The organism is Pseudomonas sp. SWRI22 (assembly GCF_014268395.2).
GTDB classification, from domain to species: Bacteria; Pseudomonadota; Gammaproteobacteria; order Pseudomonadales; family Pseudomonadaceae; genus Aquipseudomonas; species Aquipseudomonas paracarnis.
In genome coordinates, this window is sequence record NZ_JABWQK020000003.1 from 1 (window position 1) to 56977 (window position 56977).

Below are 56977 nucleotides of genomic sequence, written 5' to 3' on the forward strand. Positions count from 1 at the left end.
GCTCCTACCAAAAAGCACTGACTCACAGCAGGGGTTTTCAGGCCGTTTCCACGGCCTTTTTTTTCGCCTGGGGATTGATCAATCGCTTATGTTTTTATGGAATAAATAAATGAATAAATAAGATTTATAGATATATAAATCTGCTGATAAGGTCTATCCCATCTTGGCGCCATCGCCGTACAGCGAACCGCCGACACTTGCTCAAGGAATCTCCTGCATGCTGGTCGTAACACTTGGAGGCAGTCCCAGCCAGCGGTCCCGCTCTGGGGTCTTGCTGGATAAAACCCGTCAGTGGCTGCAACAGCAGGGCGTGGAAGTGGTGAGTTACCAGGTACGGGACTTCCCGGCTGAAGACTTGCTGCATGCACGCTTCGACAGCCCCAAGGTCATCGACCTGCTGCAACAAGTCGCCAATGCCGACGGCCTTGTGATTGCCACGCCGGTGTACAAGGCGTCGTTTTCCGGGGCGTTGAAGACCGTACTGGACCTGCTGCCGGAGCGTGCGTTGGCCCATAAGGTGGTGCTGCCGATGGCGACCGGCGGCAGCATCGCCCACATGCTGGCGGTGGACTACGCCCTGAAGCCGGTGCTGTCGGCCCTCAAGGCCCAGGAATTGCTCCACGGTATTTTTGCCGAAGACAGCCAGATCGCCTATGGCGAAGGCAGCGTGCAGGCGCAACTGGTGCCGGTACTCGAACAGCGTCTGCACGAAGCCCTGGAGCAGCTCTACAGCGCCATGGCGCGCCGGCCAAAACCGCTGGACCCTGACGTATTGAATGAACGTTTGTTGAGTGCTCGCTGGAGCATCTGAGCCTCACCCCGAAAAGCTGGAAACACTCACCTTACTCAGCCGAAAACGGCCAAGCAGGTGCAGCCAAAACCCTAATCGCACAGTTGGAGAGAGCGCCATGCGCACTGTCATCTTGCGTCGTGGTCTGGTCGCACTCTTTGCTGCGGCTGTGTCCCTCGGCGCCATCGTTCAAGCCCAAGCCGCCGAGACCTTGCGGATCGGTTATCAGAAGTACGGCACCCTGGTGCTGCTCAAGGCCAAGGGCACCCTGGAAAAACGCCTGGCCGACCAAGGCGTGCAGGTGCAGTGGACCGAGTTTCCCGGTGGCCCGCAATTGCTCGAGGGCCTGAACGTTGGCTCCATCGACTTCGGCGTTACCGGCGAAACCCCACCGGTGTTCGCCCAGGCGGCCGGCGCCGATTTGCTCTACGTCGCCTACGAACCACCCGCGCCTACCAGCGAAGCGATCCTGGTGCCCAAGGACTCGCCGATCAAATCGGTTGCCGAGCTCAAGGGTAAAAAGGTCGTGCTCAACAAAGGCTCCAACGTGCACTACCTGCTAGTGCGTGCCCTGGAAGATGCCGGCCTCAACTACACCGACGTAAAGACCGTGTTCCTGCCCCCCGCCGATGCCCGTGCTGCGTTCGAGCGTGGCAGCGTGGACGCCTGGGTGATCTGGGACCCGTACCAGGCCGCCGCCGAGAAGCAACTACAAGCGCGCACCCTGCGAGACGGCACCGGGATTGCCGACAACCATCAGTTTTACCTGGCCACCAAACCCTATGCCGAACAGCACCCGCAAGTGATCAAGGCGTTGGTGGAAGAGGTGCGTGCGGTAGGCGAATGGTCCAAGGCCAACCCGCAGGAAGTGACTGAGCAGGTCGCCCCACTGCTCGGCCTGCCGGCAGATATCACCCTCACATCGGTGAAACGCCAGGGCTACGGCGCGCTGTTCCTGACCCCGGAAGTGGTCGCCGCCCAGCAGAAAATCGCAGACACCTTCTACCAACTCAAATTGATCCCCAAGCCCTTGAGCATCAAGGACGTGATCTGGACGCCACCCGCCGCGGTTGCCAAAGCGCCGTAATCCGATTTCATTCAGGAGACAACTCCATGAGCCTCAATATTTTCTGGTTCCTGCCCACCCACGGCGACGGTCATTACCTTGGCACCGCCGAAGGCGCCCGCGCTGTCGACCACGGTTACTTGCAACAAGTGGCCCAGGCTGCTGACCGCCTGGGTTTCGGCGGGGTGTTGATCCCTACGGGTCGCTCTTGCGAAGACTCGTGGTTGGTGGCCGCCTCGCTGATCCCCGTGACCCAGCGCTTGAAATTCCTGGTTGCCCTGCGCCCTGGGATCATCTCCCCGACCGTGGCCGCGCGTCAGGCCGCGACCCTGGATCGCCTGTCTGGTGGCCGTGCGCTGTTCAACCTGGTCACCGGTGGCGATCCGGAAGAACTGGCTGGCGACGGATTGTTCTTGAGCCATGAAGAGCGCTACCAGGCGTCGGTGGAATTCACCCGCATCTGGCGCCGTGTGCTGGAAGGCGAGACCGTGGACTACGACGGCGAGCACATCAGCGTCAAAGGCGCAAAATTGCTCTACCCACCGATTCAACAACCACGCCCGCCGCTGTATTTCGGGGGTTCCTCCGAAGCCGCCCAGGACCTGGCGGCCGAACAGGTCGAGATGGTGCTGACCTGGGGCGAACCGCCGGCAGCCGTTGCGGAAAAGATCGCGCAGGTACGCGCCAAGGCTGCAAAACTGGGACGCACGGTGCGCTTTGGCATTCGCTTGCATGTGATCGTGCGCGAAACCAACGACGAAGCCTGGAAAGCCGCCGACAAACTGATCTCCCACCTGGACGACGAGACCATCGCCCGCGCCCAGGCGTCCTTGGCGCGCTTCGATTCGGTGGGCCAGCAACGCATGGCAGCCTTGCACGGCGGTAGCCGTGACAACCTGGAAGTCAGCCCCAACCTGTGGGCCGGCGTCGGCCTGGTACGTGGCGGCGCAGGAACGGCGCTGGTGGGCGATGGCCCAACGGTTGCGGCGCGGGTCAAGGAGTACGCGGACCTGGGTATCGATACCTTTATCTTCTCCGGTTATCCACACCTGGAAGAGTCGTATCGGGTCGCCGAGCTGTTGTTCCCGCACCTGGATATCGAACGTCCCGAGCTGCCAAAAAGCGCCGGCTACGTCAGTCCGTTTGGCGAGATGGTGGCCAACGACATCCTTCCCAAAGCTGCGTCACAGAGCTGAGGCGCCGTTATGGACTTAGAAAAAATCAGCCATCGCGTGGCGCCCTGGGTGCTGCCGATCTTATTGCTGGCGGTGTGGCAGTTGTCGGTGTCGGCGGGTTGGTTGTCGACGCGCATTCTGCCAGCGCCGAGTGCAGTGATCGAAGCCGGGGTGAACCTGGTGGTCAGCGGCGAAATCTGGACGCACCTGGCCATCAGCGGCTGGCGCGCCGGCCTGGGCTTTGTGATCGGAGGCAGCATCGGTCTGGCCCTGGGCTTTATCACCGGCTTGTCGAAGTGGGGCGAGCGCTTGCTCGACAGCTCCGTGCAGATGATCCGCAACGTGCCGCACCTGGCGCTGATTCCGCTGGTGATCCTGTGGTTCGGCATTGATGAGACCGCGAAAATTTTCCTGGTGGCCCTGGGTACCTTGTTCCCGATCTACCTGAACACTTACCACGGCATCCGCAATGTCGACCCGGCACTGGTGGAAATGTCGCGCAGCTATGGCTTGTCCGGTTTCAGCCTGTTCTGGCAAGTGATTCTGCCGGGCGCGCTGCCGTCGATCCTGGTGGGGGTGCGCTTCGCCCTGGGCTTCATGTGGCTGACGCTGATCGTGGCGGAAACCATTTCGGCAAGTTCCGGCATCGGTTACCTCGCGATGAATGCCCGTGAATTCCTGCAAACCGACGTGGTGGTACTGGCCATCGTCATGTACGCCATCCTCGGCAAACTGGCCGACCTGGCAGCCCGTGGGCTGGAACGTGTGTGGCTGCGCTGGCACCCGGCGTATCAAGTCAAAGGAGGTGCAGCATGACGGCCCAACAACCTCCGCGTCTGTTGAAGGGTATCCCACTGGCGGTGCGCAAATTGCGCAAGGCCTTTGGTACCCGCGAAGTGCTCAAAGAGATCGACCTGCATATTCCTGCGGGGCAGTTCGTGGCTGTGGTCGGCCGCAGCGGTTGCGGCAAAAGTACCTTGCTGCGCCTGTTGGCGGGGCTGGACAAAGCCAGTGGCGGCGAGCTGCTGGCCGGCTCCGCGCCACTGCACGAAGCGATTGAAGATACACGGTTGATGTTCCAGGAAGCGCGTTTGCTGCCCTGGAAAAAGATCATCGATAACGTCGGCCTGGGCCTCAAGGGCGACTGGCGGCCCAAAGCGCTGGATGCGCTGGAAGCGGTTGGCCTGGCCGAGCGCGCCAATGAATGGCCGGCGGCGTTGTCCGGTGGCCAGAAACAGCGCGTGGCACTCGCACGGGCGTTGATCCATCAGCCGCGCCTGTTACTGCTCGATGAGCCGCTGGGCGCATTGGATGCCCTGACCCGCATCGAGATGCAGCAACTGATCGAAAACCTGTGGCGCAAGCACGGTTTCACGGTGTTGCTGGTGACCCACGACGTCAGCGAAGCCGTGGCGATTGCCGACCGCGTAATTCTGATTGAAAACGGCGAAATCGGCCTCGACCTGAACATCGATCTGCCACGCCCACGGGCCCGTGGCTCACACCGCCTGGCCGCGCTGGAAGCCGAAGTGCTCAACCGCGTGCTGTCGCTACCCGGTTCCCCACCGGAACCCGAACCTGTTTCACCGCTGCCGACGCAATTGCGTTGGGCTCAATAACTCACACAGGAAAAACACCATGACTATTAAAGCCATCAACGTGCGTAACCAGTTCAAAGGCACCATCAAGGAAATCGTGGTTGGCGACGTGCTGTCGGAAATTGACGTGCAGACCGCGTCCGGCATTGTCACCTCGGTGATCACCACCCGTTCGGTCAAGGAGTTGGAGCTGGTGATCGGCAGTGAAGTGATTGCCTTTGTGAAATCCACTGAGGTGTCGATTGCCAAGTTGTGATAACGCCACTGATCGTTCCCACGCTCTGCGTGGGAATGCCGCCTGGGGCGCTCCGCGTCCCGCTGTGCCAAAGGTGACGCAGAGCGCCACGGGATGTATTCCCACGCAGAGCGTGGGAACGATCAGCGCTTGGGCAGATAGGCCGGCAAATAAAGCCCCACATACGCGTCAAACACCCGCATCCCTTCCTCCGCCATGCGCGGCGTAATCAGCCCATGCTGATGCACCGAGCGCGCGTACACGCGGTCGCTCAACTCCAATGCCAGGGCAAACACGTCCACATCGCTCGGTAGCATTGGCACTTCAAAGTGGCGATTGAACACCGCCAGCATCAAGTCGCCCAATTCCAGATCATGCTGGCGATCGGCCTGGGTCACTTCGGTCAACCCGTGCTGAGCCAGGATCAACTGGCGCGCCGCGGCATCGTTGCTGTAGATGCTGAGCATGCGTTGTTCAACGATGTAGGACAGGTCCCGCCAATGCTTGAGCGATTCATGCTCGATGGGTGCCTGGATGGCGGCGCGAAAGGCTGCGTGAACGTCAGCGGTCAACGCCTCCAGCAACGCCGGCACACTGGCGAAAAAGTGGTACACCGATGACGGTGGTATCTGTGCTCGTTCGGCCACGCTGTAGATCGACAAACTGGCCACACCTTCGGCGGCCAGCAAGGTGCGGGCGGCGTCGAGGATCGCGTCGATCCGGGCCTGGCTGCGGGCGCGGGGTTTGCGAACAGTGGCGGGGCGGGTGGTCATGGATGTCTCCTACAAGGCAGCAGGCATTGTATGAGCAGGAATCTGTGTTGTCTGCCAAGCCGCCTTCGCGAGCAAGCCCGCTCCCACATTTAACTGCATTCCAAAGTTGAAACCCGACCCCTGTGGGAGCGGGCTTGCTCGCGAAGAGGCCAACTCGGTCTACCGGTAGAAACCCATAAAAAAACGCCACTGACCAAAATCAGCGGCGTTCTTTTATTGCAGCAACCGCTTACACGGTATGCAGGTACCAGTTGTACTCAAGGTCGGAGATGGAGTGTTCAAACTCCTCCAACTCACTTTCCTTACAGGCGACGAAGATATCGATGTATTTAGGATCGATGTACTTGGCCATCACCTCGCTGTCGTCCAACTCACGCAGCGCATCGCGCAGGTTGTTCGGCAGGCTCTGCTCGTTCTGCTCGTAGCTGTTGCCTTCCACTGGAGCGTTCGGCTCGATCTTGTTGGTCAGGCCGTGGTGTACGCCCGCCAATACCGAGGCCATCAGCAGGTAAGGGTTGGCATCGGCGCCAGCCACACGGTGTTCGATACGCACGGCATCGGACGAGCCGGTGGGTACGCGAATCGCCACGGTGCGGTTATCCAGGCCCCAGCACGGCGAGTTCGGCACGTAGAACTGTGCGCCGAAACGACGGTAGGAGTTGACGTTGGGGCACAGGAACGCCATTTGGGCGGGTAGGGTCTCCAGCACACCGCCGATCGCGTGACGCAATGCGGCGTTCTGCTCGGGATCCTCGCTGGCAAAGATGTTCTTGCCGTCCTTGTCCAGAATGGAAATGTGTACGTGCAGCCCGTTGCCTGCCTGGCCTGGGTAAGGCTTGGCCATGAACGTGGTGTCCATCTCATGGTCGTAGGCGATGTTCTTGATCAGGCGCTTGAGCAGTACCGCGTAGTCGCAGGCCTTGATCGGGTCGGCGACGTGGTGCAGGTTCACTTCGAACTGCGCCGGGGCACTTTCCTTGACGATGGCATCGGCCGGAATGCCTTGCTCCTTGGCACCTTCCAGAATGTCCTGGAGGCAGTCGACGTATTCGTCGAGGTCGTCGATCAGGTAGACCTGTGTCGAGTGCGGGCGTTTGCCGGAGATCGGCGAGCGGGGCGGTTGTGGGCGGCCGTTCACGTTCTCCTGGTCGATCAGGTAGAACTCAAGCTCGAAAGCGGCGCAGATGGTCAGACCGAGGTCGTCAAACTTGGTGACAACTTGGCGGAGCACTTCGCGCGGATCGGCGAAGAAAGGTTCACCTTCAAGTTCGTGCATGGTCATCAGCAGTTGCGCGGTGGGGCGCTTTTGCCAGGGTTCATTGCACAGGGTGTCGGGGATTGGATAACAGATTCGGTCAGCATCACCGATGTCCAGGCCCAGGCCGGTGCTTTCCACCGTAGAGCCGTTGATATCCAGGGCAAATAAAGAGGCAGGCAGGTTAATGCCCTTCTCGTAAACCTTGTGGAGGCTGGTGCGTTCGATGCGCTTACCGCGCACCACACCATTCATATCCGCAATTAGAAGGTCTACGTACAGAACCTCAGGATGATCCTTAAGGAACGCGTTCGCTTCGTTAAGCTGAACGGCACGCGGGGGTACCGACATGATGCAACACCTTTGTTGTTAAAAATATCAATCATTGATCTTTTCTGGTTTCAGTCAACCCGAACGGCCTGCCGAAGTCAAGCGAGGCATTTTTTGCCCTAAAAAAGCGCCACAAAGCCTTTTTTGCGGGGTTTTGGGGCGATTTTTTGGGTTTGAGGGGCTTGGGACCTGCAGGCTTGAGCGGGCCGTGTAGGATTTTTTACGGGGGTGTTGTGTAAAAAAATGAACAAGGCTAAGCTCGATTCAAACCCATAACAGCAATAATACCGGGGTGCTTCATGTTTCACCTGCCGCCAATCGGCGTCTCTGCCTGCTCCAGCCAGGCGTTGTCCGCAGTTCGTTCGCCCCGCGTGAATGCCCAGGCACCGGCCAATATTCTTGACGGTCCGGCCGATCTCCTTTTTGCCATCTCCGACGCCGCTGAGCGACCCTCATCCGCCGTGCCGATCATAATTGCGCACAACTTTGGCCTGAGGAATGCAACCCATGGGCAAATGGCAGGTAAGCTCCTACCCTGAATGAAAAAACGACGCGGATGCTGCGTCAACCAACGCCTGGCCTTTAATGGATGCCAGGAAACCCAGCCCAGAGGCATTTATGAGTAACAACCTCGACCAGCTCACCGATTGGTTGAAAGACCACAAGATCACAGAAGTCGAATGCATGATTGGCGACCTCACCGGTATTACCCGGGGCAAGATCTCGCCGACCAACAAGTTCATTGCCGAAAAAGGCATGCGCCTGCCCGAGAGTGTTCTGTTGCAGACCGTGACCGGCGACTATGTCGAAGACGACATCTATTACGAATTGCTCGACCCGGCCGACATCGACATGATCTGCCGCCCCGACCAGAACGCGGTATTCCTGGTGCCCTGGGCCATCGAGCCGACCGCCCAGGTGATCCACGACACCTACGACAAGCAAGGCAACCCGATCGAGCTGTCGCCGCGCAACGTGCTCAAGAAAGTCCTCAAACTCTACTCCGACCGCGGCTGGCAGCCCATCGTGGCGCCGGAGATGGAGTTCTACCTGACCAAGCGCTGCGAAGACCCGGACTTCCCGCTGCAACCGCCGATTGGCCGCTCCGGCCGCCCGGAAACCGGTCGCCAGTCCTTCTCTATAGAAGCAGCCAACGAATTCGACCCGCTGTTCGAAGACGTCTACGACTGGTGCGAACTGCAGGAACTGGACCTCGACACCCTGATCCACGAGGACGGCACCGCGCAGATGGAAATCAACTTCCGTCATGGCGACGCCCTGTCCCTGGCCGACCAGATCCTGGTGTTCAAGCGCACCATGCGTGAAGCCGCGCTCAAGCACGACGTGGCCGCCACCTTCATGGCCAAGCCCATGACCGGCGAGCCCGGCAGCGCGATGCACCTGCACCAGAGCATTATCGACATCGCCACCGGCAAGAACGTCTTCTCCAATGAAGACGGGACCATGAGCCAACTGTTCCTCAACCATATTGGCGGCCTGCAGAAATTCATCCCTGAATTGCTGCCTTTATTCGCCCCCAACGTGAACTCGTTCCGCCGCTTCCTGCCCGACACCTCGGCGCCGGTGAACGTGGAATGGGGCGAAGAAAACCGCACCGTCGGCCTGCGCGTACCGGATGCCGGCCCGCAGAATCGCCGCGTGGAAAACCGCCTGCCGGGCGCCGACGCCAACCCGTACCTGGCGATTGCCGCCAGCCTGTTGTGCGGCTACATCGGCATGGTCGAGGGCCATAACCCGAGCGCGCCGGTGGTGGGCCGTGGTTACGAGCGACGCAACCTGCGCCTGCCGTTGACCATCGAAGACGCCCTGGAACGTATGGAAAACAGCAAGACCATCGAGAAATATCTGGGGCAAAAATTCATCACAGGCTACGTCGCGGTCAAGCGGGCCGAGCATGAAAACTTCAAGCGCGTGATCAGTTCGTGGGAGCGGGAATTCCTGCTCTTCGCCGTCTGATGCGCCGGGCGCGCCCTTCAAACGGCGCGCCTTCACTGAAAAGTCTAGGAGATTGGTATGTCCAGCAACAACCCGCAAACCCGTGAATGGCAAGCCTTGAGCAATGATCACCACCTGGCGCCGTTCAGCGACTTCAAGCAATTGAAAGAGAAAGGCCCAAGGATCATCACCAAAGCCCACGGCGTTTACCTGTGGGACAGCGAAGGCAACAAGATCCTCGACGGTATGGCCGGCCTGTGGTGCGTGGCGATCGGTTACGGTCGCGATGAACTGGCCGATGCCGCCGCCAAGCAGATGAAAGAACTGCCGTACTACAACCTGTTCTTCCAGACCGCACACCCGCCGGTATTGGAGTTGGCCAAGGTCATTTCCGATGTCGCGCCGGCTGGCATGAACCACGTGTTCTTCACCGGCTCTGGCTCCGAAGGCAACGACACCATGTTGCGCATGGTCCGCCACTACTGGGCGATCAAGGGCCAGCCCAACAAGAAAACCATCATTGCCCGCAAGAATGGCTACCACGGCTCTACCGTGGCCGGCGCCAGCCTGGGCGGCATGACCTATATGCACGAGCAGGGCGACTTGCCGATCCCGGGCATTACCCACATCGCGCAGCCGTACTGGTTTGGCGAAGGCGGCGACATGAGCCCCGAGGAGTTCGGTGTGTGGGCGGCCAACCAGTTGGAAGAGAAAATCCTGGAGCTGGGCGTGGACAACGTCGGCGCCTTTATTGCCGAGCCGATCCAGGGTGCCGGTGGCGTGATCGTGCCGCCTGCCACGTACTGGCCGCGCATCAAGGAAATCCTCGCCAAGTACGACATCCTGTTTGTCGCCGACGAAGTAATCTGCGGCTTCGGCCGTACCGGTGAGTGGTTCGGTAGCGATTTCTACGACCTCAAGCCGCACATGATGACCATCGCCAAGGGCCTGACCTCGGGCTACGTGCCCATGGGCGGCCTGATCGTGCGTGACGAAGTGGTGGAGGTGCTCAACGAAGGGGGCGATTTCAACCACGGCTTTACCTACTCCGGCCACCCGGTGGCCGCGGCCGTGGCGCTGGAAAACATCCGCATCCTGCGCGATGAAAACATCGTTAACCGTGTGCACGACGAAACGGCACCGTATTTGCAAAAGCGTCTGAGGGAACTGGGCGATCATCCGCTGGTGGGTGAAGTCCGCGGCGTCGGTATGCTCGGTGCGATCGAGCTGGTGCAGGACAAGGCGACGCGCAAGCGTCATGAAGGCAAAGGCGCGGGCATGATCTGCCGAACCTTCTGCTTTGAAAATGGCCTGATCATGCGCGCCGTGGGCGACACTATGATCATTTCGCCGCCACTGGTCATCAGCAAGGCTGAAATCGACGAGCTGGTAACCAAGGCCCGCCATTGCCTGGACCTGACTTTGGCTGCCTTGCAGGGCTAAGTGCTAGGCTCAGTGCGCGGTGCACTGGGCAGTTAAAAATGCAGGGGCTTTGGTTGAAAGCCGGCCCTTGAACTTGCCAGACTGTCGCCCTGTTTTGTTGCCCTTCGGTTGGGCCGTAAAACATACAACGCTTGTGGCCCAAAAAAGAAAAAATTGGAGCATCACCAAATGAAGGCATTAGGTTTGAAGAACGCTGGCAAGACCCTCCTCGCCTTGTCCCTGATGGGTGCAATGGCGGGCGCGGCCCAGGCAGACAATAAAGTGCTGCATGTCTACAACTGGTCCGACTACATTGCACCGGACACCATCGCCAACTTTGAAAAAGAGTCGGGCATCAAAGTGGTGTACGACGTTTTTGACAGCAACGAAACCCTGGAAGCCAAGTTGCTGGCAGGCAAGTCCGGCTACGACATCGTTGTGCCGTCGAACAGCTTCCTCGCCAAGCAGATCAAGGCCGGTGTCTACCAGGAGCTGGACAAGTCCAAGCTGTCCAACTACGACAACCTGAACAAATCCCTGCTCAAGGCCGTATCGGTCAGCGACCCGGACAACAAGCACGCCTTCCCGTACATGTGGGGCTCGATGGGCATCGGCTACAACCCGGAGAAGGTCAAGGCCGCACTGGGCGTGGACAAGATCGACTCCTGGGACGTACTGATGAAGCCGGAAAACATCGCCAAGCTGAAAAGCTGCGGCGTGAGCTTCCTCGATTCGCCAACCGAAATGCTGCCGGTAGCGCTGCATTACCTGGGCCTGCCGACCGACACTACGAAGAAGGCTGATCTGAAACAGGCCGAAGACCTGTTCATGAAAATCCGTCCTTCGATCGGCTACTTCCACTCCTCCAAGTACATCTCCGACCTGGCCAACGGCAACATCTGCGTGGCTGTGGGCTACTCGGGTGACATCGAGCAGGCCAAAACCCGCGCGGCTGAAGCCGGTGGCAAGGTCAAGATCGCCTACGACATTCCCAAGGAAGGTGCTGGCAGCTTCTTCGACATGGTCGCCATTCCCAAGGATGCCGAAAACGTCGAGGCTGCCTACGCATTCATGAACTACCTGCTCAAGCCAGACGTCATGGCCGCGATCACCAACAGTGTGCGTTTCCCGAACGGTAACGAGAAAGCCACTGCCCTGGTCGATAAAGACATCACCAGCGACCCGGGTATTTATCCGTCGGCCGAAGTGCAATCCAAGCTCTACGCCATTGCCGACATGCCGGCGGCAACTCAGCGTGAAATGACCCGTAGCTGGACCAAGATCAAGTCCGGTAAATAACGCACAAACCTGTAGGAGCGAGCTCGCTCGCGAAAATCGTCAACGATAACGCGGGGCCTCTGATAGCCCGCGATGCCTGTGAGTTCTTCGCGAGCAAGCTCGCTCCTACAAACAGTGGCAGCCGTACAGAAAATAAATGACAGAAAGTTTTGCCGGATCGGTTTATCGACGGTAAGTTGCGCGCCGGTTTTGTTGCCGGGCAACAACTTCAAGGCCCCCAACTATTCAAGAGGACCTCCACTTGCCAATTTCTTTATTTCGCAAAGCCATGCTGGTGGGTGCAGGTATCACGCTGGCTGCCAGCGTACAGGCCGCACCGACGGTGCATATTTATAACTGGTCGGACTACATCGGCCCCGACACCCTGGCCAACTTCGAAAAGGCCAGCGGCATCAAGCCTGTGTATGACGTGTTTGACTCCAACGAAACCCTGGAAGGCAAGTTGCTCGCCGGGCGTACCGGCTACGACGTCGTGGTGCCGTCCAACCATTTCCTGGGCAAGCAGATCAAGGCTGGAGCGTTCCAGAAGCTCGACAAGTCACTGCTGACAAACTACGCCAACCTCGACCCGGTGCTGCTCAAGCGCCTGGAAAAGAACGACCCGGGCAACCAGTACGCGGTGCCGTACCTGTGGGGCACCAACGGCATTGGCTACAACGTCGATAAGGTCAAGGAAGTGCTGGGTGTCGACAAGATCGACTCCTGGGCGGTGTTGTTCGAACCGGAAAACATGAAGAAGTTGGCCACTTGCGGCGTGTCGTTCATGGACTCGGCCGATGAAATGCTACCGGCGGTACTCAACTATATGGGCCTGGACCCCAACAGCACCAACCCGGCCGACTACAAGAAAGCCGAGGAAAAACTGCTGAAAGTGCGGCCCTACGTGACCTACTTCCATTCCTCCAAATACATCTCGGACCTGGCCAACGGCAACATCTGCGTGGCGGCCGGTTTCTCCGGCGATGTGTTCCAGGCCAAGGCCCGTGCGGCGGAGGCGGGCAAAGGCGTGAACATCGCCTACACGATTCCCAAAGAAGGCGGCAACCTGTGGTTCGACGTGCTGGCGATTCCCAAGGATGCCAGCAACGTCAAGGAAGCTCACGCCTTCATCAACTATTTGCTGCAGCCTGAGGTGATCGCTCAGGTCAGCGATCAAGTCGGTTACGCCAACCCTAACCCAGGGGCGGACAAACTGATGGAGCAATCGATACGCACCGACGAAGCGGTTTACCCACCGCAGGCGGTTCTCGAGCGGACATTCGTCAACTTTGAGCTACCCCCGAAAGTGCAGCGTTTAATGACCCGTAGCTGGACCAAGGTCAAGACGGGCAAGTAAGGCTAAAACTATCCAAGGCTGGCCCGCATTGGGCCGGCTGCACAGTTTTTTTTGGGAGTTTCGTAAATGGCAGTTGCCTCCGGCGCCTATAAGAAAGCCCTCGAGGGCGACCAGACACCGAAAAAGGTGCTGGTCAAAATCGACCGGGTCACGAAGAAGTTCGACGAGACGATTGCCGTGGACGATGTGTCCCTGGAAATCAAGAAAGGCGAGATCTTCGCCTTGCTCGGCGGTTCGGGTTCGGGCAAATCCACCTTGCTGCGCATGCTTGCAGGTTTCGAGCGCCCAACCGAAGGTCGCATCTACCTCGACGGTGTGGACATCACCGACATGCCGCCCTACGAGCGGCCGATCAACATGATGTTCCAGTCCTACGCTTTGTTCCCGCACATGACCGTGGCGCAGAACATCGCCTTCGGCTTGCAACAGGACAAGATCCCCAAGGCTGAAGTCGACGCACGCGTGGCCGAGATGCTCAAGCTGGTGCAGATGAGCCAGTACGCCAAGCGCAAGCCGCACCAATTGTCCGGCGGCCAGCGCCAGCGTGTGGCCTTGGCCCGCTCCTTGGCCAAGCGCCCGAAGCTGCTGCTGCTCGATGAGCCGATGGGCGCACTGGACAAGAAGCTGCGCTCGCAGATGCAACTGGAGTTGGTGGAGATCATCGAGCGCGTTGGGGTGACCTGCGTGATGGTGACTCACGACCAGGAAGAAGCCATGACCATGGCCGAACGCATCGCGATCATGCACCTGGGCTGGATCGCCCAGATCGGCAGCCCCATCGATATCTACGAAACCCCTACCAGCCGCCTGGTGTGCGAGTTCATCGGCAACGTCAACATCTTCGACACCCAGGTGGTGGACGACGCCGAAGGCCACGCGGTGCTCAAGTGCCCGGACCTGGACCGCGACATCTACGTAGGCTACGGCATCGCCACCTCGGTGGAAGACAAGTCGGTGACCTACGCGATTCGCCCGGAAAAACTGCTGGTCACCACCGAAATGCCGACCTGCGAACACAACTGGTCCAGCGGCAAGGTGCACGACATCGCCTACCTGGGAGGCCACTCGGTGTTCTACGTGGAGCTGCCGAGCGGCAAGCTGGTGCAGTCTTTCGTCGCCAACGCCGAACGCCGTGGCCAGCGCCCAACCTGGGGTGACCAGGTGTACGTGTGGTGGGAAGACGACAGCGGCGTGGTACTTCGCTCATGAACATGAAGAAATTCAAGCGGCGCTTGGATCGCATCGTGCCCAATGGCAAGCAGGTGGTCATCGGGATTCCCTTCCTCTGGCTGTTCCTGTTTTTCGCACTGCCGTTTTTCATCGTGCTGAAAATCAGCTTTGCCGAAGCCGATGTGGCGATCCCGCCCTATACCGAGATCTATACCTACGTTGAGCAAAAGCTGGAGGTGGTGCTGAACCTGGCCAACTACAGCTTGCTGGCGGGCGACGAGTTGTACATCGCCGCCTACCTGGGCTCGCTGAAGATGGCGTTTTTCAGCACGCTGCTGTGCCTGCTGATCGGCTACCCGATGGCCTACGCCATTGCCACCGCGCGCAAAGAGATGCAGACCGTGCTGGTGCTGCTGATCATGATGCCCACCTGGACCGCGATCCTGATCCGGGTGTATGCGTGGATGGGCATCCTCAGCAACAACGGCCTGCTCAATGGCTTCCTGATGTCCATGGGCTTGATCAACGAGCCGCTGCAGATCCTCAACACCAACATCGCGGTGTACATCGGCGTGGTCTATTCGTACCTGCCGTTCATGATCCTGCCCCTGTACGCCAACCTGGTGAAGCACGACCAGAGTCTGCTGGAAGCCGCTTCGGACCTCGGTTCGAGCACCTTCAACAGCTTCTGGAAAATCACCGTGCCGCTGTCCAAGAACGGCATCATCGCCGGTTGCATGCTGGTGTTTATCCCGGTGGTGGGCGAGTTCGTGATTCCTGAACTGCTCGGCGGCCCGGAAACCCTGATGATCGGTAAGGTGTTGTGGCAAGAGTTCTTCAACAACCGTGACTGGCCGGTGGCGTCTGCCCTGGCGGTGGTGATGCTGGCGATCCTGATCGTGCCGATCATCCTGTTCAACCGCAGCCAAGCCAAAGAGCTGGAGGGCAAGATATGAAGCGCTTTCGTTTCTCCAGCTTCATGCTGGTCGCAGGCTTGTTGTTCATCTACCTGCCGATGTTGATCCTGGTGATCTACTCGTTCAACGAATCCAAGCTGGTGACAGTGTGGGGCGGTTGGTCGATCAAGTGGTACGTGGGCCTGTTGGACAACACCCAGTTGATGGGCTCGGTGGCCCGCTCCCTGGAAATTGCCTGCTACACGGCGGTGGCGGCTGTAGCGTTGGGTACCCTGGCGGCCTTCGTGCTGACGCGCATCAGCCAGTTCAAGGGCCGCACGCTGTTCGGTGGCCTGGTGACGGCGCCGTTGGTGATGCCGGAAGTGATCACCGGCCTGTCGCTGTTGCTGCTGTTCGTGGCCATGGCGCAGATGATCGGCTGGCCCCAGGAGCGTGGCATCGTCACCATCTGGATCGCCCACACCACCTTCTGTGCGGCGTATGTGGCGGTGGTGGTGTCGGCGCGCTTGCGTGAGCTGGACCTGTCGATCGAAGAAGCGGCGATGGACCTGGGCGCGCGGCCGTGGAAGGTGTTCTTCCTGATCACCATCCCGATGATCGCGCCATCGCTGGCAGCGGGCGGCATGATGTCGTTCGCGCTATCGCTGGACGATCTGGTACTGGCCAGCTTCGTGTCGGGCCCCGGTTCCACCACCTTGCCGATGGAAGTGTTCTCGGCGGTGCGTCTGGGGGTTAAACCCGAGATCAACGCCGTGGCGAGCCTGATTCTGTTGGCGGTGTCGCTGGTGACCTTCCTGGTGTGGTTCTTCAGCCGTCGGGCCGAAGAGCATCGCAAGAAGGCTATTCAGCAAGCGATTGAAGAAGCCGCGGCGGATGGCTGGCAACAGCCGGACAAGCGCCGGGCGCCAGCGCCGGTCTGACTGCCGACGCGATCCACTGTAGGAGCGAGCTTGCTCGCGAAGAACGTTAACGATGACGCTGGGTACCTGACACCCAGCGGCGCTCTCAGGTTTTTCGCGAGCAAGCTCGCTCCTACAGTGGGGTTTAGCTATGCAGCCCACGGCGACGTGCGGATCACCTGCACAAAATTCATCGGCTTGAACCCCGGCTCCTGGTCCACCAGCACGTCGGTCTTAACATTTCCAAACGTGGTCTGCGGGCGATGGCGCAAACCGTCGGCGAACGCGCAGATAATGCACTCCTTGAACCCTTCACCCCGTGGATGCGCGTGCACCACCGCTTCGCGCTGCACCGTGGAAAATGCGGCGTAGTCCATGCCCAACACGTCCATTTCCACCCCGGCGGTTACCAGTGCTACGGTGGGGCGCAGGTGTTGCGGCACACCCGGCGTGGTGTGCAGGGCGATGGACAGCCACACTTGTTCGATATCGTCATCGCTCAACCCATAGGGCTTGAGAAATGCGGCGGCGGCGTTGGCGCCGTCCACTTCAAAGCGCTCGTCGTCACTGCGGTGGCCTTCCACCAGGCCCAGGTCATGGAACATCGCGCCGACGTAGAGCAACTCCGGGTTGTAGGCCAATTGCTTGCGCTCACCGCTCAAGGCGCCGAACAGGAAGACGCGGCGCGAATGGTGGTAGAGCAGGTCCGATTCGACGTCGCGGATGTATTCGGTGGTGGCCCTGGCCAAGGCGCTATCAGGGATCTGAATACCGGCTATGGTGATGCTCATGGTGGATCTCCTCTGGAAAGACTTCAGTCTGGTCCCATGACCCTGAAGCGGCTATTGCGACAGGGAGGCGATCCCGGCCAATGTGCCGCCACATCGTGCCAAGCATGTAGGCGATCCCCTGTGGGAGCTGGCTTGCCTGCGATAGCATCACCTCGGTGTACCTGAGGTACCGAGTCGTCTGCATCGCAGGCAAGCCAGCTCCCACAAGGGGGTCGCGTTTATCCAGTTGGAAAAAGGTGTTTGTGACCATGGGCAAAACCGTCGCCATCCTGATCTTCCCCGGTGTCCAGTCGCTGGACGTGAGCGGGCCGATGGATGTGTTCTGCGAGGCCAACCGCTTCCTGGCGCCCGAGGATCACTATCGGCTGGAAGTACTCGGCTTTGGCCACGGCGCCATGGCGGCGTCCAACGGTTTGTCACTGCAGGCGCACAAGCACTACAGCGAAGCCCGGCAACCCTATGACCTGTTGCTGGTCGCCGGTGGCCCGCAGTTACCCTTCGAGGATTTCGGCTTCGAGTTTGACGCTTGGCTGCGCGCGGCCGCCGCGAAGGCGCAGCGCTTCGGCTCGATCTGCAATGGCGCCTTCATGCTGGCCCGTGCAGGTCTGCTGGACGGCAAGACCGTCACTACCCATTGGAACGATGCCGCCAGCCTGGCGCGCCTGTGTCCCTCGGCCCAGGTCGAAGCCGACCTTCTCTATGTGCAGGACGGCAAGCTCTACACCTCCGCTGGGGTCACGGCAGGTATCGACCTGTCGTTGTACTTGCTGGCCCAGGATCACGGCCCGGAAGTGGCCCTGAGCGTGGCCAAGCGCCTGGTGGTGTTCACCCAGCGCTCGGGCGGGCAATCGCAGTTCAGCCCGTTCCTCACGCCCCATGCCGAAACCACCTCGGCGGTGGCGCTGGTGCAGTTGTACGTGCTGGCCAACCTGACGGGAGACTTGACCATTGCCGACCTGGCCAAGGCGGCCAATATGAGTGCGCGTAATTTCTCCCGGGTGTTCGCCCGTGAAGCGCGGATTACGCCGGCGGAATTTGTCGAGAGGGCGCGCGTGGATGCGGCACGGGTGATGCTTGAAAGCAGCCACGCACCGCTTAAAACCGTGGCCTATCAATGCGGCTTTCGCGACGCCCAGCACATGCGCAGTGTGTTCAACCGCCGGCTGGGCGTCACGCCGCAACAGTTCAGGCTTAACTTTGCGGCGCCGGTTTGAGCGTGGGAACGATGCGTGATCGTTCCCACGCTCTGCGTGGTAACGCCTCTTGGGACGCTCTGCGTCCCGCTTCTAAGGGCGGACGCGAAGCGTCTACGGCTGCATTCCCACGCGGAGCGTGGGAACGATCATCGGGCGGGCAGCAGTTTCAAGGTGCCGCGGGTATTGGCCGTCACTTCCTCCTCACTGAAGTGCGCCTGCTCATACCTGCCCTCGATATAGCTCTGCGCCTGGTCGCCATAGTGCGTATCAAAGGGCACACCGCTTTGCCCCACCGGGTTGATGGTGAGGGCGTGGGCCGGGTCGGCGAAGTCGATCAGGCGCCGTGTCGACGGGCCGTAGGTCACAGGCCACGGCGCCGGGCCAATCGGTGCGGTCTGGTTGTTCGGCACTTCGTGGCTGCCCGGTGCCGGGAAGGGGCCGACGTTGAAGATTTTATCCAGCGGTTTTTGCAGGCCCAGCGGGTGGCCGTGGGTCAGGGTGTGCGCCTTGCCCCACTGCCACTGTGCCGGGTCATCGCCGAACGTAGCCTTGAGGTGGGCCAGGCTATTGTCCCAGGCGAGCTTGACGGTGTCGGCCCGATTGCCGTTCCACCAGGGCGAGTCTGCCGACGCGGCCAGGCGGGGCAATGCGGCGTCGATCACGCGGGTGCCGAGCAGGGTCTTGAACAAGGCATCGCCGAGTTTGGGGTGAAAGGTTGCGTCGCTGAGGTTGAACAGCAACTGGTTGAACAGCGTGGCATTGGTGGAGTCCAGCGGGTAGTCACCCTTCCAGTTGGCAAGCTGCTCCACCAGTTTGAGTTGCGCCGGGTCCTTGACCACCTCGCGCAGCACCGGCAACAGCGGTGCCAGCAGGCGTGGGCCGTAGGCGGTGGTGGTGCCCAGTTGCAGGGCCTGGCTGTTGGTCACATCCCACTTCACGCTTGTGTCGCTCAACTGCGCGTTCAACTGCTGGCCGCGGTCAGCCAAGTTGTAATAACCGGGGATCGGCATGCCGGTGGGCGATGCCGGCTGGGCATTGGCGGACACCACATAGCCGCGCGGCGGGTTTTCTTCCTGGGGGTTGGCACTGAAGGGGTAGAAACCCAGCTTGTCGGCCTGGGCAGTGCTACCGTCGATGATGAACGCCGGGTTGACGCCGGCCGGGCGGATCGGCAACTGCGCTGCCGCCCACCAGCCGATATCGCCTTTGGCATTGGCCCACACGATGTTCAGGCCTGGCGCCGACACCTTGGCGGCTGCGGCACGTGCCTTGGGCAGGGTGTCGGCACGGTTGAGCTGATAGAAACCATCGAGGATCGGGTTTTCACTGTCCAGGAACGCCCACCACATGGCAATCGGTGTGCTGCCGGCGTTATCACCGAGCACGTCGTTGATGATCGGGCCGTGGGGCGAGCGGCGCAGGGTGAGGGTTACCGGCGCCTGGCCCTTGACCTGGATCTGCTGCTCGCTGCTGCTCATGTCCACCCATTGGCCGTGATACCAAACCTGGTTGGGGTTGTCCGGGTTGACCTTCTCGGCGACCAGGTCGAGGTCGTCGTTCTGGAACATGGTCAGGCTCCAGCCGAAGTCCAGGTTGTGCCCCAGGAACGCCACCGGTACCAGCGCGTTGTGGTAGCCGTACAACTCGAAGCCTGGCGCCGACAGCTGCGCCTCGTACCAGACCGAAGGCACCGAGAAACGGATATGAGGGTCACCCGCCAGCAACGGTTTGCCGCTTTGGGTATGACTGCCGCTGACGGCCCAGGCATTGCTGCCTTCGAACTGCGGCAGGCCGTTGTCGGCCAGGGCCTTTTCGCTCAGGGCGGCGATGGCGCCAAGCGTCTGCCAATCGCTGGCCGCCAGGTTGAGGGCGCCCTTGGGTTGCCAGTCGAGATCGAAGACGTTCAAGTAGGCGCTGCCCAGCCGGTCGCGCACGTAGGTCAGTACCGGCTCGGTACGAAAGGCTGCGGCAAAGCTGTAGGCCATGTACCCGGCGACGCTGATGCTGTCTTCGGCGGTAAACGGGCGCTTGGCGATGCCCAGCACATCGAATTCCATGGGGCTGGCGTGGCTGTCCTGATACTGGTTGATCCCGTCCAGGTAGGCTTGCAGGGCCTTGGACGAGGCTGAGCCAGGGTCCATGTGCTCCACATAGCTCAAGGCACGCTCGCGAATGCGCAGGCTGCGAAACAGCTTATCGGTCTCCAGCAGCTTGGGCCCCAGCACCTCGGCCAGTTCGCCACGGGCCAGGCGCCGCATGATCTCCATCTGGAACAGGCGGTCCTGGGCATGCACATAGCCCAGGGCGCGGTACAGGTCGGCTTCGTTTTCGGCGCGTATATGCGGTACGCCACGGTCGTCGTAGCGCACCGTGACCGAGCCTTGCAGGTGCGCCAGCGTCACCGTGCCCTGGCGCGTGGGTTGTTTGCTGTAGACGTACCAACCGACGCCCAGGGCGACCAGCACAATCAGCACCGCAAAAACCTGCAAGACGCGCTTCATGAATATTCCTTACCAAAGTGGACGGACTACAGATCCTTAGGCCACGAACAATAGCAGCCTACCGCGAGGGTGTGAGTGGCATTCACTTCGCGTCCGGCTCCGAGGGCCTTGAGAATTGGCTCGATAAAACTGTTGCTGGCGTTGCACGTCAGGCCTTCGCTGTAGGGGCCGAAATACGCCAGCTTGCCGGTGCGGTCCCAAATGCCCACGGCCGGGCTGGCGGGTATTTTGTCGGCGCCGGGCAGGGCATCGAGGACTTTCAGATGGCGCAGGTTCTCGGGCAACTGGCCGTGGCTGCCGGGTTTTTGCAGGGCATAGAACTCCACCCCTTGGGGCGCGTACTGCTCGATCAACTCGCCCAGGTGTTGCTGGTTACCGACATTGCACGGGCACGCCGGGTCCCAGAAGTGCACCAGGCGAATCGGGCCAGGGCCGCTGAGAGCTGCGGGTAGTTGCAGCGCATCGCCGGAAAATACCGCGGTGTGTTCGCTGAAGGCGCGCAGGTAGCGGCCCTGGAACCAGTCATAGGCCGCCCACAGCACCCCGGCGCAGATAATCAGGATCAGGCTGGCGAACAGGGCGTTACGGTAGGGCGGTCGCATTGGATGTATCCTCGCAGGTCGCGTAGCTTGCCATGCTTGTCCTGACAGATGAATATCGCAGCTCGATATTCATCTTCACCGCAAGTCTGGAAGCCTTTATGCCCGTCACCTTTGACCCTGATCATCTGCGCGAAAGCTTGCGCCCCCTGGTGGATGCGCAGCCGCTGTCAGCCGAGGCGAGGGTTTACCAGCGTTTCTACGGGCTCGACCTAGCCGCACGTCAGGTGCCGGCGGTGAGCCGCCTGGGGCGCTTGCAGGTGGATGGGTTCGAGGTGGTGGCCCAGGTCTGGTGGCCGCCAGCGCCAGTGGCGACGATGTTCCTGTTCCACGGTTTCTACGATCACATGGGGCTGTATCGCCATGTGGTGGATTGGGCGTTGGACCAGGGCTTCGTGGTGATCGCCTGCGACCTGCCTGGCCATGGCTTGTCCAGCGGCGCACGCGCCAGCATCGATGACTTTGCGGTGTACCAGAGCGTGGTGCAGGCCTTGTTCGTCGAGGCCAAGGCGCTGCAATTGCCGCATCCCTGGCACCTGTTCGGGCAAAGCACCGGCGGCGCCATCGTGGTGGACCATCTGCTCAACCACGGCGCCCAAAGCCCGGCCCAGGGCAAGACCTTCCTGCTGTCGCCGTTGGTGCGGCCGCGTGCCTGGGGTTGGTCGCAGGTCAGCTATTACCTGCTGCGCCCGTTCGTCAAAGGCATCGCCCGGCGTTTCAGCGATAACTCCAACGACCCTGCGTTCAAGCCGTTCCTGGAAGCCGACCCGCTGCAGCCTCGCCAATTGCCGACCGCCTGGGTGGGGTCGCTGGCGCGCTGGATCAAACGCATCGAAGCCGCACCACGCAGCCCCCGGCGCCCGGTGATCGTGCAGGGTGAGGAAGATATGACGGTGGACTGGCAGCACAATTTGCAGGTGTTGCGGGGTAAGTTCGACCGGCCTGAGGTGTTGATGCTCAAGCGGGGTAGGCATCACTTGGCCAATGAAATTCCGCAGATTCGCGAAGCATATTTTAACTTCCTCACGGATCACCTGAAATAACGCAGTCCAAATGTGGGAGCTGGCTTGCCTGCGATAGCGGTGTCACTGACACAGCGCAATCGCAGGCAAGCCAGCTCCGACAGGGTTTACTGCGTCAGGCTTGAGGTGCTTTGACCAACGGCAAGCCCTGCGCGAATGGCTGCAAGGGCGGCCTGGTAATACGCCTTGCCCTCCGGCGACTCGGCAAAGGTGGCGAACTCTTCCAGCTCCGGGTCGGACAAATCCCGATAGACATACAGCAAGGTATTGTTCAAATCCTTGTCGATCTGCTGCATCAACCGCTCGCGCTGGCCATTCAACATTCCTTGCGCCTGACCGCCGCCGAGCAGGCCTGGGATCATCTGGCTCAAGCTGTCGGCCGCCACGCCAGCAATCGCCAGGCTGACCTCGGCGCCGGCCTCGCGGGCGGGCAGGGCCTGGGCCAAGTGGCCGATGATCAGGCTGCGGGTGGCATCGGCTTCAAGTTTAGGCAGACCCTGGGCGTTTTTTGCCAGTTGGTCGCGGCGCGTGGCCAGCAACTCGGCGGCGACGATCTTGCGGCCCAGGGGCGATTGGAAAAACGCCAGGGCAGGTTTCGGGTCGGGCAAGTGCTTGCGCAATTGCGCCTCGGCACGCTGGTCCATGGCCTGGGCGGCAAAGCGTTTATTACTGTTGTCCACCAGCGCCTGGTACACCACCGGCGGCAGGCTATTGCGGTAGCGCTGCTGGGCGGCACTGAGGGCGTCATTGAAGTGCGCACGTTGTTCGGCCCAGCCGGCGACCTTGTACAACTGGTCATGGCCGTCTGCCCAGGCGGGCAAAACGCAGAACATCAACACAGAAAAAAACAAACGACGCATAAGGACTCCTGTCAGTCGGCCACTATTGTCCGTGTCGGGCGTAGGATTTGTCGAGAAGTCCTATCAGTCACCTGACTAAAGTGTATTCAGACGCTCAACGGCGCTGTCGGATTTTCAGGCGTATGGATACTATGCGCGCCATGCAAATACCCCTCGATCACCCGCTGCTGCAACGCATCGTCGACGACCTGGCCGAAAAAGGCTGGTCGCAGCAAAATGGCTTCCTGCCCCAGGCTCTGACCCTGGAGCTGGCGGCTGAGTGCCGTAAACGTGCGGCGCAAGGTGAACTGGCGCCCGCAGCAGTAGGTCGTGGGCCGGCCCAGGAGATTCGCGAGGGCATTCGCGGTGACCATATCCAGTGGTTGGAGGAGGGGGACGCGCCTATCTGCGATACCTACATGGGCGTGATGGACGGCCTGCGCCTGGCGATGAATCGCAGCCTGTTCCTGGGCCTGGAAGATTTCGAAAGCCACTTCGCGATGTATCCGCCGGGCGCGTTTTACCTCAAGCATGTAGACCGTTTTCGCGATGACGACCGGCGCATGGTCTCGGCGGTGATCTACTTGAACGACGCCTGGCTACCCGAGCACGGCGGCCAACTGCGCATGTACCTCAAGGGCGGTGTCGAATACGACGTGGTGCCCACCGGGGGCTGCCTGGTGGTATTCCTGTCGGGCGAGGTGCCTCACGAAGTCCTGCCCGCTACGCGCGAACGCCTGTCCTTGACGGGCTGGTTTCGCCGGCGGGGCAACGAGCCGTTTTAAACATGGAAAAGATTCTGGTCAGCCGCTGCCTGCTCGGGCACAAGGTGCGCTATGACGGCGGGGCCAGCGGCCCATTCGACCAACTGGCGGTGTGGCAAGCTGAAGGCCGCGTGGTTGCCATCTGCCCGGAAGTGGCGGGCGGCTTGCCCACACCGCGGCCCTCGGCCGAAATCCCAGGCGGGCAGGGCATCGACGTGTGGGAAGGCCGCGCCCAGGTGCTGACGGCCGAGGGCGAAGACTTCACCAGCGCCTTTGTCGACGGTGCCCGCCAGGCCTTGGCGCTGGTGCAACGGCATCACATCCGCATCGCCATTCTCAAGGCTAACAGCCCATCCTGCGGCAATCTGTTGACTTATGACGGCACCTTCAGCGGGGTGAAGGTCAGTGGCGAAGGCGTTACGGCTGCGCTGCTCAAACGCCATGGTGTGCAGGTGTTCAGTGAGTTGCAGTTGCCAGAGGCGGCGATTGCCCTCACGCAGCTTTAGGAAGCTTAAACAGATCAAATGTGGGAGCAGGCAAGCCAGCTCCCACATTTATTGCGCCTTGAGCCATTTCTGCGACAGCGCCTTCAACCGGCCATCGTCCTTAACCCGCTTCAACGCCCCGTTCAAACTGGTCTTGAACGCCGGGTTGCCCTTCTGGAACGGGATCGCCAATGCCGGCTTCTGGTGATAAGGCTCACTGAAATCGAAACGATCCTCAAGCTCGGCAGTCATAGCCATATGGTTAATGGCCACGTCGTACTTGCCAGTTTCCACACCGGAAAGCAGGTCCGCGTTATCGGTGGTGATAAACGAGGAGCGCACCTCCATTTCCTTGGCCAGCAGTTCACCCAGCTCCACTTCAAAGCCTGCGAGTTTGTCGCCCTCTTTGAAATTGTACGGCGGGGTATTGGCTTCCAGGGCGATGCGCAGTTCACCGCGATCGTTGACGTCGTCAATCAGTTCGGCATGAGCCAAGGGGCTCAGAAGAGGAAGCAACAGCAACAGGCCAGGCGAAAAGCGCATGGTCACTCCTAAAGAATTCGTACAGGCGAGGCGCCATTCAGCAACGTTTTGTTATGGTGTCGGGTGCCTTGGACCGCAATTTATCGCGAAGTTGTCATAACCCTACAGATTTCACAGAAAAACTGGAGAAGCGAATGAAAGCCCTTTTGTCCCGTGCAACGATTGCCAGCCTTTTGCTGGGTACCTCGATGTTGGCCAGTGCCGCAGACCTTCCTCGTACGCCTGCGCCTGAAGGTGCCGAAGTGTTCATCGTCTCGCCGAAAGATGGCGCCACCGTTGATAAAACCTTCACCGTCAAATTCGGCGTCAAGAAGCTGGACCTGGAACCGATCGACAAGCAAGTGCCTAACGCCGGGCACCACCACCTGTTGGTAGACCAGAAGGTGGAGTCGCTCAACGCCAATGAGGCGATCCCGGCCACGCCTACCTCGATTCACTTCGGCAAGGCGCAGACCGAAACCGAGCTGACCCTGACGCCAGGCAAGCACACCCTGCAACTGGTGGCCGGCGACAACGTGCATCGCCAGTTTGAGCCCACAGTCGCTTCGAAAGTGATCACCGTTAACGTCAAATAAAAAAACGGGAGCCCGTTGCGGGGCTCCCGTTTTTATTTGTAGGAGCGAGCTTGCTCGCGAAAATCCCAAGGGCACCGCGTTTAAACAGCTTAAACGCGTCATCGTTGACGTTCTTCGCGAGCAAGCTCGCTCCTACTAGAACAACACGCGGCTACGAATAGTGCCGTTGATGTGCTGCAGCTTCTCTTGCGCCAGGTCCGAGTACTCGGCGTCGACGTCGATCACCACGTAGCCGACCTTCTCGTTGGTCTGCAGGAACTGACCGGAGATGTTGATGCCGTTTTCCGCGAAGACCTTGTTGATCTCCATCATCACGCCAGGGATGTTCTGGTGGATGTGCAGCAGACGGTGCTTGCCCGGGTGAGCCGGCAGGGCCACTTCCGGGAAGTTGACCGACGATACCGAGGTACCGTTGTCGCTGTACTTGACCAGTTTTTCCGAGACTTCCAGGCCGATGTTGGCTTGGGCTTCAGCGGTGGAGCCGCCGATGTGCGGGGTCAGGATCACGTTGTCCAGGCCACGCAGCGGGCTTTCGAAGATGTCATCGTTGGAGCGTGGCTCCACCGGGAACACGTCGATGGCAGCGCCGATCAGGTGCTTGTCCTTGATCGCGTCGGCCAGGGCATCCAGCTCGACCACGGTGCCGCGAGCGGCGTTGATCAGGATCCCGCCTTTCTTGATCGCGCGGATTTCCTTCTCACCGATCATCCACTGGGTCTCGGCCGTTTCCGGAACGTGCAGGGTGACGATGTCGGACATGCCCAGCAGCTCGGTCAGGCTGGCCACTTGGGTGGCGTTGCCCAATGGCAGCTTGGTCAAGGTGTCGTAGAAGAACACCTGCATACCCAGGCCTTCAGCCAACACCGACAGTTGCGTGCCGATCGAGCCGTAGCCGACGATGCCCAGCTTCTTGCCGCGGATTTCGAAGGAGTTGGCCGCGCTCTTGATCCAGCCGCCACGGTGGCAGGAAGCGTTCTTCTCAGGGATACCGCGCAGCAGCAGGATGGCCTCGGCCAGCACCAGCTCCGCAACGGAACGGGTGTTGGAGTACGGTGCGTTGAACACCGCGATGCCGCGCTCTCGCGCTGCATTGAGGTCGACCTGGTTGGTGCCGATGCAGAAACAGCCGACAGCCACGAGTTTCTTGGCGTGGTCGAAGATCTCTTCGGTCAGCTGAGTGCGGGAGCGAATGCCGATAAAGTGCGCGTCGGCGATCTTTTCCTTGAGCTGGGCTTCCGGCAGAGAACTGGTGATGTACTCAATGCTGGTGTACCCGGCGGCTTTCAGAACGTCGACAGCCGATGGGTGGACGCCTTCCAGAAGAAGGAACTTGATCTTGCTCTTATCGAGAGAAGTCTTGCTCATCTGCGTAAACCTGTATCCCGGAGAAAATTGGCAGGGAGTCGAGCAGCGCAAGCTGACCCGGACGGCAGGAAAGCCGTCACCGCAGAAACGCCCTTTGGGTCTGTCCTGCGGGGGCGGTATGCTAGCATACGCACCCCGCTAAACACCTATTCCTGCGACGTGAAGCGTTCTCAGGATGACCATGAATTGTTCGAGAGTTCTGTCGATGACCCATCCTGCCCTGATTGATGAGCTAAAGACCCTGGTTGAGCCCGGCAAAGTGCTGACCGACGCCGACTCCCTGGAGGCTTACGGCAAGGATTGGACCAAGCACTTCGCTCCCGCACCTAGCGCCATCGTGTTCCCCAAGACCACCGAGCAGGTGCAGGCCATCGTGCGGTGGGCCAATGAGCACAAGGTGGCGCTGGTGCCATCGGGCGGGCGCACGGGCTTGTCGGCTGCTGCCGTTGCCGCCAACGGCGAAGTGGTGGTGTCGTTCGACTATATGAACCAGATCCTCGACGTGAACCTCACCGACCGCACCGCCGTGTGCCAGCCGGGTGTGGTCACCAAGCAACTGCAGAACGTCGCAGAAGAAAACGGCCTGTATTATCCGGTGGACTTCGCCTCGTCCGGTTCCAGTCAGATTGGCGGCAATATCGGCACCAATGCCGGCGGGATCAAAGTGATTCGCTACGGTATGACCCGCAACTGGGTGGCCGGCATGAAGGTCGTCACTGGCAAAGGCGATGTGCTGGAGCTGAACCGCGACCTGATCAAGAACGCCACTGGCTACGACATGCGCCAGCTGTTTATCGGCGCTGAGGGCACCCTGGGCTTTGTGGTCGAAGCCACCATGCGCCTGGACCGTGCGCCAAAGAACCTCACGGCGATGGTGCTCGGCACGACTGATTTCGACTCGATCATGCCGGTGCTGCACGCCTTCCAGAGCAAGCTAGACCTGACCGCCTTCGAATTCTTCTCGGACAAGGCCCTGGCCAAAGTCCTTGGCCGTGGCGACGTGCCGGCGCCGTTCGAAACCGAGTGCCCGTTCTACGCGTTGCTGGAATTTGAAGCCACCACCGAAGAAGTCGCCAACCACGCTCTGGAAACTTTCGAACATTGCGTGGAGCAGGGCTGGGTGCTGGATGGCGTGATGAGCCAGAGCGAAACCCAACTGCACAACCTGTGGAAACTGCGCGAGTACATCTCCGAAACCATTTCCCACTGGACGCCGTACAAGAACGACATCTCGGTGACCGTGTCGAAAGTGCCGGCGTTTCTGAGCGAAATTGACGCGATCGTCGGTGAACACTACCCGGACTTCGAAATCGTCTGGTTCGGCCATATCGGTGACGGCAACCTGCACCTGAACATCCTCAAGCCGGAAAACCTGAGCAAAGACGAGTTCTTTGCCAAGTGCGCCACCGTTAACAAGTGGGTATTCGAGACCGTCGCCAAGTACAACGGCTCGATCTCCGCCGAGCACGGCGTGGGCATGACCAAGCGCGATTACCTGACCTACAGCCGTTCACCGGTTGAAATCGAATACATGAAGGCCGTCAAAGCCGTGTTCGACCCTAACGGGATCATGAACCCCGGCAAGATCTTCGCTGTTTAACCGCACCTGAAGGAGTCGTTCCATGAGCTACCAGCACAAGTATGTCGACGGCACCAACATCCACTTCCCGGTGGGTAAAGTGGTGTGCATCGGGCGTAACTACGCCGAACACGCCAAGGAACTGGACAACCCGGTACCCACCGAGCCGCTGCTGTTCATCAAGCCGGGCAGCTGCGTGGTGCCGTTGGAAGGTGGCTTTGCCATTCCGACCGAGCGTGGTTCGGTGCACTACGAAGCGGAAATCGCCGTATTGATCGGCAAGCCTTTGTCCGCCAAGCCGAGCCGGGAAGAAGTGCTGGACGCCATCTCCGGCTTCGCTCCGGCCCTGGACCTGACCCTGCGCGACAAACAGGCCGAGCTCAAAGCCAAGGGCTTGCCGTGGGAAATCGCCAAGTCTTTCGATGGCGCGGCGGTGATTGCCCCCTTCGTGGTCAGCAGTACCTTTGCAGACGTGACCGATATCGGCATTCGCCTGAGCATCAACGGTGAAGTGCGCCAGGACGGCAACAGCGCGCAGATGCTCAACCCGATTGTGCCGATGATTCAGTACATGGCGGGTTGCTTCTCCCTCCAAGCGGGCGACGTGATCCTGACCGGCACCCCGGCGGGCGTTGGCCCGTTGAATGTGGGGGATGAAGTGGTGTTGGAGCTGGCGGGTGTCAATCGCTTCGAAAGCGTTGTGCGCTAAATCACTGCCAAACTGCAATTAAACTGTGGGAACGGGCTTGCCCGCGATGGCAGTGTGACAGTCACTGAATAGTTGACTGAACACCCTCAATCGCGGGCAAGCCCGCTCCCACAGTTGTTTGTGTACATCTGCAGGATCCGGCGTTTTGCATTTTTTTCACACGCCATCCGGATAATTCCCTGCTCTTGCGCGCGGGGCCTTGAATCCTGTGCTATCCCCTAAAGCTGACTTTCCGGAAAAGCGCTCAATGGTCGTGCCTCTGCCCACTTCGAAAACCTCGCTCCGCTCTCGCTTGTCCATGCGCTGGTATTCCTGGGTGTTCTTGGCCGGTGCCATTTTGTATGGCGTCGCCTGGGCCATGCACTGGGACGATCGCGGTCTGCTGTGGGTACTGGAGCGTTTCGAGAGTTCGGCCGAACGCCGGGAAAGTGTGTGGCTGCCGGACTATCACGCGGTGATCGACGCCAAGTTGCTGCCCGGTATGGAGAAGGACGAGGCATCAGACCTGTCCTATAACCCGCAGACCAAAACCCTGTTTTCAGTGATGGGCAAGAACCCCTTCTTGGTCGAACTGAGCCTGCAAGGCGATGTGTTGCGCAAAATGCCGCTCAACGGTTGGAACAACCCGGAAGGCGTGGCGTTGATGGAAAACGGCTTGATGGCGGTAGTCGATGAACGCGATCACAGCCTGACCGTGGTCAAGGTCGACGCCGGTACTACGGCGCTGAACAAGGCCGATTTCCCCAGCCATGACCTGGGCCCGTCCAAAGATCAGAACAAAGCCTTTGAAGCCGTCACCTGGGACAAGCGCAACCAGCAGCTGGTGCTGGGCGAAGAGCGTCCGCCGGCCTTGTTCACCTGGAAAAGCGATGGCAATACGCTGACCGGCGACAAGCAAAAACTGGCCAGCACCGAACTGGATGTGCGCAACCTGTCGGCCCTGTCCATCGACCCACGTACCGGGCATTTGCTGGTGCTGTCGGCCGATTCCCACCTGCTGCTGGAACTGGATGAAACGGGCGAGCAAGTCAGCTTCATGACCTTGCTTGGCGGCTTCAATGGCCTGAAAGACACGATCCCACGTGCCGAAGGCGTGACCATGGACGAGAGCGGCAATCTGTACATGGTCAGTGAGCCAAACCTGTTCTATCGCTTTGAAAAGCAGAAATAACTGACGAATTACGTCAGAGTTTTCTTTATAAACGGCATTCGCCAGGCAGTCCGGTGCGTTTAAGTTTAAATTCAGGTGACCTTGATATCTATTCGCCAGTTTTTTCTCTGAGCCCGCCCCGATGCGTCGACTTGCCCGCCCCAAACCTGCTGTTTTTATCCTGCTGTTGCTCGCCTTGGTCGCTGCCGGGCTGGTGGCACAGCAGTTCCGTCTGTTCGAACGCGCCTGGTTCAACTGGCAGGTGTGGTACCAGCCTGCGGATGAGCGCGCCATTGGCCTGGCGGACTACCGTGTCACCCTCGAAGGCCAGGTGATCGAAGGGCTCGACGACGATGTCTCGGCCCTGACCTACGACCCCGTGCGCAAAAGCCTGTTTACCGTCACCAATAAAAACGCCGAACTGGTCGAGTTGTCGCTGGAGGGCAAGATCCTGCGGCGCATTCCGCTGGTGGGCTTTGGCGATGCCGAAGCGGTGGAATTTATCAGCGACAACATCTACGTCATCAGCGATGAGCGCCAGCAGCGCTTGATCAAAGTGCATGTGGACGATGACACCAAGTTCCTCGACGCCGCCGATGCGGAGCAAATGACCCTGGGCGTGCACGTTGGCGGCAACAAGGGCTTTGAAGGGTTGGCCTACGACTCGGTGGGCAAGCGCTTGTTCGTGGCCAAGGAACGCGACCCCATGCTGATCTACGAGGTGCACGGGTTTCCCCATTTCAAGCCGGAAAAAACCTATTCGGTACATGTGATCAACAACCCCAAGCGCGATGCCGGGCTGTTTGTGCGCGACCTGTCGAGCCTGCAATACGACGAGCGCAGTGGCCATCTGTTGGCGCTGTCGGATGAGTCGTTCCTGGTCTTGGAGCTGGATATTGATGGTCGCCCTCTAAGCAGTCTGTCGTTGCTTAAAGGGCGTCATGGGCTGAGCAAGCGCGTGCCCCAGGCCGAAGGGATCGCCATGGATGACGACGGCACGCTGTACATGGTCAGCGAGCCCAACCTGTTTTACGTGTTCAAGAAACCCTGATCAGAACATCCATTGCACACCCAGTGAATAACCGGTCTGGCTGCCTTCAGCATGCCCTAGGCGGCCATTGACCTCGGCAAACACGCCCAACTGTGGGGTGATCGCCAGTTGGCTGCCGAGTTGTGCGCGAGCGAAGCTCTTATCCACTGAACCCAGCCTGGCGGTGCGGGCCTGGCCATCGGCGCGTGCGGTGAGTTGCAGGTCGTCCAGGCGGCCGTCGGCCAATTCCTTGACCCAGGCGATGTCGCCGTAGGGCATCAGGTTCAGGCCATAGGGCAGGGCAACAGCGCCGCGCACGCGCCAACCGAGGCTGGCTTCCAGCGAGTCGAAAGACTGCTCTTCGTACTCCAGGGCCGTGCGCAGGCTCTGCTTTTCGTGGAACTTGTCGATGCGGTAATGGCTGTAGTCCAGGCCGGCGAACGGCCCGCTCTTGATCGCGCCAAAGTCAAAGTCATAGCCACCCAGCACTCGTGCGCCCAACGCCAGGGCATCGGTGTCGCCCGTCAGTTGCTGGTTGAGCAGGATCGGCCCGCCATTGGCCTGGATGACCAGGTTGCGCTTGGAGTCGAAGCGCGTGTGGCCCACGCTCAGGTCACCGGCCAGCCAGCTTGGCCCGCCATCGTTGAGCAGTGCATAGACGGCTGCCTGCCAGGTGTCGCTGTCGAGCTTGCCGCGATGCTCCAGTTTGTCGCGCCCATTGAGGTAGCTGAGGCTGGCGCCGATATTCAGGCTTGAAGTCAGTTGGTAGTCGCCGAGGGCATGCAGGCCCACGCGCCGGGCTTCGGGGTTGGGGGTACTGTCGAAGCCGCTGTCCGGGTTGTATTCACCATCCACGCCGATCTCGCCATCGAAGCTGCCGACCTCGCGGCTGGCCGCTTGCAGGGTCAGCCAACGGCGATCATGCAGGCGCACCAGGGCCTGATGCTGGCGCTGCAGGTTGTCTTGCATATTGCGCGCAACGGCACCGCCAGAAGCGGTCGAGGCCATCAGGTCGGCGTTGGTCAGTTCCAGTACCAGGCGGCTGAGCAGGCGTGAATAGTCGCGCAGGCGCTGGTCGATGCGCGCCTGGCCGAACGCATCGGTCAGCACGGCTTTGTTGTCTTCGTTCGGGTCGTGCCAGGTCGAGCCGCCGGGGATTTTCGGGTTGTCGGTCTGGGTGTAGCCGTCCAGGTCGCCCAGTTCCCAGTTGGTGGCCTCTATATAAAGGATCGGGATATTCAGCGGTTCGAACGCTTCACCATCGCTGCAGCAGCCCGTGCCCTTCGGGTACTGCGGGTCGAGGCCGGGGTTGCTGAACAAGGGAATGTTCAACTCCTTGGCGATCTGGAAGGCGTGCTCGCGCAAGGAGGCCAAGGCCGGGTTGGCGGTGCTGTTCTGGCCGGCGTGGGCATACATCATGTCGCCGGTGATCAGGCTGTCGAGGTTGATCATCGCGAGCATGTTGGCACGCTGGCTGGCGCTGAGTGAGTCGACAAAGGCACGGGAGCCGCGCAGGCCTTCTTCTTCGGCGCCGAAGCCAACGATTTGCAGGCCATTTTCCAGTGACAGGCCGCCGAGGTTCTTCGCCACCTCGGTCAACACGCTGGCGCCGGAACCGTTGTCATCCAGGCCTTGCAGGGTCGGGCGGCCGAAGTAAGTGTCGAAGTGCGCGCCAATCACCACGTACTGGGCCTTGGTACCAGCGGCAGAGGCCACCACGTTTTGCGAAGCCCGGCTGCCGTTGTTCCAGGTGAAGTCCTGGCGGCTGAAGCTATAGGCCGTGCCCATCTGGCTCTGCATCCAGTCGGCTGCCCCGGCAAAATTTGCCGTGCCTCGATATCGGCCAGGGTAGTCGTTGATCAGTTTTTCCAGGGTGGTGTTGGCGTGCTGGCCGTAATCGTAGGCCTGGGTATGCGTGGACAGCAGGGCACCGGCAACGCTGATGGCGAAGGCTAGAGGCTTTATCACAAGGTCTTCCTTGAGGTGATAGGAATGTGCAAGCCCAGACCCTTTGCACAATGCGCGCCTCATTCCATGGGCGGCTGCGAATTGGCGCATTGTTAAACGCGTGGGTCGCGTGGCTGTAATTTGTAACGGATTGGATACCAGGCGTGGCAGGGGATGCCGTGACAGAGCGCACGGTTTTGGCGAGGAGTGCTGCGAAAAGTAGCGTTTTTGTTACATCGCTCTAGAGTCGAGCGCTAACACATGTGGGAGCTGGCTTGCCTGCGATGGCATCGCCTCGGTATCCATTGATACACCGAGTCGTCTGCATCGCGGGCAAGCCCGGCTCCCACAGGGTCAGGCCTTGAGGGTTTTCACGCCTTCCGGGGTGCCCAGCAGCAATACATCCGCCGGGCGCGCCGCGAACAGGCCGTTGGTGACCACGCCCACAATGGCGTTGATCTGCGTCTCAAGCTCCACCGGGTTGGTGATCTGCATATTGAACACGTCGAGGATGATGTTGCCGTTGTCGGTCAACACACCTTCGCGGTACACCGGGTCGCCGCCCAGTTTCACCAGCTCGCGGGCCACGTGGCTGCGGGCCATGGGGATGACTTCCACCGGCAGTGGGAACGTGCCCAGCACGGGAACCAGCTTGCTCGCGTCGGCGATGCAAATGAAGGTCTTGGCCACGGCCGCGACAATCTTCTCGCGGGTCAGGGCCGCGCCGCCGCCTTTGATCAGGTTCAGGTGCTCGTCGCTTTCATCGGCGCCGTCGACGTAGAACTCCAGGTCGCTCACGGTGTTGAGCTCGTACACCGGAATGCCATGGCCCTTGAGGCGGGCGGCGGTGGCTTCGGAACTGGCCACGGCGCCGTCGAACGCGCCCTTGTGCCGGGCCAGTGCGTCGATAAAGCAGTTGGCGGTGGAACCGGTGCCGACACCGACGATGCTCTTGTCGTCGAGCTTAGGAAGGATTAAATCGACAGCGGCCTGGGCCACTGCCTGTTTGAGTTGATCCTGGGTCATGCGGGCTCCGGAACGGGCGGGGAATTAACGAGGGCGGCGAGTATAACCCAACAAAACCTCGGGATTCGTGTGGTCGCCCGGCCAAACGCTGGGTTAGACTCCTTGGCCCTGCCCAACCCGTGAAGTAGATGCCTGCCGATGCTTGAACACTACGTCAAAAAAATCCTCACCTCGCGTGTTTACGACATCGCCGTGGAAACCCCCTTGCAGACTGCCCGCCAGCTCTCCGAGCGGCTGGGTAACAAGATTTGGCTCAAGCGCGAAGACTTGCAGCCGGTGTTCTCGTTCAAGATTCGCGGCGCCTACAACAAGCTGACCCAGCTCAGTGCCGAAGAACGTGCGCGCGGCGTCGTCACCGCGTCGGCCGGCAACCATGCCCAGGGCCTGGCCCTGGCGGCCAAGGTGCTGGGGGTGAAAGCCACCATCGTGATGCCCAAGACCACCCCGGAGATCAAGGTCGAAGGCGTGCGCTCCCGTGGCGGCAAAGTGGTGCTGCACGGTGATTCCTTCCCGGAAGCCCTGGCCTACTCGCTCAAGTTGGTCGACGAAAAAGGCTACGTCTACATCCACCCCTACGATGATCCGCACACCATTGCCGGGCAGGGCACCGTGGCGATGGAAATCCTGCGCCAGCACCCAGGGTCGCTGGACGCGATTTTCGTACCGGTGGGCGGCGGCGGTCTGATCGCCGGGATTGCGGCGTACGTGAAATACCTGCGCCCGGAGATCAAGATCATCGGCGTGGAGCCGGACGATTCCAACTGCCTGCAAGCCGCCATGGCGGCGGGCGAGCGCGTGGTATTGCCGACCGTCGGCCTCTTTGCCGACGGCGTGGCAGTGGCGCAGATCGGCCAGCACACCTTCGACATCTGCAAAGACTATGTGGATGAAGTGATCACCGTCAGCACCGATGAAATCTGTGCGGCGATCAAGGACATCTACGACGACACCCGCTCCATCACCGAGCCGGCGGGTGCGCTGGGCGTGGCCGGGATCAAAAAGTACGTCGAGACCCGCGGTGTCAGCGGCCAGACCTTTGTCGCCATCGACTCGGGCGCCAACGTCAACTTCGACCGTTTGCGCCATGTGGCCGAGCGCGCCGAACTCGGTGAAGGCCGTGAGGCCATCATCGCGGTGACCATCCCCGAGCGGCCGGGCAGCTTCAAGGCCTTCTGCGAGGCGGTGGGCAAGCGCCAGATCACCGAATTCAATTACCGCTACCACTCCGGCAGCGAAGCGCACATTTTCGTCGGCGTGCAGACCCACCCGGAGAACGACCCGCGCAGCGCGTTGGTGGCCAGCCTGACCAGCCAGGGTTTCCCGGTGCTGGACCTTACCAAGAACGAACTGGCCAAGTTGCACATTCGCCATATGGTCGGCGGGCATGCTGCCAAAGTCAGCGACGAGCTGGTGTTTCGTTTCGAGTTTCCGGAGCGGCCGGGGGCGTTGTTCAACTTTCTCCACAAGCTCGGCGGGCGCTGGAACATCTCGATGTTCCACTACCGCAACCACGGCGCGGCTGACGGCCGAGTGGTGGCGGGCTTGCAAGTACCGGCGGACGAGCGCCACCTGGTGCCTGCCGCGTTGGCGCAAATCGGTTACCCGTACTGGGATGAAAGCGAAAACCCGGCTTACCAGCTGTTCCTCGGTTGAGCGACTACGCTGACTGAGCGGCCTATAAGGAATAGAGACCATGGAAACGCTGACCACCCTCAAGGTGATCCACATCACCGCCACCGTATTGCTGCTGCTCAGCGGCCTCGGCCTGGCCGTATTGGCGTGGCGTAAACGCAGCGCCGGCCCGGCCGCGACCGTGCAGCGCCCCTGGGCATTTGTATGGCTGCTGATGGGAATTTGCCTGGTGAGCATGCCCTTTACCGGATGGTGGCTGGTGCACTTGCTCGGCTGGCCATTGGGGCAAACCTGGATCTTGGGCTCCAGCATCCTCTACACCGTGGCGGCGCTGGCCTGGTTCTGGCTGGTGGCGCGGCTCAATCGGCTGCGCAAGGGCGAGGGCGGGAGCCTGAATTTCACCCTGGTGCTGGCGGTGGTCAGCCTGGTGGGGTTTGTGGCGATTGCAGGGCTCATGGGCGCCAAGCCTGTTTGAAACCGCGTCGCCTTCATCGCAGGCAAGCCAGCTCCCACACTTGACCGGATTCCAACATGAGAACAGGGTCAAAATGTGGGAGCTGGCTTGCCTGCGATAGCGTTGTCAGCTGCGCAGCGTAATCACCGGCCAACCCCGTTTCTGGGCCTCAGCACGAAGATTCGGATCCGGATCCACTGCCACCGGGTGCGTCACCTGCTCCAGCAACGGCAAATCATTCATCGAATCGCTGTAGAAGTAGCTGTCTTCCAGGCTATGCCCGGTTTCTTCCAACCAGCGGTTCAAACGCGTCACCTTGCCCTCGCGAAAGCACGGCACATCGGTGCTGCGCCCGGTATAACGGCCATCCACCATTTCGCACTCGGTGGCGATCAGAGTCTCGACGCCCAGGCGGGCGGCAATTGGCGCGGTGACGAAGCGGTTGGTGGCGGTGATGATCACCAGCTTGTCACCGGCGGCGCGGTGCTTGGCCAGCAGTTCAACGGCCTTGGGAAGCATGATGGGCTCGATGCAGTCGCGCATGTAGTCGTTGTGCCACGCGTCCAGCTGGGCCGTCTCGGTGCGGCCGAGGATTTCCAGGCAGAAGTTCAAGTAGGCGGCGTTATCCAGCCGGCCGGCCAGGTAGTCCTGGTAGAACTCGTCGTTGCGGGCCTTGTAGGCTACCGCGTCGAGAATCCCGCGTTCACACAGGTAATCGCCCCAGGCGTGATCGCTGTCACCGCCCAGAAGGGTATTGTCCAAGTCGAATAAAGCCAGGCGCATTGCAGTTACTCGCTGAAAAGTCTGTAAAAAGGCGTCCAGAATACGGTCTTTTCACAAGAGTGCACATAAGGTAAGAAGCCTCGTTGCCGCTGGAACAACCTTTGTGGAACAATGCGGCGACATGCGTTTGCGAGGTTGTTGCCGTGATCGACCCCGATGGTTTCCGTCCTAATGTCGGCATTATTCTGACGAATGATGCCGGACAGGTGCTATGGGCTCGCCGAATCAACCAAGATGCCTGGCAGTTTCCTCAAGGTGGAATCAACCCCGACGAAACCCCTGAAGACGCCTTGTACCGTGAGTTGAACGAAGAAGTCGGCCTTGAGCGCGAAGATGTGCAAATTCTGGCCTGTACCCGTGGCTGGTTGCGCTATCGTTTGCCGCAACGCCTGGTGCGTACCCACAGCCAACCGCTGTGCATCGGCCAGAAGCAGAAATGGTTTCTTTTGCGCCTGATCTCCAACGAGCAGCGGGTGCGGATGGATTTGACCGGTAAACCGGAGTTCGATGGCTGGCGCTGGGTCAGCTATTGGTATCCGTTGGGCCAGGTGGTGACATTCAAGCGCGAGGTTTATCGTCGCGCTCTCAAAGAGCTTGCCCCGCGCCTTTTAGCGCGCGACTGACGACGGAGTTCGACCCCGAGCCATGCTCAATACGCTGCGCAAGATCGTCCAGGAAGTTAACTCCGCCAAGGATCTCAAGGCGGCGTTGGGGATTATTGTGTTGCGCGTCAAGGAAGCCATGGGCAGCCAGGTCTGCTCGGTTTACCTGCTGGACCCCGAGACCAACCGTTTTGTGCTGATGGCCACGGAGGGCTTGAACAAGCGCTCCATCGGCAAGGTCAGCATGGCGCCCAATGAAGGTCTGGTGGGCCTGGTGGGGACGCGTGAAGAACCCCTGAACCTCGAGAACGCGGCCGATCACCCGCGTTATCGCTACTTTGCCGAAACCGGTGAAGAGCGCTACGCCTCGTTCCTTGGCGCACCGATCATTCACCACCGCCGTGTTGTCGGCGTGTTGGTCATCCAGCAAAAAGAGCGTCGCCAGTTCGACGAAGGCGAAGAAGCCTTCCTGGTGACCATGAGCGCGCAACTGGCCGGGGTTATCGCCCACGCCGAAGCGACCGGCTCGATTCGCGGCCTGGGGCGCCAGGGCAAGGGCATCCAGGAAGCCAAGTTCGTCGGCGTACCGGGTTCGCCAGGCGCCGCGGTGGGTACCGCGGTGGTCATGCTGCCGCCAGCCGACCTCGATGTGGTGCCGGACAAGAGCGTCAGTGACATCGACGCCGAGATCAAACTGTTCAAGACCGCCCTCGAAGGCGTGCGCGCCGACATGCGCAACCTGTCGACCAAGCTGGCCACCCAGTTGCGTCCCGAAGAGCGTGCGCTGTTCGACGTGTACCAGATGATGCTCGACGACGCGTCCCTGGGTAACGAAGTCAAGACCGTGATCAAGACCGGCCAGTGGGCCCAGGGCGCGTTGCGCCAGGTGGTCACCGATCACGTCAACCGTTTCGAAATGATGGACGACGCCTACCTGCGCGAGCGGGCATCGGATGTGCGCGACCTGGGTCGCCGTCTGTTGGCGTACCTGCAGGAAGACCGCAGCACCAACATGGTCTTCCCCGATAACACCATCCTGGTCAGTGAAGAATTGACCGCCACCCAGCTTGGCGAAGTGCCTGAAGGCAAGCTGGTAGGCCTGGTCTCGGTATTGGGCTCGGGTAACTCCCACGTGGCGATCCTGGCCCGGGCCATGGGCATCCCGACGGTGATGGGCCTGGTGGACCTGCCGTACTCCAAGGTCGATGGCATCGACATGATCGTCGACGGGCATCGCGGCGAGGTATTCACCAACCCCAGCGACGTGCTGCGCAAGCAATACGCCGAGGTGGTGGAAGAAGAGAAGCAACTGGCCCAGGGCCTGGATTCGCTGCGCGAGCTGCCGTGTGTCACCCCCGATGGCCACCGCGTACCGCTGCTGGTCAACACCGGCCTGCTGGCGGATGTAGCCCGTGCGCAACAACGCGGCGCCGAAGGGGTGGGTCTGTACCGCACCGAAGTGCCGTTCATGATCAACCAGCGTTTCCCGAGTGAGAAGGAGCAGCTGGCGATTTATCGCGAGCAACTGCAAGCCTTCCACCCGTTACCGGTGACGATGCGCAGCCTGGATATTGGCGGCGACAAGTCACTGTCCTATTTCCCGATCAAGGAAGACAACCCCTTCCTTGGCTGGCGCGGTATTCGCGTTACCCTCGACCATCCCGAAATCTTCCTCGTCCAGACCCGTGCCATGCTCAAGGCCAGCGAGGGCTTGAACAACCTGCGTATCCTGCTGCCGATGATCTCCGGCACCCATGAACTGGAAGAAGCCCTGCACCTGATCCACCGCGCCTGGGGCGAAGTGCGCGACGAAGGCGCCGATGTGCCGATGCCGCCGATTGGCGTGATGATCGAAATCCCTGCGGCGGTGTACCAGGCCAAGGAACTGGCGCGGCAGGTGGACTTCCTGTCGGTAGGCTCCAACGACCTGACCCAGTACCTGCTGGCCGTGGACCGTAACAACCCACGGGTGGCCGACCTCTACGACTACCTGCACCCGGCGGTGCTGCAAGCGCTGCAACACGTAGTGCGCGACGCCCATGCCGAAGGCAAGCCGGTGAGTATCTGCGGCGAAATGGCCGGTGACCCGGCGGCGGCGGTGCTGTTAATGGCGATGGGCTTTGACAGCCTGTCGATGAACGCCACCAACTTGCCGAAAGTGAAGTGGATGCTGCGCCAGGTGGAATTGAGCAGGGCCAAGGATTTGCTCGCCGAGTTGATGACTATCGACAACCCGCAGGTTATCCACAGCTCGCTGCAATTGGCGCTGAAAAACCTGGGGTTGACCCGGATGATCAACCCGGCCTCGGCCAAAAACCTGTAGGAGCGAGCTTCTAGCAGATCGTTCCCGCGCTCTGCGTGGGAATGCAGCCCTGGACGCTCCGCGTCGGCTTTTAGAGCGTGACGCAGAGCGTCACAAGAGGCGTTCCCACGCAGAGCGTGGGAACGATCAAAGTGAAGTGGATGCTGCGCCAGGTGGAATTGAGCAGGGCCAAGGATTTGCTCGCCGAGTTGATGACTATCGACAACCCGCAAGTTATCCACAGCTCGCTGCAATTAGCGCTGAAAAACCTGGGGTTGACCCGGATGATCAACCCGGCCTCGGCCAAAACCCTGTAGGAGCGAGCTTCTAGCAGATCGTTCCCGCGCTCTGCGTGGGAATGCAGCCCTGGACGCTCCGCGTCGGCTTTTAGAGCGTGACGCAGAGCGTCACAAGAGGCGTTCCCACGCAGAGCGTGGGAACGATCAATGCGCCAGGTGGAATTGAGCAGGGCCAAGGATTTGCTCGCCGAGTTGATGACTATCGACAACCCGCAGGTTATCCACAGCTCGCTGCAATTGGCGCTGAAAAACCTGGGGTTGACCCGGATGATCAACCCGGCCTCGGCCAAAAACCTGTAGGAGCGAGCTTCTAGCAGATCGTTCCCGCGCTCTGCGTGGGAATGCAGCCCTGGACGCTCCGCGTCGGCTTTTAGAGCGTGACGCAGAGCGTCACAAGAGGCGTTCCCACGCAGAGCGTGGGAACGATCAAAGTGAAGTGGATGCTGCGCCAGGTGGAATTGAGCAGGGCCAAGGATTTGCTCGCCGAGTTGATGACCATCGACAACCCGCAGGTTATCCACATCTCGCTGCAATTGGCGCTGAAAAACCTGGGGTTGACCCGGATGATCAACCCGGCCTCGGCCAAAACCCTGTAGGAGCGAGCTTCTAGCAGATCGTTCCCGCGCTCTGCGTGGGAATGCAGCCCTGGACGCTCCGCGTCGGCTTTTAGAGCGTGACGCAGAGCGTCACAAGAGGCGTTCCCACGCAGAGCGTGGGAACGATCAAAGTGAAGTGGACGCTGCGCCAGATGGAATTGAGCAGGGCCAAGGACTTGCTCGCCGAGTTGATGACCATCGACAACCCGCAAGTTATCCACAGCTCGCTGCAATTGGCGCTAAAACATCAGGTCCACCTCACCCAGCCGCCCCCCGTGCGGGCCAAAGCTGCGCTCCAGCATCCGCCGCGTCCCATCGGCATTCACGATCAGCGCCGTGCTCGCCCGTGTCCCATAACTAGGGCTGGCGATAAACACGCTCGACAGCAGGCTTTCGGTCGCCAGGCCTACGCCGGTGTCCGGCAACTCAGCAAACGGGGCAGTCTGCGGGTCGCTGAGAATTCCCAGCAGTGCCTCAGGCTCGGGGTTTTCCAGCACGGCGCTGAACGCTGCTTTGGCCTTCACCAGCTTCGGCCATGGCGTATCCAGCCCGGCATTGGATAACCCGTACACCCCAGCCTTCAATCGCGTCGGCTCGGTATCATTGGCGTTGTAGTGCCACAGCTCATCCCGCGTGCCCACCAGCAGGTTGAACCCGGCATATTCAATCGAGCGGCCATTTACATCGGCCAAATAATCGTCGATCGGCAGCGAACCGCTGAGAAACCGCGCAACCAGTTCGCCGCGAGACTTGCGTGCCGGTGGCTGGTGCGGGTCGCGGATGTTGGTCAAGGCGGCAAAGCGCCCATCTGCGTTCATCCCCAGCCAGGTGCCCCCGGCCTCCTGATCGCGACCGGCATAGACCTGGGGCGCATCCGCCCACTGGGCTAGCGGCAGGCTGGGGCGGGCGTAGAACTCATCGCGGTTGGCCGCAACGATCAGCGGTTGGGCATGGCCCGGTCGCCAGGCGAAAACAATCAGGCACATCGGGTGACCCCTTTTGTGTTTTTGCCACTCTACCCACAGACGCGCCGGTGTTCCATCGTCTCGAAGTTGGGCCGCGCACCTCTGATCCGTTAACATGCCGGGCTGTTTGGTGTGTATGTGAACTTCTTAATTTGATCTCGCAGCTGTAACGCAGGCTTAATCGCACATCGGCATGGTCCGGTGCGTCATGACTAAATGTTTTAACGAGGAGTCGCAATGCTGCCTTACCCGCAGATCGACCCGGTGGCCCTGGCCATCGGTCCGCTGAAAATCCATTGGTACGGGTTGATGTACCTGATCGGCATCGGCGGTGCCTGGCTGCTGGCTTCCCGGCGCCTGAACCGTTTCGACCCGACCTGGACCAAGGAGAAGCTCTCCGACATGGTGTTCTGGATGTCGATGGGGGTGATCGTCGGCGGGCGCCTGGGGTATGTGCTGTTCTACGACCTGTCTGCGTATCTCGCCAACCCGACCCTGATCTTCGAAGTATGGAAGGGCGGCATGGCGTTCCACGGCGGGTTTATCGGCGTGATGATCGCCGCATGGTGGTTTGGTCGGCGCAATGGCAAGTCGTTCTTCCAACTGATGGACTTCGTCGCACCCTTCGTGCCGATCGGCCTGGGCGCCGGGCGCATTGGTAACTTTATCAACGCCGAGCTGTGGGGCAAGCCGACCGATGTACCGTGGGCGATGGTGTTCCCGCCGTTCAGCGACCCGGCACAACTGCCGCGCCACCCGTCGCAGCTTTACCAGTTCGCGTTGGAAGGTGTGGCGCTGTTCCTTATTCTCTATATCTTCTCGCGCAAGCCACGCCCGACCATGGCCGTATCGGGCATGTTCGCGCTGTTCTACGGGATTTTCCGCTTTATCGTCGAATTCGTACGGGTACCGGATGCGCAGCTGGGCTACCTGGCGTGGGGCTGGCTGACCATGGGTCAGGTGCTTAGCCTGCCGATGATCCTGGCGGGCCTGGGCATGCTGTGGTGGGCGTACAATCGCCCGCAGCCGCTGAAGAACGCCGCGCTTTAAATTCGAATGCCAAGACCAGGAGGTCTTGGCTTCAACGATACGGGTAAAAACATGAAGCAATATCTCGAACTGCTGCAGGACGTCGTGACCAATGGCCTGACCAAGGGCGACCGCACGGGCACCGGCACAAAGGCTGTGTTTGCGCGTCAGTATCGGCATAACCTGGCCGACGGCTTCCCGCTGCTGACCACCAAGAAGCTGCACTTCAAAAGCATCGCCAACGAACTGATCTGGATGTTGAGCGGCAACACCAACATCAAGTGGCTCAACGAAAATGGCGTGAAGATTTGGGATGAGTGGGCCACCGAAGACGGCGACCTGGGCCCGGTCTACGGCGAGCAGTGGACTGCCTGGCCGACCAAGGACGGCGGCACGATCAACCAGATCGACTACATGGTGCACACGCTCAAGACCAACCCCAACAGCCGTCGCATCCTGTTCCACGGCTGGAACGTTGAATACCTGCCGGACGAAACCCAGAGCCCGCAGGAAAACGCGCGTAATGGCAAGCAAGCCTTGCCGCCGTGCCATTTGCTTTACCAGGCGTTCGTGCATGACGGCCATCTGTCGATGCAGCTGTATATCCGCAGCTCCGACGTGTTCCTGGGCCTGCCGTACAACACTGCCGCGCTGGCGTTGCTGACCCACATGCTGGCCCAGCAGTGCGACCTGATCCCCCACGAGATCATCGTCACCACGGGCGACACCCACGCCTACAGCAACCACATGGAGCAGATCCAGACCCAGTTGGCGCGTACGCCGAAAAAACTGCCGGAACTGGTGATCAAGCGTAAGCCTGCGTCGATCTACGACTATAAGTTCGAAGACTTCGAAATCGTGGGCTACGACGCCGACCCAAGCATCAAGGCCGACGTGGCGATCTAAAGCCTTACTCGGTGAAAAACTGTGGGAGCTGGCTTGCCTGCGATAGCGCAGTGTCAGGCGACATCAATGTCGCTGGTCCACCGCCATCGCAGGCAAGCCAGCTCCCACATGGGTTTGGTGTTCACCTGAGTTAATGGCCGTGGCTTCTGCCCACATGCGAAGGCTCGGCCTCGCTGGCCGCAATCCCTCCGCTGACTTCCAACTGCTGCAAGATCCCGCACTGGTTGCCACCGCCGCAACGTTGGCGCAGGTCCAGCAGTTGTTCCTGCAAGGCCAACAATCCGTCGATCCGCGCTTTCACATGATGGATATGCTCGTCGATCAACGCATTCACGCTTTCGCACTGGTCCTGAGGGCTGTCGCGTAGCCCCAACAGGCTGCGGATTTCTTCGAGGGTCATGTCCAGGCTGCGGCAGTTGCGGATAAAGGTCAGTCGCTCGGTATGCGCCTGGGTGTATACGCGGTAGTTGCCGTCGGTGCGTGCCGGGGGCGGCAGCAGGTTTTCCTTCTCGTAATAACGGATGGTTTCCACCGGGCAATCGGTGAGTTTGGCCAGTTCGCCGATCTTCATCGCAGCAATCTCCAAATGGGTGCTTGACCCTATAGTGGCTACAGGGTCTTTACTTGGCAACAGGCACCTTTACGGACGCGACCTGATGAGCCACTCCATTCATACCCCGCACAAGCACGACCACAAGCACGACCACAAGCATGATCACGATCACGATCACGCTCATGACCACGGCCATGATCACAAACATGACCATGGGCCCGCCAAACTCACGCCTGTGGATAACCACGGCCATTCCGGCTCCTGCTGCTCCGGCGCTGCCGGGCCTGCCATCGTGACCTTGAGTGAAGCGCCCACCGCCGGCTCGCGCCTGAGCACCTTCCGCATCGAAGCCATGGATTGCCCTACCGAGCAGACGCTGATCCAGAACAAGCTGGGCAAGCTCGCTGGCGTGCAGCAACTGGAATTCAACCTGATCAACCGCATCCTCGGCGTCACCCATGACCTGCCGAACACGGCGCCGATCATTGAGGCAATCAAGTCCATCGGCATGCAGGCCGACCCTATCGAAGAAGGCAGCCCCGCTGCCGCGCCGCCCGCCAAGAAACCTTGGTGGCCGCTGGCGGTGTCGGGCGTGGGTGCCCTGGGGGCAGAGGTGTTGCACTTCACTGGTGTGGCGCCCACCTGGGTAATCGCGCTGGTGGCGTTGGTGTCGATTCTCAGCGGCGGCCTTACCACCTACAAGAAGGGCTGGATTGCCCTGAAGAACTTCAACCTCAATATCAATGCCTTGATGAGCATCGCGGTGACGGGCGCGATCCTGATTGGCCAGTGGCCGGAAGCGGCGATGGTGATGTTCCTGTTCACCGTGGCCGAGTTGATTGAGGCCAAGTCCCTGGACCGTGCGCGCAACGCCATCAGCGGCCTGATGCAGATGACCCCGGAACAGGCCACGGTGCGCCAGGCCGATGGTTCCTGGCTGGAACAAGAGGTCAAGAGCATTGATCTTGGCGCGATTGTCCGAGTAAAACCCGGCGAGCGCATCGGGCTCGACGGTGAAGTCACGGCCGGCCAGTCCACCATCGACCAGGCACCGATCACCGGGGAAAGCCTGCCGATTGAAAAGACCGTGGGCGATAAGGTGTTTGCCGGCACCATCAACCAGGCCGGTTCCCTGGAGTACAAGGTCACCGCCGCGGCCAACAACTCCACGCTGGCGCGGATCATCCACGCGGTGGAACAGGCTCAAGGCGCACGCGCCCCGACCCAGCGCTTTGTCGACAGTTTCTCCAAGGTCTACACCCCGGCTGTCTTCCTGTTTGCCCTCGGTGTGGCGGTGATTCCGCCGCTGTTCATGGCGGGCGTGTGGTTTGACTGGATCTACCGCGCCCTCGTGCTGCTGGTGGTGGCCTGCCCTTGTGCCTTGGTGATCTCCACCCCGGTGACCATTGTCAGCGGCCTGGCGGCGGCGGCGCGCAAAGGCATCCTGATCAAGGGCGGCGTGTACCTGGAGGGCGGCTACAAGCTCGACTACCTGGCCCTCGACAAGACCGGAACCATCACCCACGGCAAACCGGTACAAACCGACTACCTGCCGCTGTTCCCGAACATCGAAGACAGCGCGCCGGCCCTGGCGGCCAGCTTGGCATCGCGTTCCGATCACCCGGTGTCCCTGGCGATTGCCAACGCGGCTGTGGATAAAAACCTGTCGACTCACGCTGTGGATAACTTCGAAGCCCTGGCCGGGCGCGGTGTGCGGGGTGATATCAACGGCCAGACCTATCACCTGGGTAACCACCGCCTGGTGGAAGACCTCGGTCTGTGTTCCGAGGCCTTGGAAGAGAAACTCTTTGCCCTGGAAAAACAAGGCAAGTCCGTGGTGTTGCTGTTGGACAAGTCTGGCCCGCTGGCGCTGTTTGCCGTGGCCGACACGGTCAAGGAGAGCAGCCGCGAAGCCATTCAGCAGTTGCACGACCTAGGCATCAAGACCCTGATGCTCACCGGCGACAACACCCACACTGCCAAGGCCATTGCGGCGCAGGTGGGTATCGACCAGGCCCAGGGCGACCTGTTGCCCACCGACAAGCTGCAAGCCATCGAAACCCTCTACGGCCAGGGCCATCGGGTGGGCATGGTGGGTGATGGCATCAACGACGCCCCGGCCCTGGCCCGTGCCGAGATCGGCTTTGCGATGGCCGCGGCGGGCACTGACACCGCTATCGAGACCGCCGACGTGGCGCTGATGGACGATGATTTGCGCAAGATTCCGGCTTTCATTCGGTTGTCGCGGCAAACGTCGAGTATCCTCAAGCAGAACATCGCCCTGGCGCTGGTGATCAAGGCGATCTTCCTGGCCGTCACGTTCATGGGCATGGCGACCATGTGGATGGCGGTCTTCGCCGACATGGGCGTGAGCCTGCTGGTGGTGTTCAATGGCCTGCGCCTGGTGCGCAAATAGAGGATGAGAGGGTGGTGTGCTGAGTGCTGAGTTAAAGGCGTTTTTCATGGTCGCCCGCCTGGGCAGCATTACCCAGGCGGCGAAGAAACTCGGCTTGAGCCAGCCCACGGTGACCACCCAGATTCGCAACCTGGAAAGCCACTACGGCGTCGAGTTGTTCTACCGTGGCGGCCGCCGCCTCACCGTCAGCGACGAAGGCGCGCGGCTATTGCCGATGGTCAAGGCGCTGTTGCAGCAGGAAGCGGATATCGAGTTTTTCCTGCGCAACAACGGCCAGGTCCAGGGTGCGCTGAGAATTGCCGCAACGGCGCCGTATTACATCCTCGATCTGGTCAAAGCCTTTCGCGAGCGCCTGCCCCAGGTGGACGTGTCGGTGGAAATCGGCAACTCCCAGCAGGTGCTTGAGGCGCTGGACGATTACCGCGTCGATGTCGCGGCCTCATCGCAATTGCTGGAAGACGCCCGGCTGATCCGCCGCGTGCTGGGCACCGACCCGCTGGTGCTGGCGGTGCACCGCAATCACCCGTTGGCCAAGCTCGATCACGTAACGTTGAGCGCGCTAGTCGGGCATACCTTGCTGATGCGTGAAGCGGGCTCCACTACCCGCAGGCTGACGGAAGAGATGTTGAAGAATGCGGGCGTCGGATATGGGCCGTTGTTGGAGATTGGCAGCCGTGAGTCGATTCGCGAGGCGGTGCTGCGCAATATCGGCATCAGCATCATCGCCCGCCAGGAAGTGCCCCATGACCCGCAGTTGCGCGTGCTGACCATCGAGAATGCACCGCAGATTCCGGAGTATCTGTATTGCCTAAAGGAGCGCAAAGGAGCGCGCCTGCCGGCGGCGTTCCTTGGCCTGGCTCAGGAAATGTCACCCCTCTGATCGTTCCGACGCTCCGCGTGGGAACGCCGCCCAGGACGCTCCGCGTCCGTGACGCGGAGCGTCACTAGAGACATTCCCACGCAGAGCGTGGGAACGATCATGATAGCGGTCGTGAGTCCTACACAAATCCACCAATACCACTATCACCTCTTTTTGCCTTTCTGCCACACCCGCTACGCATTGCCCTCCTAGCATGGCCTTCATCCGTTCGATGAGGTGCCACCATGCACACAGCCCTGACCCAACCCGGCGCACCGATGAAAGTGCGCGCAATCCAGAAACGCTTTGGCGCCTTCACCGCGCTGGACAACGTGTCCCTGGACGTCGCCGCCGGCGAGCTGGTGTGCCTGCTGGGCCCTTCCGGCTGTGGCAAGACCACACTGCTGCGCTGCATCGCCGGCCTGGAGCGCCAGGACAGCGGTGAGCTTTACCTGGGCGAGCGCGACGTTTCCCTGCTGCCACCCCAGGCGCGGGACTACGGCATCCTGTTTCAGTCCTACGCGTTGTTTCCCAACCTCAGCGTTGAAGCGAACATCGGCTACGGCCTCACCGGCAGCGGCCGCGATGAAGTGCGCAAGCGGGTCGCGCAGATGCTTGAGCTGGTGGGCCTGGTGGGCAGCGAAAAGAAGTACCCCGGCCAACTCTCCGGCGGCCAGCAACAGCGCGTCGCCCTGGCCCGCGCACTGGCGCCGGCGCCGTCGTTATTGCTGTTGGATGAGCCGATGTCGGCCCTCGATGCCCGGGTGCGCGAGCACCTGTGCACCGAACTGCGCCAACTGCAGCGGCGCCTGGGCATCACCACCTTGATGGTGACCCACAACCAGGACGAAGCCATGTTGATGGCCGACCGCATTGCCGTGATGAACAACGGCAAGGTCGAGCAGTACGCCACGCCCCAGGAAATCTACGACCGCCCGGCCACGCCGTTCGTGGCAGAGTTTGTCGGCCAGGGCAACTGGTTGCCGTTCAGCCGTAACAGCGCCAGCCATGCTCAGGTGGGTGGGTTGAACATGCGCCTGGCTGAGGACGCCGGTGTCGCCCAGTCCGGCCGCTTGTTCTGCCGCCCGGAAGCCATTTGCGTCAACCCACCGGTGCATGAAGAAAACCTGTTCCCGGCCAAGGTTCGCGAGATCACCTTTCTCGGCAACCGCTGCCGCATGAGCTTTGAGCTGGAACAATTGCCGGGCCATGCGTTGCTGGCTGAACTGGCGCCGGAAGCGATGCCGCGCCTGGGCGCCCAGGACATCTGGGTGGCGTTGCCGCCGCGCAGCCTGCAGGTGTTTGCCTGAGATGGGGGCTGTGATGACATTGCCGGTACCGCGCCAGGTGTCCCGCGCCGAGTGGGGCGACCGCCTCTTCGTGGTCGGCGGCAAGTGGCTCTGGCTGGGCCTGTTAGTGGTGGCGGTGCTGTTGCCGCTGTTGGCGATCTTCTGGCGCGGCTTCAGCAGCGAAGCCGGGCAGGGCGGTGGCCTGGTAGCCGCTCGCGAACTGCTGAGCAGCGCCAACTTTCACTGGTTGCTGGGCAATAGCCTGAAAGTTTCCCTCAGCGTGGCGGCCATCGTCGTGCCGCTGGCCTACTTGTTTGCCTATGCCCTGCAACGCACGCTGATCCCCGGCAAGTCCATCTGGCGCGGCCTGTCATTGCTGCCATTGATGGCGCCGTCAATGCTGCCAGGTATTGCCCTGGTTTATCTATTCGGCAACCAGGGCCTGCTGCGCGGCTTGTTCTCGGAAAATATCTACGGCTTCTGGGGCATTGTGCTCGGTGAGGTGATCTACACCTTTCCCCATGCCTTGATGATTTTGCTGTCGGCGTTGTCCTTGGCGGATGCACGCTTGTTTGACGCTGCTTCGAGCATGGGCGCCAGCCCGGCACGGGCGTTTCGCAGCATTACCTGGCCAGCCACGCGCCAGGCGGTATTCGCCGCTTTCTGCCTGGTGTTCACCCTGACCATCACCGACTTCGGAGTACCGGTGGTGGTGGGCGGCGATTATCAGGTGCTGGCGCTGGAAGCCTACAAGGCGGTGGTGGGCCAGCAACAGTTCGGTCGCGGCGCGTTGATCGGCATGGTGTTGCTGCTGCCGGCGCTGTTCAGCTTTGGCGTGGATGCGTGGTTGCGCCGTCGGCATGGCGACGCGATGAGCGGCCGCGCCCAGGTGTTCCAGCCAGCGCCATCGCGGCTGCGCGACGGGTGCTACCTGGCCGTCGTGCTGCTGATTTGCGCGGCGTTGCTGCTGGTGTTCGGCATGGCGGTGTACTCCTCGCTGGTGAAATTCTGGCCGTACAACCTGTCGCTGTCGCTCAACCACTACCAATTCGAAGACACCGCCGGCGGCGGCTGGCTGGCCTATCGCAACAGCCTGACCATGGCGCTGTGTACGGCGTTGATCGGCAGCGTGCTGATTTTCACCGGCGCCTACCTGATGGAAAAAACCAAGGGCCAGAAAAACCTCAACCTGGCGCTGCGCATGCTCAGCTTCGTGCCAATGGCCGTGCCGGGCCTGGTCCTGGGGCTGGGCTACGTGTTCTTCTTCAACCTCAACGGCAACCCGTTGCATGTGTTATACGGCAGCATGGCGTTGCTGGTGGTGTGCACCATTGCGCACTACCTGACCACCGCGCAGATGACCGCGATCACCGCCTTGCGCCAGTTGGACGCCGAGTTCGAAGCTGCCGCGTTGTCCCTCAAGGCACCGTTGTACCGCCATTATCTGCGCGTCACGGTGCCGATCTGTCTGCCGGCGCTGCTGGACATCCTGCGCTACCTGTTTGTCTCGGCGATGACCACCGTCTCCGCCGCGATCTTCCTCTACAGCCCCGACACCATCCTCGCCGCCGTCGCCGTGCTGAACATGGACGACGCCGGCAATGTGGGGGGCGCGGCGGCCATGTCGACCCTGATCCTGTTCACCTCGGCCAGCGTCTCGCTGCTGCTGGCGTGGGCTTCACGTGGCGCGCTGCGCCGCTCCCAAGCCTGGCGCCAGCGCGCACCTGGCCAATAAACATCCCTGAAGGAGGTGCTCCATGTTCAAGCCCCTGGCGCTGGTCGCTGCAGTCCTCACGGCATTCAGTCTGAATGCCTTCGCCAAGACCGAGTTGACCGTGTACACGGCCCTTGAAGCCGAGCAATTGAAGACCTACAAAAAAGCTTTCGAACAGGCCAACCCCGACGTCGAGATCAAGTGGGTGCGCGACTCCACCGGCATCATCACCGCCAAACTGCTGGCCGAGAAAGACCGCCCCCAGGCTGACGTAGTGTGGGGCCTGGCCGCCTCCAGCCTGGCGATCCTCGATCAGCAAGGCATGCTCGACAACTACGCGCCCAAGGACCTGGACAAGATCGGCAAGCATTACCGCGACGCCGCCAACCCTCCGGCCTGGGTGGGCATGGACGTGTGGGCCGCCACCCTCTGCTTCAACACCGTCGAAGCCGAGAAGCAGGGCCTCACCAAACCGGTGAGCTGGCAGGACCTGACCAAGCCCGAATACAAGGGCAAGATCGTGATGCCTAACCCGGCGTCTTCAGGCACCGGCTTCCTGGATGTCAGCGCCTGGCTCCAGACCTTCGGCGAGAAGCAAGGCTGGCTGTACATGGACGACCTGCACCGGAACATCGGCCAGTACGTTCACTCCGGCTCCAAGCCGTGCAAGCTGGCGGCGTCCGGTGAGTTCCCGATTGGCATTTCCTTCGAATACCCGGCGGTTCAGCTCAAACGCCAGGGCGCGCCGCTGGAGATCATCCTGCCCAAAGAGGGCCTGGGCTGGGAGATCGAAGCCACCGCTGTGATCAAGGGCACTGCCCATGCCGACGCGGCGAAAAAACTCGCCGACTTCTCTGCCAGCACCGCGGCGATGGACCTGTACAAGGAAAACTTCGCCGTGCTCGCGCAACCGGGTATCGCCAAGCCGCAGACCGAATTGCCGGCGGACTATGAGCAACGGTTGATCAAGAACGACTTTGTCTGGGCTTCCAGGAACCGTGACAGCATCCTGGCCGAATGGCGTAAGCGTTATGACGGTAAGTCGGAAAAACAGTAACCGATCGTTCCCTCGCTCGGCGTGGTAACGCCGCTCTGGACGCTCCGCGTCCGCTTTTAAAGGTCGTGACGCGGAGCGTCACCGGATGAATTCCCACGCGGAGCGCGGGAACCAGAGGACAGTATGAGTAGTGATCTGTTAGTCGTCGGCGCCGGCATCCTCGGTCTCTCCCACGCCTATGCCGCCGCCAGGCGCGGCCTCAAGGTCAAGGTGTTCGAGCGCAGCGCCACGCCATTGGGCGCCTCAGTGCGCAACTTCGGCCAGGCACTGGTCACCGGTCAACCACCAGGGCCAATGCTGGACCTGGCGCGGGAAAGCCGCGAAATCTGGGGCCAGTGGGCGCAAGCGGCGGGCCTGGCGCTCAAGCGCAATGGCTCCTACCTGTTCGCCCGCACTGAAGCCGAAGAACATCTGCTCGAAGCCTTCTGCGCCGGGAGCGCGCGGGAGCACGGCTACAACGTCGAGCTGCTGCAGGGCGCTGCCATGAACGACCTGTACGCCGGCCAGTTCCGCCATCACCGCGCCGCCCTGCATGGCAAGGATGACCAGCAGCTGTACTCCCGCGAGGCGATCCCGGCGCTGATCCATTACCTGAGCCAGCACTTGCACGTGGAGTTTCACTTCTCCACGCTGGTACGTGACGTAGAGCCGGGCCAGCTGCACAGCACGGCCGGCAGCTTTCGCGGGGAGCAGATCGTTGTCTGTTCAGGCCACGACTATCAGACCCTGCTGGCCGAATCCATCGCCCCGCTCAACCCGCACACCTGCCGCCTGCAAATGCTGCGTGCGCGGCCGGTGCTTAATCTGAACCTGCAACACGCGCTGCTCACCGGCTTGAGTTGCGTGCATTACGGCGCTTTCGCCGACCTGCCGGAAGCCGCTGTGGTCCAGGCGCAGATTCTGCGTGAAACGCCACATCTGCAGGAGCACGGCATTCACCTGCTGATCAGCCCCACGCCCCATGGCGAGCTGATCATCGGCGACTCCCACCATTACGACAGCGACCCGTCGCCCTTCAATGCCGAGCAGATCGATGACTGGATGATCGAGCTGGCGCAGCAGACCCTGGGGTGCAACATCCAGGTGGTCGAGCGCTGGCAAGGCGTCTACGGCGCTCGCGGCCCCGGGCCGTTTTCGTTTGTGCAGGCGGCACCTGGCGTCAGCGCTGCCTTGATGCACACCGGCGTAGGGATGAGCGTGGGGCCGGCCATGGCCGAGCGCAATATCCGCAGGTTATGGGGAGAAGCGTGATGAACCCGGAACAGGCAGGCATTGGCGGTTCAGGTCTGGTCCAGGCGTTGGGCCAGGGCTTCAACCTGCTCTTGGCGCTCGGCCTGGCTTAGTTTCGCGTGGGGGTTGAGGGATGACCATTGCGGATAGGCGCGGGCTTTGTTCAAGGCGTCGGGCAGTTTGCCCTCGCGCCAGGTTTTGTCCTGGGGCGTATCGACCTTGATGCTGTGCATTGCCGCATGGCCGCGCAGGTTCAGGGCCTTGAGCAACTGGCGCTGGCGCAGGGCTAGCAGGCGCAGCACGCTGTCGTCGACGGTCAGCTCGCGCTGGCCCTTGATCTTGCCGAGCAGGCGACTGCCGTAGCTGCGTGCGGTTTGCAGGGCGCCACCGGCGATAGCGCCTGCCAGGGCCGCGGCGCCAAGGGTCAGGCCGCCGACCAGTAGATCCACGCCAGCACCGGCAGCGGCTCCGGCAGCTATCCCGCCGCCGACCCGCACGCCAAGTTGCTTGAGGGTTTCGGGGTTGAACAAGTCATCGCCCCAGCGACCGTCGAGCAGCGGCAGGTCGCTGGCCGCCGCGTCCTGTGAGCGAAAGCCGAACAGTTTGAGCAGGGCTTCAACGCACTTTTGTTCGCGTTGGCGCACGGCCTTGCGTAAGTCGCTGACGGCTTGGGGCTCATTCTCGGTTGTCACACTGCGACGGCAGGCCGCGCAGTCGATCAACAGTTCGGCGATCAAGCGGGCGGCGCTTTGCTGGCGAGCCTGGCGCTGGGCTTCTTGATCGAGGATCAGGCGTTCCAACTGCGGCCGTGAGTTTTCCAGCAGCAGGGCCAGGCTTTCATACAGCCGGCGTTCGCCGTCTTCGGGCGGTGCCACGCTGTCGAAACGCACCAGCGCATGCAGGCCGAGGCGGGCCAGGGCTTCGCGCCAGTCCGGTTCGCGGTGGTCGCTGCTGCTGACAAAGTTGAGCACCGGCAACAACGGCTTGCCGCAACTGGCCAGCACTTGCAGTTCGTCGCGGTACTTGGCCAGCACCGGCTCGCGAGCGTCGATCACGTACAGGCCGGCATCGGAGGCCAGCAACTGGCGCAGCACCTTGGCTTCCTGTTCGAAACGCTGGCGCGCCTCGCTGCCTTCCAGGAAACGCGCCAGCCGCGCAGGGCCATCCAGGCGTTCGCCGGGGCGGTCGAGGCGTTCCAGGTAATCGAGCAGGGCGATGGCGTCTTCCAGGCCGGGAGTGTCGTACAGCTCCAGCAAAGCTTCGCCATCTACCGATAGGCGTGCACCTTCCACGTGCCGCGTGGTGCTGGGGCGATGGGACACTTCGCCAAAGCCGACATCGCGGGTGAGGGTGCGCAACAATGAGGTTTTGCCCACGTTGGTATGGCCGACCACGGCGAGTTTCAGCGGTTTAGTCATGACCTGTCTCCAGCCAAGTGAGCGGCGCGCAATCGGCAAACGACACTTCAAGCTGTTGCAACGCGGCATGCCAGTCGCCCAGGCGCTCGGCGTCCAGCGCCTGGCCCGGTGGTGCCTGCAGCAGCCATACGCGAGTGTCGGTGGCGCTGCGTGCCAGCTCGGCGATCAGTGCCAGGCTGCCACGGTCGGGCGAGCGGCGCGGGTCACAGGCGATGGCCAGGCGCGCGGGTGGGAAACGGCTGAGTTGCTCCAGCAGTTTGTTGCGTGATTCGCGGCTGTCGAGGATGCCGGCGTTCTTGACGTTGGCAGGCAGTTTGGGGGGCCAAGGGTGTTGGTCGTCGAGTTCGATGGCGACCAGCAAGGCGCCATCACTCTCCAGCTCACTTGCGCCGCCGCTGATCGGGTGCAGGTGTTCGGGCGCCACATCGTTGACCCCCAGGCGCTCGCTGCTGGGCATCAGGCGTTCGCGCAGTTGGGCGTAGCCGGGCAGGTTGAGGTCCAGGTGCAACGCTGCGCGCCCGCGTTTCCATCGCCACAGGCACAGTAAGGCAAGGATCAACCGCGGCAGCAGACCGTAGACCAGCAACACGCCCACCAGCCAGGCCGCCCAGGCCTGGCGGGCGCTTTCGATATTCAGCGCGGAGTCGCCGCTGGCGCGGATCATCTCCACGGTGGGCACATTGAAACCGAGCAGAGCCGGGAGTGTGCCGAGGGCCTGGGTCACGGCGACAAAGGTATCGGCGCCGAGAATGGTGGTTTCCCACACAAACCCATAGCGGCGGGTGGCGAGCAGAGTCAGCAGGATCACCAGGGCGCTGAGCAAGGCCAGCAACCACAAGCTGTTGACCAGCACACCCACCGCCCAGCGATTGAGTTTTTGCCGTTGCAGCAACAGCAACAACGCCGGGGCCAGTTGCGCGGCCTTGGCGTCACGGGCCAGTTTCTCGCTGAGCCACAACCACAGCCGGCCAAGGCTGGCGCTGTGTTCGCCGGCAAACAGCAGGCCCAGGGCCCAACTGATCAGCAAGATCAGGTTCAGGCCCAGCAGGCTGCCCAAGGCCCAGAACACATTCACCGGGGCCAGGCCATTACCCAGCGCGGCGAACGCCAAACCGGCGCCGCTGATGACGGCGACCGCCGCCAGTAACACCAGCGCCAGGCGTGCGCCTTGCAGCCAGCGGCTGAGCGCGGCGGCCAAACCATCGCGCTCGGCCAGGTGCAGCGCACGCTGCTGGATGCGCGTGGCCAGGTCGCCCCCGGCGGTGCGGGCCAAGCGGTTGGCTTCCAGGTCTTCCAGGGGGCCGGCGTGTTCTTCCCGCAGGCGCACGGTTTCTGTCAGCCAAAGTCTGTGCAGCGGGTTCAGTGCAGTCACGCGCCGTCCTGTCGTGTTGATGAGGTTGGAGCATAACCGCTGGCTCGCCGCTCTGGTATTCTCGTCGCCATGAAAAAAACTCTCCCTTTAAGCCTGATCGCAGCCCTCGGTGAAAACCGTGTGATCGGCGTCGACAACAGCATGCCCTGGCATTTGCCGGGGGATTTCAAATATTTCAAAGCCACCACCCTTGGCAAGCCGATCATCATGGGGCGCAAGACCTGGGATTCCCTGGGCCGACCGCTGCCGGGGCGCTTGAACCTGGTGGTCAGCCGTCAGACCGATCTTGTGCTGGAAGGTGCGGAAGTTTTTCCTTCACTGGGTGCAGCGGTCGAGCGCGCTGAGGAATGGGCCAAGGCGCAAGGCGTGGACGAGCTGATGCTGATTGGCGGCGCGCAGTTGTATGCGCAGGGGCTGGAACAGGCCGATCGCTTGTACCTGACCCGCGTGGCGCTGAGCCCGGAAGGGGATGCGTGGTTTCCGCAGTTTGATGGGAACCAGTGGAAGCTGGTGTCGAATGTCGAAAATCCGGCTGAAGGTGATAAGCCGGCCTACAACTTCGAGGTGTGGGAGCGCAACTAGTGTAGGAGCGAGCTTGCTCGCGAAGATCGTCAACGATGACGCGTGCATTCTGAATGAACGCGGCGCCCTCAGGTTCTTCGCGAGCAAGCTCGCTCCTACAGGTTATAAGCCTTTATGCCTGCGCCAGTTCGGCATGCTCATCGGCATCCAGCAACGCTTTATCCGTCTGCCCCATGATCTGGCTGGTAATCGCCCCCGCCGTCATCGAACCATTGACGTTCAACGCCGTACGGCCCATGTCGATCAGCGGCTCCACGGAAATCAACAGCGCCACCAGTGACACCGGCAAGCCCATGGCCGGCAGCACGATCAGCGCGGCAAAGGTCGCACCGCCGCCCACGCCGGCAACGCCCGCCGAACTCAAGGTCACTATCGCCACCAGGGTCGCGATCCACAGCGGATCCAACGGGTTGATGCCCACAGTCGGCGCGACCATCACCGCCAACATCGCAGGGTAAAGACCGGCACAACCGTTCTGGCCGATGGTCGCGCCAAACGAGGCGGCGAAGCCGGCGATGGATTGCGGGATGCCCAGGCGACGGGTCTGCGCTTCAATGCTCAGCGGGATGCTTGCAGC

General features: G+C 61.1%; 54 protein-coding genes and 2 pseudogenes (1 of these 56 cut by a window edge). 39 read left to right on the plus strand and 17 right to left on the minus strand.

Features of this window, described 5'->3' with window-relative positions; all coding sequences use genetic code 11:
* The first annotated feature begins 217 nt into the window (after positions 1-217).
* From ssuE to HU730_RS22950, 6 genes are all read left to right on the plus strand, one after another.
* Positions 218-811, plus strand: a complete 594-nt coding sequence (gene ssuE, locus HU730_RS22925; RefSeq protein WP_014720392.1) for an NADPH-dependent FMN reductase — start codon at positions 218-220, stop codon at positions 809-811.
* A gap of 97 nt (positions 812-908) precedes the next feature.
* Positions 909-1877 carry a sulfonate ABC transporter substrate-binding protein gene (locus HU730_RS22930; RefSeq protein ID WP_072445610.1) on the plus strand — a complete coding sequence of 323 codons (969 nt, stop codon included), beginning with the start codon at positions 909-911 and terminating at the stop codon, positions 1875-1877.
* 26 nt (positions 1878-1903) lie between these two features.
* Complete coding sequence (gene ssuD, locus HU730_RS22935) at positions 1904-3052, plus strand: FMNH2-dependent alkanesulfonate monooxygenase (RefSeq protein WP_003195260.1); 1149 nt, start codon at positions 1904-1906, stop codon at positions 3050-3052.
* A gap of 9 nt (positions 3053-3061) precedes the next feature.
* Positions 3062-3847 carry an aliphatic sulfonate ABC transporter permease SsuC gene (gene ssuC, locus HU730_RS22940; protein ID WP_003195258.1) on the plus strand — a complete coding sequence of 262 codons (786 nt, stop codon included), beginning with the start codon at positions 3062-3064 and terminating at the stop codon, positions 3845-3847.
* The gene (gene ssuB / locus HU730_RS22945) at positions 3844-4650 is read left to right on the plus strand and encodes an aliphatic sulfonates ABC transporter ATP-binding protein (protein ID WP_032902254.1); all 807 of its coding nucleotides are present in this window, start codon (positions 3844-3846) and stop codon (positions 4648-4650) included. The genes ssuC and ssuB overlap by 4 nt, the downstream gene beginning before the upstream one ends.
* Before the next feature lie 19 nt (positions 4651-4669).
* On the plus strand, positions 4670-4885 hold the full coding sequence (locus HU730_RS22950; RefSeq protein ID WP_003176783.1) for a TOBE domain-containing protein: 216 nt from the start codon (positions 4670-4672) through the stop codon (positions 4883-4885).
* A 122-nt stretch (positions 4886-5007) separates the two neighbouring features.
* Here HU730_RS22950 and HU730_RS22955 read toward each other — a convergent pair whose 3' ends face one another.
* Together HU730_RS22955 and HU730_RS22960 are read right to left on the minus strand one after the other, a co-directional pair.
* Positions 5008-5637, minus strand: coding sequence for a TetR/AcrR family transcriptional regulator (locus tag HU730_RS22955; protein ID WP_186527849.1), 630 nt, complete (start codon positions 5635-5637; stop codon positions 5008-5010).
* A gap of 229 nt (positions 5638-5866) precedes the next feature.
* Positions 5867-7243: a glutamine synthetase family protein gene (locus HU730_RS22960; protein ID WP_003195252.1), complete on the minus strand. Its 1377-nt coding sequence runs from the start codon at positions 7241-7243 to the stop codon at positions 5867-5869.
* A gap of 597 nt (positions 7244-7840) precedes the next feature.
* Here HU730_RS22960 and HU730_RS22965 point away from each other — a divergent pair.
* The 8 genes and pseudogenes from HU730_RS22965 to HU730_RS26845 all read left to right on the plus strand — a co-directional run.
* Entirely contained in the window at positions 7841-9199 is a 1359-nt protein-coding gene (locus HU730_RS22965) for a glutamine synthetase family protein (RefSeq protein WP_003195249.1), read from the plus strand.
* Between the two features lie 57 nt (positions 9200-9256).
* The gene (locus HU730_RS22970; protein WP_127880376.1) at positions 9257-10621 is read left to right on the plus strand and encodes an aspartate aminotransferase family protein; all 1365 of its coding nucleotides are present in this window, start codon (positions 9257-9259) and stop codon (positions 10619-10621) included.
* 183 nt (positions 10622-10804) lie between these two features.
* Positions 10805-11899 carry a polyamine ABC transporter substrate-binding protein gene (locus HU730_RS22975; protein ID WP_034129075.1) on the plus strand — a complete coding sequence of 365 codons (1095 nt, stop codon included), beginning with the start codon at positions 10805-10807 and terminating at the stop codon, positions 11897-11899.
* Positions 11900-12140: 241 nt separating this feature from the next.
* The gene (locus HU730_RS22980; RefSeq protein ID WP_034128995.1) at positions 12141-13235 is read left to right on the plus strand and encodes a polyamine ABC transporter substrate-binding protein; all 1095 of its coding nucleotides are present in this window, start codon (positions 12141-12143) and stop codon (positions 13233-13235) included.
* 66 nt (positions 13236-13301) lie between these two features.
* Positions 13302-14444, plus strand: coding sequence for a polyamine ABC transporter ATP-binding protein (gene potA, locus HU730_RS22985; RefSeq protein WP_003195240.1), 1143 nt, complete (start codon positions 13302-13304; stop codon positions 14442-14444).
* Positions 14441-15361, plus strand: coding sequence for an ABC transporter permease subunit (locus HU730_RS22990; RefSeq protein WP_003195238.1), 921 nt, complete (start codon positions 14441-14443; stop codon positions 15359-15361). Before potA ends, HU730_RS22990 begins: the two co-directional genes overlap by 4 nt.
* Entirely contained in the window at positions 15358-16242 is an 885-nt protein-coding gene (locus HU730_RS22995) for an ABC transporter permease subunit (RefSeq protein ID WP_003195236.1), read from the plus strand. Before HU730_RS22990 ends, HU730_RS22995 begins: the two co-directional genes overlap by 4 nt.
* A pseudogene (locus tag HU730_RS26845) lies at positions 16243-16362 on the plus strand (outer membrane lipoprotein carrier protein LolA); the annotation flags it as partial.
* A gap of 8 nt (positions 16363-16370) precedes the next feature.
* On the opposite strand, the gene HU730_RS23000 reads toward HU730_RS26845, so the two are convergent.
* The gene (locus HU730_RS23000) at positions 16371-17012 is read right to left on the minus strand and encodes an HD domain-containing protein (RefSeq protein ID WP_186527848.1); all 642 of its coding nucleotides are present in this window, start codon (positions 17010-17012) and stop codon (positions 16371-16373) included.
* A 248-nt stretch (positions 17013-17260) separates the two neighbouring features.
* On the opposite strand from HU730_RS23000, the gene HU730_RS23005 reads away from it, so the two are divergent.
* Positions 17261-18226, plus strand: coding sequence for a GlxA family transcriptional regulator (locus HU730_RS23005; RefSeq protein ID WP_186527847.1), 966 nt, complete (start codon positions 17261-17263; stop codon positions 18224-18226).
* Positions 18227-18354: 128 nt separating this feature from the next.
* Here HU730_RS23005 and HU730_RS23010 read toward each other — a convergent pair whose 3' ends face one another.
* Together HU730_RS23010 and HU730_RS23015 are read right to left on the minus strand one after the other, a co-directional pair.
* The gene (locus HU730_RS23010) at positions 18355-20709 is read right to left on the minus strand and encodes a penicillin acylase family protein (protein WP_186527846.1); all 2355 of its coding nucleotides are present in this window, start codon (positions 20707-20709) and stop codon (positions 18355-18357) included.
* A gap of 26 nt (positions 20710-20735) precedes the next feature.
* Positions 20736-21311 (minus strand): DUF6436 domain-containing protein, encoded by a 576-nt coding sequence (locus HU730_RS23015; RefSeq protein WP_186527845.1) that lies wholly within the window; start codon positions 21309-21311, stop codon positions 20736-20738.
* A gap of 98 nt (positions 21312-21409) precedes the next feature.
* Between HU730_RS23015 and HU730_RS23020 the strand changes: the two genes are divergently transcribed.
* The gene (locus HU730_RS23020) at positions 21410-22351 is read left to right on the plus strand and encodes an alpha/beta hydrolase (RefSeq protein WP_127880381.1); all 942 of its coding nucleotides are present in this window, start codon (positions 21410-21412) and stop codon (positions 22349-22351) included.
* 86 nt (positions 22352-22437) lie between these two features.
* Here the strand turns inward: HU730_RS23020 and HU730_RS23025 are convergent, their stop codons facing one another.
* Positions 22438-23190 carry a DUF2059 domain-containing protein gene (locus tag HU730_RS23025; protein ID WP_003195224.1) on the minus strand — a complete coding sequence of 251 codons (753 nt, stop codon included), beginning with the start codon at positions 23188-23190 and terminating at the stop codon, positions 22438-22440.
* A 131-nt stretch (positions 23191-23321) separates the two neighbouring features.
* On the opposite strand from HU730_RS23025, the gene HU730_RS23030 reads away from it, so the two are divergent.
* Complete coding sequence (locus HU730_RS23030; protein ID WP_003195222.1) at positions 23322-23954, plus strand: 2OG-Fe(II) oxygenase; 633 nt, start codon at positions 23322-23324, stop codon at positions 23952-23954.
* A 2-nt stretch (positions 23955-23956) separates the two neighbouring features.
* Positions 23957-24439, plus strand: coding sequence for a DUF523 domain-containing protein (locus HU730_RS23035; protein ID WP_096144056.1), 483 nt, complete (start codon positions 23957-23959; stop codon positions 24437-24439).
* Between the two features lie 48 nt (positions 24440-24487).
* Here HU730_RS23035 and HU730_RS23040 read toward each other — a convergent pair whose 3' ends face one another.
* Positions 24488-24961 (minus strand): transporter substrate-binding domain-containing protein, encoded by a 474-nt coding sequence (locus HU730_RS23040; protein ID WP_020301833.1) that lies wholly within the window; start codon positions 24959-24961, stop codon positions 24488-24490.
* 134 nt (positions 24962-25095) lie between these two features.
* Here HU730_RS23040 and HU730_RS23045 point away from each other — a divergent pair, with 134 nt between their 5' ends.
* Entirely contained in the window at positions 25096-25536 is a 441-nt protein-coding gene (locus tag HU730_RS23045; protein ID WP_034128985.1) for a DUF4399 domain-containing protein, read from the plus strand.
* Positions 25537-25573: 37 nt separating this feature from the next.
* On the opposite strand, the pseudogene HU730_RS26850 reads toward HU730_RS23045, so the two are convergent.
* Positions 25574-25660, minus strand: a pseudogene (locus tag HU730_RS26850) (outer membrane lipoprotein carrier protein LolA); the annotation flags it as partial.
* Positions 25661-25671: 11 nt separating this feature from the next.
* Entirely contained in the window at positions 25672-26901 is a 1230-nt protein-coding gene (gene serA / locus HU730_RS23050) for a phosphoglycerate dehydrogenase (RefSeq protein ID WP_003195214.1), read from the minus strand.
* Between the two features lie 205 nt (positions 26902-27106).
* On the opposite strand from serA, the gene HU730_RS23055 reads away from it, so the two are divergent.
* From HU730_RS23055 to HU730_RS23070, 4 genes are all read left to right on the plus strand, one after another.
* Positions 27107-28501 (plus strand): FAD-binding oxidoreductase, encoded by a 1395-nt coding sequence (locus HU730_RS23055; RefSeq protein WP_005792341.1) that lies wholly within the window; start codon positions 27107-27109, stop codon positions 28499-28501.
* A 22-nt stretch (positions 28502-28523) separates the two neighbouring features.
* A complete protein-coding gene (locus HU730_RS23060; RefSeq protein WP_034128983.1) occupies positions 28524-29189 on the plus strand; it encodes a fumarylacetoacetate hydrolase family protein in 666 nt (221 codons plus the stop codon).
* 247 nt (positions 29190-29436) lie between these two features.
* On the plus strand, positions 29437-30360 hold the full coding sequence (locus HU730_RS23065; RefSeq protein ID WP_186527844.1) for an SdiA-regulated domain-containing protein: 924 nt from the start codon (positions 29437-29439) through the stop codon (positions 30358-30360).
* 121 nt (positions 30361-30481) lie between these two features.
* Positions 30482-31390 carry an SdiA-regulated domain-containing protein gene (locus HU730_RS23070; protein ID WP_038451901.1) on the plus strand — a complete coding sequence of 303 codons (909 nt, stop codon included), beginning with the start codon at positions 30482-30484 and terminating at the stop codon, positions 31388-31390.
* Here HU730_RS23070 and HU730_RS23075 read toward each other — a convergent pair whose 3' ends face one another.
* Entirely contained in the window at positions 31391-33337 is a 1947-nt protein-coding gene (locus HU730_RS23075) for an autotransporter domain-containing protein (RefSeq protein ID WP_034128980.1), read from the minus strand. It lies immediately after the preceding gene.
* 333 nt (positions 33338-33670) lie between these two features.
* Positions 33671-34342 carry a ribose-5-phosphate isomerase RpiA gene (rpiA, locus tag HU730_RS23080; protein ID WP_034128979.1) on the minus strand — a complete coding sequence of 224 codons (672 nt, stop codon included), beginning with the start codon at positions 34340-34342 and terminating at the stop codon, positions 33671-33673.
* A gap of 138 nt (positions 34343-34480) precedes the next feature.
* Between rpiA and ilvA the strand changes: the two genes are divergently transcribed.
* Together ilvA and HU730_RS23090 are read left to right on the plus strand one after the other, a co-directional pair.
* On the plus strand, positions 34481-35995 hold the full coding sequence (gene ilvA / locus HU730_RS23085; protein WP_186527843.1) for a threonine ammonia-lyase, biosynthetic: 1515 nt from the start codon (positions 34481-34483) through the stop codon (positions 35993-35995).
* 40 nt (positions 35996-36035) lie between these two features.
* A complete protein-coding gene (locus tag HU730_RS23090) occupies positions 36036-36449 on the plus strand; it encodes a DUF2269 family protein (RefSeq protein WP_014720366.1) in 414 nt (137 codons plus the stop codon).
* A gap of 105 nt (positions 36450-36554) precedes the next feature.
* Here the strand turns inward: HU730_RS23090 and HU730_RS23095 are convergent, their stop codons facing one another.
* Positions 36555-37211: an HAD family hydrolase gene (locus tag HU730_RS23095; RefSeq protein WP_186527842.1), complete on the minus strand. Its 657-nt coding sequence runs from the start codon at positions 37209-37211 to the stop codon at positions 36555-36557.
* A 143-nt stretch (positions 37212-37354) separates the two neighbouring features.
* Between HU730_RS23095 and HU730_RS23100 the strand changes: the two genes are divergently transcribed.
* The 5 genes from HU730_RS23100 (at position 37355) to HU730_RS23120 (ending at position 41010) form a co-directional block, all read left to right on the plus strand.
* Positions 37355-37834, plus strand: coding sequence for an RNA pyrophosphohydrolase (locus HU730_RS23100; protein WP_003176750.1), 480 nt, complete (start codon positions 37355-37357; stop codon positions 37832-37834).
* Between the two features lie 22 nt (positions 37835-37856).
* The gene (gene ptsP / locus HU730_RS23105) at positions 37857-40136 is read left to right on the plus strand and encodes a phosphoenolpyruvate--protein phosphotransferase (protein WP_217862487.1); all 2280 of its coding nucleotides are present in this window, start codon (positions 37857-37859) and stop codon (positions 40134-40136) included.
* A 131-nt stretch (positions 40137-40267) separates the two neighbouring features.
* Complete coding sequence (locus HU730_RS23110) at positions 40268-40432, plus strand: hypothetical protein (RefSeq protein ID WP_155290866.1); 165 nt, start codon at positions 40268-40270, stop codon at positions 40430-40432.
* 129 nt (positions 40433-40561) lie between these two features.
* Positions 40562-40714, plus strand: a complete 153-nt coding sequence (locus HU730_RS23115; RefSeq protein WP_217862488.1) for a hypothetical protein — start codon at positions 40562-40564, stop codon at positions 40712-40714.
* Between the two features lie 131 nt (positions 40715-40845).
* A complete protein-coding gene (locus HU730_RS23120; RefSeq protein ID WP_161992127.1) occupies positions 40846-41010 on the plus strand; it encodes a hypothetical protein in 165 nt (54 codons plus the stop codon).
* A gap of 239 nt (positions 41011-41249) precedes the next feature.
* Here HU730_RS23120 and HU730_RS23125 read toward each other — a convergent pair whose 3' ends face one another.
* Complete coding sequence (locus tag HU730_RS23125) at positions 41250-41996, minus strand: NRDE family protein (protein WP_034128975.1); 747 nt, start codon at positions 41994-41996, stop codon at positions 41250-41252.
* Between the two features lie 216 nt (positions 41997-42212).
* Between HU730_RS23125 and lgt the strand changes: the two genes are divergently transcribed.
* Positions 42213-43025, plus strand: a complete 813-nt coding sequence (lgt, locus tag HU730_RS23130; RefSeq protein WP_003195189.1) for a prolipoprotein diacylglyceryl transferase — start codon at positions 42213-42215, stop codon at positions 43023-43025.
* Between the two features lie 51 nt (positions 43026-43076).
* Positions 43077-43910, plus strand: a complete 834-nt coding sequence (locus HU730_RS23135) for a thymidylate synthase (protein ID WP_014720362.1) — start codon at positions 43077-43079, stop codon at positions 43908-43910.
* 130 nt (positions 43911-44040) lie between these two features.
* Here the strand turns inward: HU730_RS23135 and cadR are convergent, their stop codons facing one another.
* Positions 44041-44481, minus strand: a complete 441-nt coding sequence (gene cadR, locus HU730_RS23140; protein WP_003195185.1) for a Cd(II)/Pb(II)-responsive transcriptional regulator — start codon at positions 44479-44481, stop codon at positions 44041-44043.
* 85 nt (positions 44482-44566) lie between these two features.
* On the opposite strand from cadR, the gene HU730_RS23145 reads away from it, so the two are divergent.
* The 6 genes from HU730_RS23145 to HU730_RS23170 all read left to right on the plus strand — a co-directional run bounded on the left by HU730_RS23145 (position 44567) and on the right by HU730_RS23170 (position 53049).
* A complete protein-coding gene (locus tag HU730_RS23145) occupies positions 44567-46879 on the plus strand; it encodes a heavy metal translocating P-type ATPase (protein WP_186527472.1) in 2313 nt (770 codons plus the stop codon).
* Between the two features lie 16 nt (positions 46880-46895).
* On the plus strand, positions 46896-47759 hold the full coding sequence (locus HU730_RS23150; RefSeq protein WP_034128973.1) for a LysR family transcriptional regulator: 864 nt from the start codon (positions 46896-46898) through the stop codon (positions 47757-47759).
* 224 nt (positions 47760-47983) lie between these two features.
* The gene (locus HU730_RS23155; protein ID WP_054917035.1) at positions 47984-49048 is read left to right on the plus strand and encodes a putative 2-aminoethylphosphonate ABC transporter ATP-binding protein; all 1065 of its coding nucleotides are present in this window, start codon (positions 47984-47986) and stop codon (positions 49046-49048) included.
* A 1-nt stretch (position 49049) separates the two neighbouring features.
* A complete protein-coding gene (locus tag HU730_RS23160; RefSeq protein WP_186527471.1) occupies positions 49050-50762 on the plus strand; it encodes a putative 2-aminoethylphosphonate ABC transporter permease subunit in 1713 nt (570 codons plus the stop codon).
* A gap of 22 nt (positions 50763-50784) precedes the next feature.
* Complete coding sequence (locus HU730_RS23165; RefSeq protein WP_034128970.1) at positions 50785-51798, plus strand: putative 2-aminoethylphosphonate ABC transporter substrate-binding protein; 1014 nt, start codon at positions 50785-50787, stop codon at positions 51796-51798.
* Between the two features lie 123 nt (positions 51799-51921).
* Positions 51922-53049: a TIGR03364 family FAD-dependent oxidoreductase gene (locus tag HU730_RS23170; RefSeq protein WP_186527470.1), complete on the plus strand. Its 1128-nt coding sequence runs from the start codon at positions 51922-51924 to the stop codon at positions 53047-53049.
* A 29-nt stretch (positions 53050-53078) separates the two neighbouring features.
* Here HU730_RS23170 and HU730_RS23175 read toward each other — a convergent pair whose 3' ends face one another.
* Together HU730_RS23175 and HU730_RS23180 are read right to left on the minus strand one after the other, a co-directional pair.
* On the minus strand, positions 53079-54446 hold the full coding sequence (locus HU730_RS23175; protein WP_060763940.1) for a DUF3482 domain-containing protein: 1368 nt from the start codon (positions 54444-54446) through the stop codon (positions 53079-53081).
* Positions 54439-55818, minus strand: coding sequence for a DUF2868 domain-containing protein (locus HU730_RS23180; RefSeq protein ID WP_060763941.1), 1380 nt, complete (start codon positions 55816-55818; stop codon positions 54439-54441). Before HU730_RS23180 ends, HU730_RS23175 begins: the two co-directional genes overlap by 8 nt.
* A 69-nt stretch (positions 55819-55887) precedes the next feature.
* Here HU730_RS23180 and HU730_RS23185 point away from each other — a divergent pair, with 69 nt between their 5' ends.
* Entirely contained in the window at positions 55888-56400 is a 513-nt protein-coding gene (locus tag HU730_RS23185) for a dihydrofolate reductase (protein WP_034128966.1), read from the plus strand.
* A gap of 112 nt (positions 56401-56512) precedes the next feature.
* Here HU730_RS23185 and HU730_RS23190 read toward each other — a convergent pair whose 3' ends face one another.
* Positions 56513-56977, minus strand: partial view of an L-cystine transporter gene (locus tag HU730_RS23190; RefSeq protein WP_034128965.1) — the 3' portion only. The gene runs 927 nt beyond the window's last position; 465 of the gene's 1392 nt are visible here — the last part of the coding sequence; its start codon lies off the right edge, out of view — the gene reads right to left on this strand; it ends in the stop codon at positions 56513-56515.

Coding starts and splice junctions, on each gene's coding strand:
- HU730_RS23160 (WP_186527471.1), top strand. CDS start 49,050: ATGGGGGCTGTGATGACATTGCCGGTACCGCGCCAGGTGTCCCGCGCC.
- HU730_RS23045 (WP_034128985.1), top strand. CDS start 25,096: ATGAAAGCCCTTTTGTCCCGTGCAACGATTGCCAGCCTTTTGCTGGGT.
- HU730_RS22930 (WP_072445610.1), top strand. CDS start 909: ATGCGCACTGTCATCTTGCGTCGTGGTCTGGTCGCACTCTTTGCTGCG.
- ssuB (WP_032902254.1), top strand. CDS start 3,844: ATGACGGCCCAACAACCTCCGCGTCTGTTGAAGGGTATCCCACTGGCG.
- ssuD (WP_003195260.1), top strand. CDS start 1,904: ATGAGCCTCAATATTTTCTGGTTCCTGCCCACCCACGGCGACGGTCAT.
- HU730_RS23030 (WP_003195222.1), top strand. CDS start 23,322: ATGCGCGCCATGCAAATACCCCTCGATCACCCGCTGCTGCAACGCATC.
- HU730_RS23065 (WP_186527844.1), top strand. CDS start 29,437: ATGGTCGTGCCTCTGCCCACTTCGAAAACCTCGCTCCGCTCTCGCTTG.
- ilvA (WP_186527843.1), top strand. CDS start 34,481: ATGCTTGAACACTACGTCAAAAAAATCCTCACCTCGCGTGTTTACGAC.
- HU730_RS23155 (WP_054917035.1), top strand. CDS start 47,984: ATGCACACAGCCCTGACCCAACCCGGCGCACCGATGAAAGTGCGCGCA.
- HU730_RS23025 (WP_003195224.1), bottom strand. CDS start 23,190: ATGCGTCGTTTGTTTTTTTCTGTGTTGATGTTCTGCGTTTTGCCCGCC.
- HU730_RS23165 (WP_034128970.1), top strand. CDS start 50,785: ATGTTCAAGCCCCTGGCGCTGGTCGCTGCAGTCCTCACGGCATTCAGT.
- HU730_RS22990 (WP_003195238.1), top strand. CDS start 14,441: ATGAACATGAAGAAATTCAAGCGGCGCTTGGATCGCATCGTGCCCAAT.
- ptsP (WP_217862487.1), top strand. CDS start 37,857: ATGCTCAATACGCTGCGCAAGATCGTCCAGGAAGTTAACTCCGCCAAG.
- HU730_RS23060 (WP_034128983.1), top strand. CDS start 28,524: ATGAGCTACCAGCACAAGTATGTCGACGGCACCAACATCCACTTCCCG.
- HU730_RS23015 (WP_186527845.1), bottom strand. CDS start 21,311: ATGCGACCGCCCTACCGTAACGCCCTGTTCGCCAGCCTGATCCTGATT.
- HU730_RS22995 (WP_003195236.1), top strand. CDS start 15,358: ATGAAGCGCTTTCGTTTCTCCAGCTTCATGCTGGTCGCAGGCTTGTTG.
- serA (WP_003195214.1), bottom strand. CDS start 26,901: ATGAGCAAGACTTCTCTCGATAAGAGCAAGATCAAGTTCCTTCTTCTG.
- HU730_RS23010 (WP_186527846.1), bottom strand. CDS start 20,709: ATGAAGCGCGTCTTGCAGGTTTTTGCGGTGCTGATTGTGCTGGTCGCC.
- HU730_RS23005 (WP_186527847.1), top strand. CDS start 17,261: ATGGGCAAAACCGTCGCCATCCTGATCTTCCCCGGTGTCCAGTCGCTG.
- HU730_RS23145 (WP_186527472.1), top strand. CDS start 44,567: ATGAGCCACTCCATTCATACCCCGCACAAGCACGACCACAAGCACGAC.
- ssuC (WP_003195258.1), top strand. CDS start 3,062: ATGGACTTAGAAAAAATCAGCCATCGCGTGGCGCCCTGGGTGCTGCCG.
- HU730_RS22950 (WP_003176783.1), top strand. CDS start 4,670: ATGACTATTAAAGCCATCAACGTGCGTAACCAGTTCAAAGGCACCATC.
- ssuE (WP_014720392.1), top strand. CDS start 218: ATGCTGGTCGTAACACTTGGAGGCAGTCCCAGCCAGCGGTCCCGCTCT.
- HU730_RS23000 (WP_186527848.1), bottom strand. CDS start 17,012: ATGAGCATCACCATAGCCGGTATTCAGATCCCTGATAGCGCCTTGGCC.
- potA (WP_003195240.1), top strand. CDS start 13,302: ATGGCAGTTGCCTCCGGCGCCTATAAGAAAGCCCTCGAGGGCGACCAG.
- lgt (WP_003195189.1), top strand. CDS start 42,213: ATGCTGCCTTACCCGCAGATCGACCCGGTGGCCCTGGCCATCGGTCCG.
- HU730_RS23040 (WP_020301833.1), bottom strand. CDS start 24,961: ATGCGCTTTTCGCCTGGCCTGTTGCTGTTGCTTCCTCTTCTGAGCCCC.
- cadR (WP_003195185.1), bottom strand. CDS start 44,481: ATGAAGATCGGCGAACTGGCCAAACTCACCGATTGCCCGGTGGAAACC.
- HU730_RS23125 (WP_034128975.1), bottom strand. CDS start 41,996: ATGTGCCTGATTGTTTTCGCCTGGCGACCGGGCCATGCCCAACCGCTG.
- HU730_RS22970 (WP_127880376.1), top strand. CDS start 9,257: ATGTCCAGCAACAACCCGCAAACCCGTGAATGGCAAGCCTTGAGCAAT.
- HU730_RS23035 (WP_096144056.1), top strand. CDS start 23,957: ATGGAAAAGATTCTGGTCAGCCGCTGCCTGCTCGGGCACAAGGTGCGC.
- HU730_RS23170 (WP_186527470.1), top strand. CDS start 51,922: ATGAGTAGTGATCTGTTAGTCGTCGGCGCCGGCATCCTCGGTCTCTCC.
- HU730_RS23070 (WP_038451901.1), top strand. CDS start 30,482: ATGCGTCGACTTGCCCGCCCCAAACCTGCTGTTTTTATCCTGCTGTTG.
- HU730_RS23135 (WP_014720362.1), top strand. CDS start 43,077: ATGAAGCAATATCTCGAACTGCTGCAGGACGTCGTGACCAATGGCCTG.
- HU730_RS23095 (WP_186527842.1), bottom strand. CDS start 37,211: ATGCGCCTGGCTTTATTCGACTTGGACAATACCCTTCTGGGCGGTGAC.
- rpiA (WP_034128979.1), bottom strand. CDS start 34,342: ATGACCCAGGATCAACTCAAACAGGCAGTGGCCCAGGCCGCTGTCGAT.
- HU730_RS23020 (WP_127880381.1), top strand. CDS start 21,410: ATGCCCGTCACCTTTGACCCTGATCATCTGCGCGAAAGCTTGCGCCCC.
- HU730_RS23115 (WP_217862488.1), top strand. CDS start 40,562: ATGCGCCAGGTGGAATTGAGCAGGGCCAAGGATTTGCTCGCCGAGTTG.
- HU730_RS23090 (WP_014720366.1), top strand. CDS start 36,036: ATGGAAACGCTGACCACCCTCAAGGTGATCCACATCACCGCCACCGTA.
- HU730_RS23185 (WP_034128966.1), top strand. CDS start 55,888: ATGAAAAAAACTCTCCCTTTAAGCCTGATCGCAGCCCTCGGTGAAAAC.
- HU730_RS22955 (WP_186527849.1), bottom strand. CDS start 5,637: ATGACCACCCGCCCCGCCACTGTTCGCAAACCCCGCGCCCGCAGCCAG.
- HU730_RS22965 (WP_003195249.1), top strand. CDS start 7,841: ATGAGTAACAACCTCGACCAGCTCACCGATTGGTTGAAAGACCACAAG.
- HU730_RS23175 (WP_060763940.1), bottom strand. CDS start 54,446: ATGACTAAACCGCTGAAACTCGCCGTGGTCGGCCATACCAACGTGGGC.
- HU730_RS22960 (WP_003195252.1), bottom strand. CDS start 7,243: ATGTCGGTACCCCCGCGTGCCGTTCAGCTTAACGAAGCGAACGCGTTC.
- HU730_RS23055 (WP_005792341.1), top strand. CDS start 27,107: ATGACCCATCCTGCCCTGATTGATGAGCTAAAGACCCTGGTTGAGCCC.